This window comes from Niallia sp. MER 6 (genome assembly GCF_023714395.1).
Classification (GTDB): Bacteria; Bacillota; Bacilli; order Bacillales; family Cytobacillaceae; genus Niallia.
In genome coordinates, this window is sequence record NZ_JAMAUK010000027.1 from 1 (window position 1) to 57,158 (window position 57,158).

The following is a 57,158-nucleotide window of genomic DNA, read 5'->3' on the forward strand; positions in this document are numbered from 1 at the left end:
GCTTCCCAATGTTGGTGTTTATCAAAAAATATTCTTCTCAATATATTGGTCTCCATAAAATGAAAATACCACAGCTTAAATGACTGTGGTAGACCCAAATTTTTATACTTTCTTATCTTTCAAAAAAAAAGGATAGCAAAATGCTATCCTTCCATCTCTGACATGATTAATCAATGATTTTAACCTCGACTTGCTGTCTTCCCCATTTCAGTGCTTGCTTCTCTGAAGACATAAACAAGTCTATTTTATTCCCTTTAATAGCTCCGCCTGTATCTCCAGCAATAGCCTTACCGTAACCTTCCACATAAACGGTAGAGCCTAGCGGAATAACTTTCGGATCAACTGCGATGACCTTTTGATTTGGATTTTCATTCAAATCAATCCCTGTCGCAGTAACACCAGAGCAGCCTTTACAATCTGCTGTGTAGGCAGTTGCAGAAACAGTCAATGTCTCGGCATTTCCTGAATCATCCTTATTAACTGTTTTTGCAGCTGACTCTTTTGTTTTTTCCTTCTTACCGGAATCTTTTTTGTCGATTCCGTTATCGACGATTATTTTTTCACCAGCATAGATTTTTTCTGAAGATAGATCATTCCACTCCATTAAATCCTCTACTGAATTGTCATTTTCCCTTGCGATGCTCCAAAGAGTGTCGCCAGATTTGACTTTATATTTTTTCTCCACTTGGAGATCTAATGTATCGTTAACTTTAATTATGTCAGAATCAAGGTCATTCCAATCTTTAATGTCACCTGTGGAAACATTATAGTCTTGGGAAATGCTCCAAAGTGTGTCTCCTTTTTTTACAGTGACTTCTGCCGCCTTCGCTTCTGTCCCTATGGAAGTGGCAATTGTTGCGCATGCAATAAATGATAATAGTTTTTTCATTTATCTTTACCTCCTAACTAGCTTAAACAAGCTAACGGGTATTATCTTAACATGAAAAGCGCAAATAAAAAGAACAAGGAGATAGCAATTCCGTTACTAATATGACAAACCTTTAACAGTTAAAAGTCTAATTGTCAGAATAGTACGTATTGTTATATCCTTGCTCTTAGTATTTTAGGACTATATTGGAAATAACTAAGTCTTTTAACCTACATCATTTCCTGCTTTCGGAAAAGTTATATGGAAAGATGTTCCTTTGTTTTTTTCACTTTCTATATATACTTTCCCTTTAAAGTTCTCAATAATCTTAAAACTCACCAATAATCCTAACCCTGTTCCTTCTTTTTTTGTAGTGAAAAACGGCTCTCCCAGTTTTTGAAGCTGGTCCTTGTCCATCCCAATCCCCGTATCTTGAAGCAGCACATCAATACTCTTGGCAGTAGTTTTCACTGCTATTTTTAAGCTGCCTCCACTCGGCATTGCTTCTACTGCATTTTTAATAAAATTAAGAAAGACTTGCTTTAGCTTGTTTTCATCACATTCTAGACGAGCCTCACTGTCATCAAAAGTAAAGTCTACTTGCACTTTGCTCTTTCTTAACTGGTAGTCTAATATGGAAAGAACATTTGCGATGATTGGTATGATTTCCTTCTTCTCCAGGCTGGCAGAAGTCGGCTTGGACAATAGCATAAACTCTTCGACAATGGAATTAACCCGTTCAATCTCTTCTAATACAATGGAAAACAATTCCTGCCTGTCTGTTTCTGTTTCATCCATACTCAAGAATTCTGTATATCCTTTTATAGAGGTGAGCGGATTGCGGATTTCATGGGCTATACCTGCAGCAAGCTGACCAACTGCCGCTAGTTTGTCCTGTCTGTGCAGTATTTCTTCTGTTCGTTTTCTTTCCGTTATATCATTTCTAATGGCTAAATATTTATATGGTTTGTTCTGACTGTCCAAGAAAGGAATAATAGTGGTATCTACCCAATAGTACGATCCGTTCTTCGCTTTGTTGCGAATCTCTCCCTTCCACACCTCTCCGTTGGCAATAGAATGCCATAATTCTTGAAAAAAGGCGGCCGAATGATAGCCGGAATTAACGATTCGATGTGTCTGACCGATTAACTCTTCTTCCGAATAACCTGAAATCCGGCAAAACTTATCATTTACATTGGTGATGACTCCTTGCTTATCTGTAAACGCAATAATGCTTGACTGGTCGAGGGCAAACTTTATATCGCTCACCTCTTGCACCATTTCCTGCATCTTTATTTGGTCTTGCTTCTGATCTGTAATGTCTCTTCTTATGGAAACATACTGATATGGTTCTCCTTTTTTGTTAACGAAAGGAACAATAACCGTATCCACCCAGTAGAAGCTACCATCCTTTGCTTTATTGCGGATTTCACCTTTCCATATATTCCCTGAACTGATAGTCTTCCACAATTGTTTAAAAAACTCTGGCGAATGATAGCCGGAATTAATTATGCGGTGATTTTGGCCAATTAATTCAGAACGGCTGTATTTCGATATTTCCACAAATTTATCATTCACATATGTAATCATCCCATTTTTGTCTGTAAAGGCGACAATCGAGGACTCATCCAGCGCATACTGCATATCGCGAACATTTATATCATTGACAGCAAGCTTCTCCCTTATCAATGTACTAGTCCCAATAAGGCCGCCCAAGATTAATATAGTAATGAATAAAACGACATAAACAATAAAGCTGTCATCATAGTGGCTCGGTTCATATTCAATCGGTGTCATGCTGTGCAAAAGAATGAAATGACTTAAAAAACATACACCTGTAATGATGAAGCTGCATAACGGTCTAACGATACCTTTAGCTATTCTTGTCTTTTTAGCAGGATAAAAAGACAGCTTCACGGAAAAGGAAAAACCGCTGAACAGCAACAGAAAGCTGAAAAATAGAGCAGGCATATTCTCAGCTTGCACCGAATTACCGATTGAATAAAGCCCTAATATGAATACTGCCAGCATGGAAAAACTGAAAAACAAGCTGCTTACATATATCCGATGCTTATTATTCTCCTTATCCAGCATAGAATAAAACGCCATTCCGGCAAAGCAAATTCCGATCAGCATGGATAAGGTGGCAATGGGAATATCGTAGCTCGAAGTTGCGTATATATTATCGGCCATTAATGCAACAAAACTCATTACCCAAAACCCAAAGCCAAGAGAGAAGGTGCTAGCTAAAAATAAAAAGCGGCTGTTCTTTTCAGAGGCTTTAACAAGCTGAAATAAATCAAAAGAAGTGTAGCTGGCCATATAAATTAAAATAATACTGATAATGACTAGAATGGAGTTATACAAAATAGATCCTCCCATACCATTTTAAAAAACAAAAATGAAAATTTTATGACAAAATAACAACACTTATGATTGTAATGGAAATGTAATATAGATGAAAGTATTTTTCTTATTTATGTCATGGAAATGATTCTTTCTCATTAATAATCTATCCTCTATTAGTCATATATTTTTGAAGCAAAAATATACTTACTATTCAAAATAATATGATATAATCATTTCGTATCACTAAATACCTTTAATAAGGGGAGGAATCAGATTGCAAATAACTAAACAAACAAGGCCCTACCGCCATGAGGTGCCAGAAGAATTAAAATGGAAGGTGGAAGACCTGTTTGCAGATAGCAATGCGTGGAAAGCTGCATTAGTACAAGCAGAAAACAGCTTGGCAGCTTTTGATCAATATAAAGGAAAACTTGCTACAAGCAGTTCTGTATTATTGGAATGCTTGCAAGCACAGGAAGCGTTGCTTGAGAGTATCGTACTTATCAGTACATATGCCTCCTTAAAGCAGTCTGAAGATGGCACTAATCCTGAAAACCAAGCAAACTCTTCCCTGTTTGCAGCTTTTAATGCTAAGGCAGCCGGCACAATGTCCTTTATTCAATCAGAAATTTTAGAAATGCCAGAGGAGCTGATTGCTCAGTTCTTGAAAGAAGAACAGAAGCTTGCCGTTTACAGCCGCAACATTCAGAAAATCTTAGCTGCAAAAAAATATGCATTATCGAGTGAAACAGAAAAAGTACTGGCATCATTAGGCCAAATTCATGCTTCTCCTTATTTAGTGTACCAAAGCAGCAAACTGGCTGATATGAGCTTTGCTTCCATTGAAGATAATAACGGAGCAGAACTTCCTGTATCTTTTGCATTATTTGAAGATGTTTATGAGTTTTCACCAGATCCGGAAATAAGAAGAAATGCTTATAAATCGTTTACAGACACTTTAGCAAGTTACAACAATACAATTGCTGCAGCTTACAGCACCGAAGTAAAAAAACAAGTAACTTTAGCTAATATTCGCGGATATGCTTCTGTTACAGACATGCTGTTAGAGTCACAAGAAGTAACTACCGAAATGTATCATAACCAGCTAAGCGTTATTTTCAATGAACTAGCCCCACATATGAGAAAGTTTGCAAGCTTGAAAAAAGAACAGTTAGGTTTAGAAAAGATGCTTTTCTGTGATTTAAAGGCACCGCTTGATCATGAATTCAATCCTGAAACAACCTTTGAAGAAGCAAGCGATATTATTTTAGAGGCATTAAAGGTGATGGGACCTGAATACTCTGAAATCATGAAAAAAGCTTTAACAGAAAGATGGGTTGATATAGCTGATAATGTTGGAAAATCAACTGGTGCTTTCTGTTCTAGTCCGTATGGCTCTCATCCATTTATCTTAATTACTTGGGGTAATACGATGCGAAGCGCCTTTATGTTAGCACATGAGCTAGGACATGCCGGTCACTTCTATTTGGCAAATAAAAATCAACGTATTGTCAATACAAGACCGTCAACCTATTTTATTGAGGCACCTTCTACAATGAATGAAATGCTGCTTGCTGACTATTTGCTGGCCAAAACAAATGACAACCGAATGAGACGCTGGACTATCCTTCAGCTCCTTGGCACTTACTATCATAATTTTGTTACACATTTGCTTGAAGGAGAATTTCAACGCCGTGTTTATAAGCTGGCTGAAGAAGGAACACCTTTAACAGCCAGGGTTTTTAATGAAGTAAAAGGAAACGTATTGAAGGAATTTTGGGGAGATTCTGTCGAGATTACAGAACAGGATTATCTGACATGGATGCGTCAGCCTCATTACTATATGGGATTATATCCTTACACCTATTCAGCAGGGTTAACAGCTTCGACAGCCGTTGCGGCTAGTATTCGTGAAAATGGTCAAGAAACAGTCGATAAATGGCTTGATGTCCTTCGCGCTGGCGGAACAAAAACTCCGCTTGAGTTATTGAAGGACGCAGGAGTGGATATGTCTAATCCAAATGCAATAAAACAGGCCGTCGCATATGTCGGCACACTTGTCGATGAATTAACAGACAGCTTTGCTTAAATAAAGAAGGTATCTATCCTTTGATAGATGCCTTTTTTACTTTATTTTCCATCATATTTTTTTGCGCACAAGCAAACACTGTTTTTAAAGGAGAGAGTATGATGAAGAACTCAAAAGACACTAAAATGAACAACAAGCAGCGTTCAGCAGATGACCGAGGAGACTCTATCGACCAGCTTCAAAAATTAGAAGCTGCCAACAGCATGATAGCGGAAAAGGAAATTGGTCAACAGAACGAAAATTTATAATAGAAAGGAGAACAACCCAATGGACACACTTGATCCAAAAGATCTGCAATTAGGTGATGAAGTATATGTCATTTACCATAATCCCCATACACCATCTGTATCTAATGTAAAACCGGCAGAAATCGTTCAGCATCCAAAAGATCCAAATGCATTAGCACTTTTTTTGAACGACACATTCCATACAATTGAAGATGATGATGCCCTCTTTCACTCGGAATCAGATGCTGAAAATGCCTATAACCAAATGTATCAAGATGAAATAGACAATTATTTTTAATAAAACAAGACCCCGAATATGGGGTCTTGTTTTATTAGTTATTTATTTGTGGCAATTCTCTCATTTCCATCGTTGTCTCATTTCCACATAACGGACATTTCAAATCATCAGTTGCAAAATCCTTCCTCATCCAACCGTTGCAGGAATTGCAAGCATACACTTCCAAATTCAATAAAACTTCCTCAGGCTTATCATCCATTCCTTTTCTGTTAAAAAACATGCTGTTAGCCCCCTTTTTTGTTTATTATGAACATAAAGACTCGTTTTTATAGGTATTTTGACGATTTTTTAGAATTTTCTTTCCGTCACATAAATGAAATGCTTATTCTAAAGTTCACTGAATCGCGATAAGGGTTGAAATTATGCTATGATGATTGTCTAACAAATACGTATCCTTAGGAGAAATCAAACATGACAAACCAATTGTATTACTCGTCCCCCTACATGTCTTCTTGGACAACAAATATCGTAAAAACACTTCATAAAGATGGTAAAGAATATGTTGTATTAGCAGAAACAGCTTTTTATCCTGAAGGAGGCGGACAGCCAAGCGATACAGGTACCATTAACGGCATTACTGTATTGGATGTTCAAAAGGAAGATGACGGCACCATTTTACACTTAGTCGAGCAAGAGATAACCGGGCAAACTGCAGAGTGCATAGTTGACTGGGAGAAACGATATGACCATATGCAGCAGCATACTGGCCAGCATTTGCTGTCAGCTGTATTGCATGAGTGGAAAGATATTGCAACAGTAAGCTTCCACCTTGGAACAGATTACACAACAATAGATATAGACATAGAAGAGCTTACAGCATCAGATTTACTGGAAATTGAAGCATTATGCAGTAAATACATATTTGCAAATAAAGAAATAAAAACATATTTTGTAACAGAAACAGAGGCTGCAGCATTACCTTTGCGGAAGCTTCCAAGTGTTACAGGCAAGCTTAGAATAGTGGAAATTGACCAAATTGATTATTCAGCATGTGCAGGCACACATGTTGCCAGGACTGGTGAATTAGGTTTTATTAAACTGCTTAAAACAGAAAAGCATCGCAATCAAACCAGGCTGTTCTTCTTATGCGGTCACAGGGCAATGAAGGATTACCAAGTTTCCCAAACAATCTTAACGGCGCTCAGCGACAAATTCCGAACTAATAAGGAAATGCTGGCAGACAGAATTGACAAGCTGGAGAAGGAAAAGAAAATATTAAATAGTGAGCTGGAAGCAGCCAAATTAGAAAATGCCGCTTTTTTAGCTGAAAAGCTGACAATCAATACAGACAGCACTGTCATTTCTGCTTCATTTGCACATAAACCACTAAAGGACTTACAGCTTCTTGCTAAGACCATTATTAAAGAAAAGGATTATATAGCAATCCTGGCTTCTGAATCAGATAAGAAATTATTAATTCAGCATAATGGCAGTCAGTCTATTTCCTGTGGAGCACTGCTGAAGGAAGTGCTTGCCGAAATAAACGGCAAAGGCGGCGGCAATAACACTCAAGCCCAAGCAACCTTTGACAGTGAACAAGACTTGAAAAAAGCAATGGACAGCTTAATCAGCTCAATATAACAAAGGAGAAGCCTTACAGCTTCTCCTTTGTTATATTGTCTGCTTTCTTTCATACAGGGCAAGAGCAATCTTTATTTGAAAATAGCTGATATGGGGGTCCAGTTCTTCTTTAATTGGCTTTAGCTTCTCTCCCCCTACCTTTTCGATCATTGCCTCAATTTGTTGCTGCTCTTCCTGTGATAAAAATTGGCTCCAATCAATGGAGTGCCCCTCTTCCTCACATTTAAGCAAATGGTTTTCGATAGTTATAGTTGTCATGTCTCTTTTCTCTGCGATTTCTTTAAGATTTAAGCCAGTATTCAACATTTCGAGTGTAATTAAGTGAGAGTTTTCTGTTTTGCCTTTTTTCTTTGGCAATGAACTAGATTCTGTTCCTCCTACCTCTTGCCCTTTTTCCCAGTCCTGCGGATTTTCTTGTTTATAAGAAATCAGTGTCTCCAGGATAATGCCGCCGTATTTGTTGAGCTTATGCTCTCCTATCCCTTTTATCGCCGACAGCTCATTTACGTTTTCCGGTTTATGACTGGAAATTAATTTGAGCGTTTGATCGGAGAAGATAACAAACGGAGGGACACCTTCACTATCAGCCAGACTTTTTCGCATTGCTCTTAAACGCTGGAACAATCCGTTATCTTCTGTAAGTGCCTTTGTTTGCACCTGCTCTTTTCTCAGCACCTGTTTGCGCTGAAGCAACACTTCTTTTCCTGTTGCTGTGACCTTCAAAACAGGCAGGGAACCGCTGCTGACAGCTATATAATTTTCTGAGATTAGAAATTCAATGAAGTCACTTACAGCCTTCGCTGACTGCTCCTTCATAATTCCGTATGTTTTTACCTTATCTAATGAAAAATCAATTATTTTCTTATTTTTAGAGCCAGTCAACACTTGGGCAACCATTGTTTTTCCGAACCGCTCTCCCATGCGCATCATGCAGGAAAGCACCTTTTGTGCTTCAACCGTTACATCTACAACATGCCTTTCATCCTTACAATTTCCGCAGCGTTCACAAGTTTCCGTTGTTTCCTCCCCGAAGTAATGAAGGATGTATTTCTGAAGGCAATCCTCTGTATGACAATAATTAATCATTGCTTGCAGCTTTGATAAATCCTGTGCTTGTTTATCAGGATCATGTGTAGTCTGATCAATCAAAAACCGTTGAATACGAATATCTTGTGCAGAATATAAGAGGATGCACTCACTCGGCAGACCATCTCTCCCAGCACGGCCGGCTTCCTGATAATAACCTTCCATGTTTTTCGGGAGCTGGTAATGAATCACAAATCTTATATTGCTTTTATCAATACCCATCCCAAAGGCAGTTGTTGCCACCATAAGCTGACAATCATCGGTGATAAATTTCTGCTGCTCCTCTTCTCTTGCCTTGTCTGTCATGCCGCCGTGATATTTTGCCAATGAATAGCCTTTGTTTGTTAATCGTTCATATAGCCGTTCCACATCTTGTCTTGTGGCAGCATAGATAATTCCTGATTCTTCTTTGTTTTTGTTAAGAAATCTCTCAATATACCGATGCCTGTCCTCTCCTTTGACGACAGAGAAGGACAGATTACTTCTTTCAAACCCGGTAATAACCGTGTTATCTACAGAAATATCCAATTGAGCGCAAATATCCTCCTTAACTACTGGGGTTGCTGTAGCCGTAAGGGCAGCAACAATCGGCTTTTTCTCCAGCCGTCTAATTAATTGGCCTAATCTCGAATAACTCGGACGGAAATCATGTCCCCATTGGGAAATACAATGTGCCTCGTCGATTGCGATAAACGGAATTTCCAAGTCATTAAGCATGTCAATAAAGAACTCTCCATCAAGTCTTTCAGGGGCAACATATAAAATCTTATATTTGCCTGATTTTAAGTCTTCCATTCTTTTAGAAGCTTCATAAGAGTCAAGCGTGCTGTTTAGAAAAGTTGCCGGTATGCCCGCTTCTGTCAAAGCATCGACCTGATCCTTCATTAAGGAAATCAGCGGTGAGACAACAAGCGTTACACCAGGAAAAATCATCGCCGGAACTTGATAACAAATTGATTTTCCTCCTCCTGTTGGCATAATGCACGCAACGTTTTCGCCTTGGAGGATTTGGCGGATTACCTCCTCCTGACCATTTCTGAAAGTATCATAGCCAAAATATTCTTTTAAAATAGATAAAGCTTTGTCAAACATTTATATTAATCCTCCTAATAAACCGAAACTTAGTCCTTTCCATTGTAACATTTTTTTTGCATGTAAAAAGTCGACAATTTTATAGGATTTTCAGCCTTCAGAGATTCTTTTTTTGCACTAACCAAAACTTATGAAGGAATTACCTATTCTTTTAGAGAACTTCCTATTATCAACATATTAGGGTGAGTACGATGGAGTAGTCTATTAATGTAAACTAGAAGGTTTAGATTTTAGCCTATTATGGAAAGGCTTGATGATATGCGAACAAAACTTGTTATAGTAGAAGGCTTGCCTGGAAGCGGCAAAACGACAACCGCTTCTGCATTACACGAAATAGTAAGAAATAACAACATAAATAGCGAGCTATATCTTGAGGGTAATCTTGACCATCCAGCTGATTATGACGGTGTCGCCAGCTTTTCTCTTTCTGAATGGGAACAGCTTTTGAACACCAATCAACAATGGGATGCATTAGTTTCGTATGGTCAGCAAAAAGGAGACAATATCCTTTTGCCTTACAGAAAAATAATCAATCAAGACAGCATGTTTTTTTCTAAAGAACAGCTGAACGATATTTATAAGCATGATATTTATGAATTGCCATTTGAACAGCATGCTATGCTAGCTGCTGAAAAATGGGCTGAATTTACAGAAAAAGCGCTGCAAGATGATAAGCTTTATATATTCGAATGCTGCTTCATCCAAAATCCATTAACAATCGGCATGATAAAATGGGGAATCCCGCAGGAAATCGTGGTAGAGCATGTACTTTCTTTAGAAAAAATAATTCGCAAGCTCAACCCAGTGTTACTTTATGTAGACCAAGATAATCTTCCAAAGTCATTCCGTAAAGCATACAACGAAAGACCAGAGGAATGGAGAAAAGGATTTATTGAGTATTATACAAAGCAAGGCTACGGAAAAAAACATCATCATACTGGTCTAAATGGTACAGTGGAAGTTCTAAAAAGAAGGAAAGAACTAGAATTGGAGATTTATGAACAGCTGACAATCAAGAAGTACATGCTAAACAATTCTCTATATGATAAATCATCAGCACGTGCACAAATTACCGACACATTAGCTTCATTTTATCTAATCTAAAACAATAACAAAAAGGCATAAGCGATATCGCTTATGCCTTTGATGCTGTTTTACAGCCAAGCTGCTCCAACAATGATCAATAGAATGAATAGAACAACAATCAATACGAATCCGCCACTACCATATCCACCAGATACTGGAGCTGCATAGCTGTATCCTCCACAACCACAAGAACCGTAACCACCATAACCGTATGCCATTTATAAAACACTCCCTCTTTTTATATTAATTTAATTAATAACCATAACCAACGTAGCTAGATCCTACAATGATTAATAAAATGAATAGCACTACAAGCAGAGCAAAGCCTCCGCCGAATCCTGCTGTTTGTTCACCACCCATTTAATCCACCTCCCTCATGCACATAAGCATCATATGTAGATACAGGTTGTCTCGAATGGGCACATTTTTATTTTTTTTTTATTTTTGTCCATTTTTATTAATTATCATAAAAATAGGCAATCTTCCTTTGAAAAGGAAAATTGCCTATCGTCCGAACTAGAAAAAAGGAATGAATGCAAGTGCTGCAATCAAGCCAAAAGAAAAACCAACTGCTGCTGCACCCCAGCCCCAGCCGCCATAGCCACCATAGCCGCGGTAATAACCAAATCCAAATCCGCCATAACCTCTTCTGCCGCCGCCTAATGGCCTAATGTAAACTTTGTTAGGAGTAACTCGATCAATGATTCCTGTATGAACTGTACCGTTATGTGTACGAATACGGACACATTTTCCAACACCTTTCGAACATTGATTATAATAATTGTTCATCGCGCTTTCCACCTCCACTTATTTCCTTATATCTTATGTCCAAGCTATAAAAAAGTATGGACAGCCTTCCTATGACATTAGCGGAAAATAAAAAGCTCTCTTAAATACAGCAAAAAGTCAGCCCTGCTTATAAGTTAATTTATTTTTAGCAAGTGCTGACTTTATAGAGTTATGACGGACTTTCATTCCATTGTTTTTTTAAAACAGCCTCCTGTTTTTCCAGACGAAGCAAGAATATATTCAGCCCTAGACCAATCACTGTTAAGACACTGAAAAATAAATACACATGAAAGATGCTGTAATGATCAAAAATAATGCCGCCGATAAAAGTATTGAACCAGTTGCCAAGCCCATTGCCAATCGCCGAATAGAAGGTGATTGATGTTGCAATTAAATGGACAGGCGCTATTCTTCTAATATATTGTAGACCTGCCGGAATGAACAGCCCCACACCAAATCCTTGCAGAAAAGCAGTGGCATAAACGAGTGTTAAATTCGGTTCTGTAAAATAAAAAATCCATCTGATTAAGGAGAGTATTCCCGAAAATAATGTAATTTCTAACAGGCCGAATTTTTTTATCCATGCCCCTGCAATTCGCATAAAAGGGACTTCTGACAGGACCGCTATTAAAAAGGCTATCCCTATTCCGGTATATGTACCTCCGCTTCCTTCCACAAACAAACCAAAAAAAGTGTTGTTAGCCAGATTCGGACTAAAAATCATAAACGTGATGATTAAAAACAGCATGTACTTTTTATGGGCTAACAGCTTGCTTGCTCCTTTAAGGGGATTGCTGTTTGCAGCAGCTTTTTCACGGGGCATCTTAACTGTTGTAAGCGAGCAAATCAGCAATGCAGCGAAAAAGGAAATAAAAATAATGCTCGGGGAAACTTCTGAAATCCTGCCCATTACAAAGACAGCAATCCCAAAACCTAAAGCTCCGTACATCCGCACATTTCCGTAATCAAGATTATGTTCACTCGTGTATTTTATCGTGATGCTGTCAGAAATCGGGACGATTGCACTTTGGAATACGGCAATCAATGTCGCAATCACAAAAATCCAGATAAACTGGTCCATAAACAAATATCCTAGACCACATAATCCAGCAAAAAATGCGCATAATTTAAGGATAGATGTGGGCGCATTTGTCTTATCAGAAAGAATTCCCCAAAAAGGTTGAAAAAATATGGTGACAACAGGGCCAATCGACATAATAATGCCAATTTCAAAACCAGATAAACCAATCGAATTGTTTAAATAGACACTAAGCAGCGGAGCTATGCTGCCGCTGCCAAAAAAGGCAAAAAAATAAAAGCATTGCAGGATAAAAAGTTGTTTTTGTGTTTTCATTTAAGTCCGGTCTCCTTTGCTTTTACCATTATATATCAGCATCTGAATACATGAAATGAATTTACAGAAAAAAACCAATAAGGAGCTTATATTTATGCTGGAGGCTGCAATATGGGGAGCTATCGCTAGTCTGTCTTTGTTTATCGGAAGTATAATCGGCCTTTGTTTTGAGGTACCTGCAAAAGTGAATGCCTATTTGATGGCACTGGGGACAGGAGTGCTTATCGGTGCTTCCGCCTTTGACCTGCTTGTCGAATCAATGGAAAAGAGCGGGCTTTTGATGACTTCTGTCTCTTTTCTTGGAGGGGCCCTTCTGTTTACTTTAATTGAAGTTTTCTTGTATATGAAAGGCGGTACAAATAGAAAACGGTCAACCGGAAATATTGCTTCCCATTCCGGCATAGCCATATTCATCGGAACTTTAATGGATGCTATTCCCGAATCGTTAATTATCGGTTTAAGCTTGATCGCAACCAACCATGTCGACATTCTGTTTATTGTCGCCATCTTAATCAGCAATTTTCCGGAGGCCCTTTCTTCTACTGTCGGCTTAAAAAAAGATGGCTACAAAAAAAGAAAGATTTTATTTCTATGGGCAAGTGTTGTAGGTATATCCGCACTAAGCAGCTTAATCGGCTACTCATTTATGGCAAATGCCTCCGAAATAGTTATTGCGAGTATTGAAGCTTTTGGTGCTGGAGGACTAATTGCAATGGTTTGTTCCACTATGCTTCCTGAAGCTTACCAAAAGGCTGGTCCGGTTGTTGGGTTTATCAGCTGTATCGGCTTAATGATTGCTCTTGGACTGACCTAAGATTCTGCTATCTTATTTAGCGATCTTCTTTTGACTGCTAGTTACATTTACGTCTTTTAGCTTCCCTTTTTTTCCGGAAAGGATGTACATATTTACTGCTCCGACAAACAAGCCTCCGCCAATAATATTGCCAATAGTCACCGGAATAAGATTATGAAGCGCGTTTCCTATTGTAATAAATTCAGGATGGGGAACAATTAATGCAATGGAAAACAGTCCCATATTGGCAATACTGTGTTCATAGCCTGAGACCATAAAGCCGAAAACAATAAGCATGGTAGCTAATACTTTTCCCACATCTTCTTTCATATTCATTGGAATCCAAATTGCCAAACAAACAAGCCAGTTACACAGTATAGCCCGTATAAACAGCTCTAATGTTGTTGCGCTCATTTTGCTGTTTGCGACCTCCATCAGCCAAGTTGTTTTTTCCTCCAAATGAAACAACCCGGAATAGTAAATAAGAACCGCAAAAAGTACAGCGCCGGCAAAATTGCCTAAATATACGGTAACCCAGTTATAAAACGTATCACTCCAGGTTGTTCTGCCGGCAATTGTGCTCATTGTAAAGGCCATTGTATTTCCGGTAAAAAGCTCCCCACCCCCATACATGATAAGCACTAGTGCCAGGCCGAAAAACATAGCTGTCATCATATAAGTTCCGGGCGAATGTACATCATAAAAAGGCTGTGCCAGCTTATAACAAATCACAAGGGCAAAGCCAATATACATACCTGCTAAAATTGCTTTTGTAAAATACCGGAGAAAGGAGCAATCAATCAGCTCTTTCTTTTTTAAAGCATAGGCAACCGCCTTCTTAATTGGTTCCTGTTCCATTTTGTGTTCACCCTCTCTCAATCAACAGTTTGCTCACTATTGAACAATCAATGACATTATATATTATTTTTTTGAGAGAATGACAAAGAAAAAACATGTTTCACAAAATTGTAGCATTTATTGCCTTTTTTCCTATTCATACGATGGAAACAGCATATAATGTACAACGGAACATGTTTTTAGCAGTGTAATTTAATGTGTTGTAGAGGAAGTCAATTTATTAGGTTGGCGGATGGGAACGATTAAATGTGATCTAGGTTTAGTGAAGCTTATTTTGATCCCTGATTTTTTCATCTTATTTACTAAATCAACAAGCTGTTTTCTAGCCATTTATATCTACTCCTTTATGTCCTGTTATATGTAGTGTACAGAAAATATATGAAAAAAATATGAACATTTAATAAAATTTTATTGATATTTTACGTATTCCCCAATCCAAGCACCTAAAACTCGTTTTAGTCATTTTAACGCTTACAAATCATATTCGCTTAAGATTAAACAATTCCTCCTTTTTTTATAAAAAATCTCAAATCTTACATAAGGAAAACGCGGAGATTGAGTAAGTTTTTCTAAGAAAAATTCGCTCTTCCCTGTTAATGATGGTATAATTTTATGGATATTGTATTTTGGAGGAAAAAATATAAATGATAACAGTTAGCAATGTTGGTCTTCGATATGGTGATCGTAAATTATTTGAAGATGTTAATATTAAATTCACACCTGGGAATTGTTATGGTTTAATCGGGGCAAATGGTGCCGGTAAATCAACTTTCCTTAAAATTCTTTCCGGTGAACTGGAAGCTCAATCCGGTCATGTTTCATTAGGCCCTGGAGAAAGGCTTGCTATCCTGAAACAGAACCATTTTGAGTACGAGGAGCATGAAGTGCTGCAAGTAGTCATCATGGGTCATACAAGACTGTATGAAGTAATGAAGGAAAAAGATGCTATTTATATGAAAGAAAACTTCTCTGACGAGGACGGTATGAAAGCTGCTGAACTTGAAGGTGAATTTGCTGAATTAAATGGTTGGGAAGCTGAATCAGAGGCGGCAATCCTATTAAAAGGATTAGGAATCAATGAAGATCTGCACAATAAAAAAATGGCAGACATCAGCGGATCAGAAAAAGTTAAGGTACTTCTTGCACAAGCACTATTTGGTCAGCCAGACGTTCTTTTGCTTGATGAGCCTACAAACCATCTTGATATCGGCGCAATCCAGTGGCTAGAAGAATTCTTAATCAACTTCGAGAATACTGTTATTGTTGTTTCCCATGACAGACATTTCTTGAACAAAGTATGTACTCATATTGCTGATTTGGATTACAGCAAAATTCAGATTTATGTTGGTAACTACGATTTCTGGTATGAGTCAAGCCAATTAGCTTCTAAAATGGCAAATGATGCAAACAAGAAAAAAGAAGAAAAAATTAAAGAGCTGCAAAACTTTATCGCACGATTCAGTGCAAATGCATCAAAATCCAAGCAGGCAACATCAAGAAAAAAATTGCTTGATAAAATTTCTCTGGACGATATTAAACCATCTTCTAGAAAATATCCATATGTTGCATTTACACCTGAAAGAGAAATAGGAAATGACCTATTGCGTGTAGAGAATCTGTCAAAAACAATTGATGGCGTTAAAGTTCTAGATAACATCAACTTTATCATGAACAAAGATGACAAAATTGCTCTTGTTGGAAAAAATGAACTGGCAAAAACTACTCTATTCCGCATTTTAATGGGAGAAATTGAGCCAGACAGCGGTTCCTTCAAATGGGGAATTACGACAACACAAAGCTACTTCCCTGCAGATAACTCTGAATACTTCGCACGTGACGAGCAAAGCCTAGTTGATTGGCTGCGCCAATACTCACCAAATGATCAGACAGAAAGCTTCTTGAGAGGTTTCCTTGGCAGAATGCTGTTCTCTGGTGAAGAAGTAATGAAAAAACCTAGCGTTCTTTCCGGAGGAGAAAAAGTCCGCTGCATGCTTTCCAAAATGATGCTTAGCGGTTCCAACGTGCTGCTTATGGATGAACCAACAAACCACTTGGATCTTGAATCCATTACAGCATTAAACAACGGCCTTATTAACTTTAAAGGCTCCTTGCTGTTCGCATCACATGACCATCAGTTTGTTTCTACAATCGCAAACAGAATCTTTGAGATTACACCAAGCGGCCTAGTAGACAAACAAGTAACTTATGATGAGTACTTGGAAGATGCACAGCTGCAAAAGCAAGTAGCTGAAATGTATAAATAAGTACAAAAAAATGGGCCCTGCTTGTTGCAGGGCCCATTTTTTATTGCACTATAATATTGATAATGGGTTAGTAGGTATTTTTAACTTATTTGTTAAAGTGATACAAAATACCCAAAATACGTTTATAGAAGTAATAGAAGTCTTTATTCAAAAAATGAACGGAAGTGGTGAGACTCCTACAAGAATAGCGAAACAGCCTTTTCCCACTGGAAAGCGAACCACAGCAGTGCTAATCAACATCCCTAGTTTACCAATAAATTTATCAAGCTTATTATCAAACAGTCTTCTTTTGCCATCTTTTCTTTTTGTATATAACAGCAGCTGCTATGATACCAATAACAAGGACACCAGCTATGACCTTAATAGAAAGATAAGAACTATCACTTTCTTCCTTATTACTTAAAGTGTCACCAGCTTGAAGCACATCGAGAGGCACCTTTTCCTTCAGCTGAAGTGATTGAATAGTATCGCCAGCTTTTGTCTGCATCAACAGCTCTCCAGTCGGTGTGATAACTGGTGTGCTGTTATCCTTCGGAACAGTGACAAGCTCGGTCTTTTCTGTTTGAAAGACTTTACCTGCAACTGGATATTGCATACCTGGCGGAAACGTGTCATTTATAAAAGTTTTGAAGCCATAATCAAACATTGCTTCTGTATCTTCATAAACATCCTCTTTCCAATCACCTTTCAGGACAATTGCAATTAAGTTTAGCCCGTCATTGGCAGCAGACGTTGCTAATGTTTGTTTGGATTGATCTACATAGCCGGTTTTCCCACCGTTGACACCTTCATACGGCAGTTCTCCCTTTAACATAAGATGGTGGGTAACAAGCGTCGTATCCCAAGATAATCCATCCCAGTTCAACTCTTTCGTACCGAAAATAGCTCGGAAGGCTTCATTTCTTAACGCATACTTTGTGATAAGCGCCATATCATAAGCAGTCGTATAATGGTTTTCATTGAACAAACCACTTGGATTCGTAAAATGAGTCGACTTTACTTTTATTTCTGTTTTCAAATAGTCATTAAAGTTTTGTTCAAATTGCGCAGGACTTCCATCTAGATATTCTGCAACTGCATCTGCAGCATCATTGCCTGAATTGACAAGCATACCATTCAGCAGTTTTTCCAGACTGACTTTTTCACCAGTCTCTAAATAAACACTGGTCCCCTCTTCTTCTGCTGCATGTTTGCTTACCATTACCATATCGTCTAAAGAACCTTTTTCTAATGCGTATATGGCCGTAGCGATTTTCGTCAAGCTCGCTGGATACATTTTTTTATAGCCGTTTTTTTGGAATAGTACTGCACCTGTTTTTTCATCAAGCAAAAGTGCCGACTCGCTCTTTAACTCGAGTTCTTTCTCCTCTTTTCCTGCAGCTGATGCAGTTGACGCAAAAAGAAAGCTCAAAAGAACAAGTGCGGCAATACTAATCTTCATCTGTAAATCACCTAATTTTTCGTCTCTTTTCAATTACCATGACTATTTTACCAGATTTTACTCTTGATTGCACAGCGATCATATGTTTCAATTCATTATCATTTTCTATATTTGGATAATTTATTAGAAAATTTTTTCAAACTAACGTTTAAATGACAGCAAACACCGTTGACCAAGTCAGCGGTGTTTCCTGTCATTAGATTAAGCTGTTATTTAATTCCTTTGCTTTATTAACGGCATGAAGATACACTTTCTCTGGAAAACCCGTAATCCTCAGCAGTTCGATTGCGTTTCTTGTGTTGGACGCACCTTCTTTTATTAAAAAATCAAAGATGATTTCATCGTCTACTATCTGTTCTCTGAAATGATAATTTTTGTATTTATCATTAAGCATCTCTGTTAATTCTATATCATGAGTTGCCGCCATGATTTTTGTATTGCTGCAATGATTTAAATATTCCAGTACTGATTCGGCGGCAGCAACCCTCTCCATTGTATTAGTGCCTTTAAAAATCTCATCCATAAATACATACAATAACATATCACTGCTATTGTTTCTTCTGTCAAAGATTCTTTTCAATGCCTTAATTTCACTTAAAAAATAGCTTTGTCCCTTTTCGATATCATCAGACATTGCCATGGAAGAGTAAACCTCCCCTCTTGTAAGTCTGATTTTATGGCTAGTACTTGTATTTAAAGCTTGTGAAAATATAATATTTACAGCAATAGTTTTGATGAAGGTCGATTTTCCTGAAGCATTCGAACCTGTCAGCAAACTATTTTGCGTGAATTCAAAGTCATTGCCAACAGGGTTGCTTACTAAAGGATGATAGCCATTAACAATTGTCAAAGAATCATTATCAGTGTATTCTGGCAAACAATAATATGGCAATGTTTTTCTCCACAAAGCAATCGAATAATACAAATCAATTTCCGCTGTTTTTCTCCATGCCAACTCGTATGTTTGACTGTTATTGTTTATAAGATAAACGATGTAATGAAAAACAAAATAATCTATAAGAAAAATTGATTTCAACATCGTAAATAGTTGCAGTATTAAATTTGTACCCGTTGGATCATCTTTCAATAAAAAAACACTGATAAAAGGAGCACTTTTTAGTTTACTTGTCTTTTTTAAAAAGTCAGTGTCCTGATTTAGCTTCGCGATATTTCTGGAGGTAAGCAGGATAGTTAGGCAATAAAACAAGCTTTCATATTCAGCTTCGTTTTTAGAACGGTTTATGTAGAATAAAAAACTGTTCACTAATATGCTAATAAAAAATAACCCTAAACCAATTTGAAGGGAAAATCCAATGATTGCTAATCCTATAATCGGAAGCAAACCTAGCAATATATATATTTTATTGAAACTACTATCAGGTTTTGCATAAATATATTTGGAAGAGTTAGCATACGGTGCTTTTCCTAATGCTGATAAAATCAGTGATAACTTCGTGCGGTATTCTTTGTTTAAACTTATTTTTTCTATCTTTTTTTCTTCAAACAAATGCGTTTCATGTGGTGCTTTTAATCGATAGTACAGCAATTCCTCACCGATTGATGTAAAGGTGAAATTAATCGTCTTAAAAATTTTAGTCAAATTTAGATCATGCCAGGTAATATGATCGACGACAGCATTCTTTTCTTTATTTAAGTTCACATTTTCATAGAGATATGTAAATGTTTCATGGAAATTTTCTGTATGATCTAATTTCTCATTCTTGTCCCATAAACTTAAAATAAGCTTTTTCCTTTTCCGCGAATAATACATATTAACAAGTACAGCTATTCCGCTTACTATTACGATTATAAAAACATAAAACATATTTTCCTCCTATTCTAGCATTTGAATATACTTTATTTTAACTTAAAATCCAATTTATTACCAAATTTGTTTTTTATTATCTTATTTGAATGCGTAGAATTATTTAATTTACAATAGAAAAAAGAGCTGAATAATATTTCAGCTCCTTTTACCCTTAGCAACAAGCATTGTTACTTGTGCTGATGTAAACGGCAGGGATGACTTCCTTCTATACCCTAAATACTTTGGCTCCCATATGTCACAATATTTGTTTTTAAAATTCCGCAATCCTTGAAAATGATAAAAAACATGTCCGTGCTTAAAGATTTGCGCGGCCACCTTTTCACTTAAGAAGGAAAAGCGTGAAATCCCAAGATTGGATAATGGAGCCATTCCTAAATTACAGCTTTCCGTCCCTGCTTCCTTCAAATACTCAAAGGTATGCAAATACAGAAAATCCATCGATCCAGATGGAGCGCCAGGCAAACTTCTCATTAAATCTATCGACCACATTTGTTTTTGTTGATAGGAAGGAATCAGTGTTAAAAATGAAATTATTTTACCATCAGGATCTTTTACGTAGATTATTTTACATGTATTTATATAATCCCTTTCAAAAAAACCTAATGAAAAGCCTTTTTCTCTTCTTCCTCCAAGCCATCTGTAGCTTATATTCTCCAGTTCATTTAAAAGTTTTAGATCATGTTCTGGCAAAGAAACTTGCACAGTATAGCCTTCTCTTTCAAATTTATTTTTTATCGCTCGATAATTTTTCATTTTTTTACCTGTCAGTGAAAAGCTGTTCAAGTCTACATGCCCTTCTTCACCAAGCTTAAAAAAATCATATCCGTTAGCATGTAGAATCGGCAGCATATTTCGGCTCGTTTGGTAAAAGACGGGCGTAAATCCATAAATATCAGCTTTTTCATAAAGCTCCTCCACGGCTTTTACAAAGTCTTTCTCTTCACCGATAGGGTCTCCTAAAACAATCAGTTTGTCTGCATATGTTTCATATGCAAACAGCACATTCCGCTCTTTATTCCAAAAGATATATTTATCATGCAAAAAGATAAGATGTGCTAAAGTGGTGCCATTATACTTTTCCAAATGTTCCATTATCTCTGCTTCCATTTCTCTAGATGGCAATTTTGTTAAGCTCTTCGGCTTCTTAATCCAATAGCCTACAAGGATGATGATAAGAGCAATAAATAAAGAAACAAATGCACTCCAAAACAGACTTTTTGCATCTGAAATAATATAGGGCTTCACAAATTTAGGGACACTTGCAATGCTTGTTGGCAAATTTAAATAACCAAGCGTCAAATAACCAAATGAAAAAAAGGATATAACAATTATGTCAAAGCAAATTTTCCCCCAGGTTAGGACAAAGCTCTCCCGGTAGAACTTGCCCCTTGAGAGCAGCAGAAGGATTAACACAACAACGATGATTGTTGCTTCTTCATAATCAAGCCCTTTTAAAAATGTCGTAACAGCCGCAATTGCCAAAACGAATAAAGTGAGATGATAGGTCCTCTTTTCCCTGTATTCTATCCCTCTAGCAAGACCTAAAAGGACAAGACCTGCTCCGACGGATACGTGATGGGAAATGTTCATGACAGGCAAACTGATAAATTGCTCTGTAAGACGCAGTCTTTCTAAAATCCCTGGTACTGCACCTGAGATTAACAGCAAAATTCCTGAAAGAAACACAAGAATTGTCAGAAAGAAATGACTGATATTCTGCACAACTGCACGCGGGATATTGTTCCAATATTTATTCCACTTTTTCCATAAATCGCGAATAAGCAAAATCAAACCAGTGAAGAACGGTATAAAATAATAGCCTATTCTGTACAGGAGAAGCACAACAAGCAGTTTTTCTGTAGAGACACCTATATATTCAAGGCCCCATAGAAATACAAGGTCAAATGCTCCGATTCCACCAGGAATCATGCTGACAATCCCAGCACCGACAGCAATAAGGAAAATCTTCAGAAAGTCCCAGCCTCCTACAGGGAGGTCAACAAGGCATGCGAGCCAATATAAGTAGAAATAAATGAAGCTCCACTCTAAAATAGATGCACCGAGCAGCGAAACTGCCATGGTACGGGATTTAATAATCTTATGTAAATTGGTTTTCTTTATGAAATAGCTGATGATAAGGATTGGCAGTATGGCCGAAACGACTAAGGTTGTCACCATCAGCCAATGATGATTCTGTATGAGCGGCATCTTCCAGCTGTCAAATAAAATCACCCAAGTTAAAAAACTAACTCCAGTTAAGTAAAACATCGTGATAAAAGCAATACCCTTCATCAGCCTCTTCTTGTCTTGCTCATATTCTTTATAAAAATAAGTTCTTAAGGCGATACCAATTAATCCGCCAAATCCAAGCAGATTAGAAAAGGAATTGCTGATAAGAGAATACTTGGTCAGCTGTTTCACTGATATTTGTGCATTTAAATATTTGCTTAAAAAATGATCATAAAAATACATTGGCGATAACGCTATAAATCCAAAAACAACGATGAGGACTAGCTCCAAAAAGTCCAATTTATCAATATATTTCATTAACAGCCCGAAATCGATGGTAAGGAACATATCCCTGAATTCCAATGAAACAAGCAGCAGCAAGGTTACTGGAAATAGTATTTTCAGCAGCAGCATTATTCGGTCTTTTGTTATAAACGACATTAAAACACCTCAAAAAATTTTTTGCGCTTCAATTGATATTTAGTAATCATTAAAGCATGTCCATCATTGCCTTTGACTTACATGAAAGACCAATGAATGGCAGATAAAAATAAGAATACAAACCAGGAGAAAAAAATACATACTCCCCTATCATATCTTAAATCGGCTGTGCGGAAAATAAAAATTAACTTTTTTACATGCATTTTCCATTAGTAAAATTATGCACAAGTCACATTACTGCTAATCCTATAGTTCACTGGTAATTTAAAATCCCATTAAAACAGATTTACTATTTTGCTTTTCTATTATATAACAGTTAACAAAAAGCAATTTTGTTATACACTTTAAAATACGAAGATTTTATGCTATTTCACTTTTCTCCCCCCTCCCCAAGTCTTGTCATATCAACAGTTCACAGATTAGTCACAGAATTGCCTTAACTTATACATAATTTTGTGAAATACATCACATTATTATCTGTTATATTTAATTTAGAAATATTTTTAATATCTGTTATACAAAAAAAGAGGTGACTATTAATGGAAAAGCTGGAAACAAATTATTGGAATGGATTTAAAAGCGGCAGTTGGGAAAAGGAAGTGAATGTGCGCGACTTTATCTTAAAGAATTTCAAACCGTATCACGGCGACTCTTCTTTTTTAAGCGGTCCGACTGTGGAGACAACGCAGCTGTGGGAACAAGTTCTTGAGCTTTCTAAGAAAGAAAGAGACAGAGGCGGTGTTTATGATCTCGACACTGACATCCCTTCTACAATTACATCGCATGGTCCTGGTTATTTGGACAAAACAAAGGAAAAGATTGTCGGTGTTCAAACAGATGAGCCATTCAAAAGATCCTTCCAGCCTAACGGCGGCATCAGAATGGCAGTGCAAGCGTGTGAGTCTTACGGTTATAAAGCAGACGAAAAATTAGAAGAGTTCTTTACTAAACACCGAAAAACACATAATGCCGGCGTCTTTGATGCATACACAGATGAAATGCGCCTTGCACGAAAAGCAGCAATTATCACAGGGCTCCCTGATGCATATGGACGGGGCCGGATTATCGGCGATTATCGCCGTGTAGCTTTATACGGTATTGACTTCTTAATAAAAGAAAAACAAAAAGACAAAAAAGCAACAAGCTCAATTATGACAGAAGATGTTATGCGTCTTAGAGAGGAAGTTTCAGAGCAAATCCGTGCTTTAGCTGAACTGAAGGAGCTGGGAGAAAGCTACGGCTTCGATTTGTCCAGACCAGCTGCTAATACACAAGAAGCGTTTCAATGGCTGTATTTAGCTTATCTGGCAGCAATTAAAGAGCAAAACGGGGCAGCAATGAGTCTTGGACGTGTTTCCACTTTTCTTGATATTTATATTGAACGAGATTTAGAGCTGGGATTACTAACAGAGAAACAAGTCCAAGAGATTGTCGATCATTTCATCATGAAGCTGCGCCTTGTTAAGTTCGCCAGAACGCCAGACTATAACGAACTGTTCAGCGGCGATCCTACATGGGTAACTGAGTCCATTGGGGGTATGGCTAATGACGGACGGCCGCTTGTGACAAAGAACTCATTCCGCTTTCTCCATACACTTGATAATCTCGGACCTGCGCCTGAACCGAACTTAACAGTTCTTTGGTCCACCCAGTTACCGGAGAATTTTAAAAAGTACTGTGCTCAAATGTCCATTCAAACAAGCTCGATTCAATATGAGAATGATGACATTATGAAACCTCACTGGGGTGATGATTACGGAATTGCCTGCTGTGTTTCTGCGATGGAAATAGGCAAGCAAATGCAGTTCTTCGGCGCTCGTGCGAATCTTGCAAAATGTCTTCTATATGCAATTAACGGAGGCAAAGATGAAAAATTGAAAGTACAGGTCGGCCCTGACTACAGCCCTGTTGCTTCTGAGTATTTGGATTATGACGAAGTGATGGAGAAATTCGATCAAATGATGGAATGGCTGGCAGGTCTTTATATCAATACATTAAACGTCATCCATTATATGCATGACAAATACAGCTATGAAAGAATAGAAATGGCCTTGCATGATACAGAAATATTACGGACGATGGCAACTGGAATTGCTGGACTAAGCGTAGTGGCAGACTCATTGAGCGCTATCAAATATGCAAAAGTGAAAGCAATCAGGGATGAAAACGGCATTGCCGTTGATTTTGCCACAGAAGGAGATTATCCGAAATACGGAAACAACGATGATAAAGTTGACAGCATTGCCGTTTCTATTGTCGAAAGTTTTATGAAAAAGCTGCGGAAACATGTGACTTACCGCAACTCTATGCACACAATGTCCATCCTGACGATTACTTCGAATGTTGTGTATGGTAAAAAGACAGGAAACACACCGGATGGGCGTCGTGCCGGCGAACCGTTCGCACCTGGAGCAAATCCAATGCATGGCCGGGATACAAAAGGCACATTAGCCTCTCTGTCATCTGTTGCTAAACTTCCTTATGATTCATCTTTGGACGGTATATCTAATACTTTCTCTATTGTTCCTAAAGCACTCGGCAAAGAGGAAGAAGACCGTGCATCCAATCTTGTATCTATATTAGACGGTTACGGAGTAAAGGCCGGTCATCATTTAAATGTAAACGTATTTAACAGAGAAACACTTCTAGATGCAATGAAGCATCCAGAATCATATCCGCAGTTGACTATTCGTGTCTCAGGTTATGCCGTCAACTTTATTAAACTGACACGTGAACAGCAATTGGATGTCATTAACAGAACATTCCACGAATCTATGTAATTTATCCCCTCTCAGGCTTGCAGTAAGAATTGCTGCTAGCCTGAGAAGATTGCTTTTATAAAAAACCGGCATACAAGGAAAAGTGAGACCCCTTCTTTCCCTTGTATGCCTAATAAATTGCCCCACACACAGAAAGGAGCATAATCATGAAAGGCAATATCCATTCCATTGAAACATTTGGAACCGTTGATGGACCAGGCATACGATATGTATTATTTATGCAAGGCTGTTTGTTGCGCTGCCAATTTTGCCACAATGCAGATACTTGGGAAATGAATGTTGGCAAAGAAGTTGAAGTAAAGGAAATCATCGACGATTTAACAGCCTACCTCCCTTTTATTCATGCATCAGGAGGAGGAATAACAGTAAGCGGAGGTGAACCGCTGCTGCAGCTCCCCTTTCTAATCGAACTGTTTAAAGAATGTAAAAAAATAGGTATTCATACAGCAATTGACACATCAGGAGGCTGCTATTCAACAGCACCTCATTTTCAAGAACAGCTACTAGAGCTATTTTCCTTTACAGATTTAATTTTACTAGATTTAAAGCATATCAACCGTAAAAAACATATTAAATTAACAGGAATGGGAAATGACCATATCCTTGCCTTTGCTACCTTTCTGTCTGAAAAACAGATACCTGTTTGGATACGGCATGTTCTCGTACCAACTATTAATGACAGTCGAGAAGACTTGAGTATGCTTGGAGATTTTATTGCGACATTGTCTAATATCGAAAAAGTTGAAATCCTTCCTTACCATAAACTAGGTGTTTATAAATGGGAATCGCTTGGTCTAGAATACCCATTAAAAGGAATTGAACCTCCAAGTGAAGCCTCTGTCCAGTTCGCATATAACATGCTTACAGGCTCTCAAATAAATAATTAAGATGATTTTTCGACAGAGAAAAGCCTCAAGCAAAAAAGAATCATTAGCTCGAGGCTTTATATTTATGACAGCTGCCAAAAGACAGCTAATGTGATTATTCTTCGTCTTCTCCATATTCTTCGTCTTCTTTAGAATCTTCAACTTTACCTTTTCCTACTGATAATCCCCATGTAAAGTTAACTGGTACGTTCAGCAGCAGCATGCTTAAGTTCACACCAAATAGTGTCATAGTTTTCCCTCCCTCTTACTATTTTTCCTGCCTATTTCTTCACTTAAAAAGTGAGCATCTTTTTTACTTACACTGCTAACTTATGTAAAACATCTAGGACATGCCTGTGTGAATAACCAGTTTTGGTTATTCACACCAAAAAAACCTCCCGTTTTATAACGAGAGGTTAATCCATTTATTTCTTCCACCAATCATCAAACATAGATGCAGGCACTTGTCGTTTATGTTCTGTAATTAAGTAACGAGCTTCAATTTTTTCAGCTGCTTCTTGTGGGACTTCCTTACCTTCTAAGTAGTCATCCAACTGATCATAAGAAATTCCAAGCTCTGTTTCATCTGCTTGACCTGGTTTCTCATCAAGCAAGTCAGCAGTCGGTACTTTTAAGTAAATTCTTTCTTCTGCTCCAAGTTCCTTTAACAGCTGTTTCCCTTGGCGCTTTGTAAGACCAGTTAACGGCAGTACATCTGCTCCGCCATCTCCATATTTTGTGAAGAAGCCTGTAACTGCCTCTGCAGCATGATCTGTACCAATTACTAGTAAATTTAACTGACCGCCAATTGCATACTGCGCAATCATTCTCGCTCTAGCCTTGATATTTCCTTTATGATAATCAGCTAGTGGAGTATCGGCCATTTCATCATAAACTCTCTTAAATTCGTCAACAGGACCACGAACATTGAATTCAAGCTCTTTATCTGCTGCAATAAACTTCAGTGCTTTGTTAGCGTCGTCTTCATCTGCTTGCACACCATATGGCAATCTTACTGCAACAAATGTAGCATCATAACCTTCACTGCGAAGCTCTTCCACAGAAAGCTGAGCCAATCTGCCTGCAAGAGATGAATCCTGGCCCCCGCTTATTCCTAATACAAATCCTTTTGCTTTTGTCTTTTTCAAGTATTCTTTCAGAAAGTTAATGCGCAGTCTTATTTCTTCTTTAGCATCAATTTCAGGTTTCACGTTTAGTTCAGCGATAATTTGATTTTGTATGCTCATGTCAGCATTCCTCCTGTTATTCCTTATTTTTAATGTTGCTTTTTACTTTTTCTAAATGATTCATCTTGTTTTCCCAACAAAGCGGGCTTAAATCAACTGGATATTCCTCCGGATTGAGTGAACGCTTGTATTCATCCCACAGCACATCCAAGTTATCCTCCGCATATTTTTGTGATTCAAAAATTGTCGGTGACTTATAGATAAGCTCTCCATTTTGGAAAATATCCTTATGAATATCCTTCGCATGGAAATTAGTAACAAATTTACTGATATAAGTATGTGTTGGATGAAACATCTTTAAGCGCTCCTCTTCTTCTGGATGCTCCGTTTCCAAACAAATATAGTCACCTTCGGATTTATGGTTGATGCTGTTGATGATGCGGTATACCCTTTTAATGCCAGGTGTTGTCACCTTTTCTGGGTTTCCGCTGATTTTGATTGTATCTTGCATATTACCCTCTTCATCCTCAATTGAAACAAGCTTGTATACTCCGCCTAAAGCAGGCTGGTCAAAAGCAGTAATCAGCTTCGTGCCAATGCCCCATACATCAATCTGAGCTCCTTGAGCCTTCAAGTTGATAATCGTATATTCATCCAAATCATTGCTTGCTACAATTTTCGTATCTGTAAAACCTGCTTCATCAAGCATTTTTCGCGCAGCTTTGGAAAGATAAGCAAGGTCGCCGCTGTCTAATCTGATGCCGACAAAATTAATAGCATCGCCAAGTTCCTTTGCCACTTTAATGGCATTGGGAACTCCTGAACGCAAAGTATCATACGTATCAACCAAAAAGACACAGTCTTTATGACGTCGTGCATACTTATGAAAAGCCGTATATTCATCTCTGTAAGCCTGAATCATGCTATGAGCATGCGTTCCAGATACAGGGATGCCAAACAGCTTGCCTGCTCTAACATTGGAGGTGGAGCTAAATCCGCCGATAAACGCTGCTCTTGTACCCCAAAGTGCCGCATCCAGTTCATGGGCGCGTCTGCTGCCGAATTCCATTACGACTCCCTCACCGATAGCATGCTTGATGCGAGATGCTTTTGTCGCAATCAATGTTTGGTAATTCACAATATTTAGCAATGCCGTCTCAATTATTTGGGCTTGAGCAAGCGGAGCCTCCACTCTTAACAATGGTTCATTAGCAAAAACGATTTCGCCTTCCTCTACTGAACGCAAGTTCCCGGTAAAACGAAAATCCTTTAAATACTCCAGAAAGTCCTCTTTAAAGCCGCTCTCTCTCAAATATTCAATATCACTGCTTGTGAAATGCAATTCTTTTATGTACTGAATTATTCTTTCTAATCCTGCAAAAACAGCGTATCCATTATTGAAAGGAAGCTTGCGAAAGTACACCTCAAATACAGCATTTCTTTCCGAAACGCCATCCTCCCAGTATGTTTCTGCCATATTAATTTGATATAAATCTGTATGCAGCATTAAGCTGTCATCACGAAAATTAAAACTCATGCTTTTCCTCCTGCGGTTTAACCAATTCGCCTTACAAAATGACTGCACCTAATGTGCTTTTAAAATGATCAATGGCCCAAATATGACCTGGTTCATTAAAGGATGCGGTCGCATTCTCATGAATGAAAAGGTTGAATCCTTTATTGTAACAATCTACAGCTGTATGAAGTACACAAATATCTGTACAGACACCTACTAAATGCACGTCCTTTATGTTTCTTTCATTCAGCTTTAATTCAAGATCAGTACCGGCAAAGGCACTATATCTAGTTTTGTCCATCCAGTATACATGCTCCAGTTCCTTGTTTTTCTCATACACTTCCTTTAATGAACCATAAAGGTTTCTGCCTTTTGTTCCTTTAATGTTATGAGGCGGAAACAGCTTTGTCTCAGGATGATATTGATCCTTTTCCGTATGTAAATCAATAGCAAAAACAGTAAAATGACCTTCTTCAATAAATTGTTTGGTAATAGCAGAAATAGTGCTTTCTATTTTCATTCCAGATTCTCCGCAAGGCAGAGCTCCCTCAATAAAATCGAAAGTATAATCTATATTTATTAGTGCTTTCACTTATGAGCAGCCTCCTAAGGTTACGCCAAAATATGTGAACACATTATACCGAACTTCGTTTCATTTTACCATAAACTAAACTTGTTCCATTTTGTAAGTGATGTATTTTTAACTCTATCATACACCTAATTATGACAATTATTAAGGAAAGTTTTTAGATTGAGACAAATTTTTAATAAAAATTAGGTATTTCCCCCTGTCAATCACCGTTTCAGTCATTTGAGTAAATTATGTACAAAGTATGACTGGTAATAGAACACGATTGCCATTTAGGCTTATTTTCGATATAATTTATTTGTTGATAACGAACCTGAGGTGTATAAATGTTCGAATTCTTAATAGATTTGACAAACATTCCAAGCTATCAAACCATCTACATTACCGTAATGATTGGATTAATGGTTAAATATTTTTGGGATATCAACCTGCAAATCACTGTTAATGATGATTTTATCGCATCAGACGGCCTTTACTTGCAAAGAGTCGTCACGACGGTAAATTTTAATGTTCAAAAATACAATACTCCTATTTTGCAATGGATATGCAAGAATATCCGCAAAAGAATGGAAAGTTCCGCTGATGATCCGGAAAAACCGCTTCTCCTCCTGAATTAAACAAAATTTTTTCAACGAACTAGGAGGAGTCGAAATGACAAAATCAGCAAAAAAACTTTTATTAGTATTTATGACAATATTAACTGCCGTTATGCTTAGCGCATGTTCAACAGCAGGAAACGGAAGCGGGAACAGCGGTGGCTGGTTCCATAACACGGTCGTAGAGCCTTTCGCTTCTTTAATACATGGAATGGCAATGATGTTTAACGGCAACTTCGGTCTTGCCATCATCTTGATTACCCTTATTATTCGCCTTCTATTGATGCCGCTTATGTTAAGACAATACAAAAAGCAGCAGCAGATGAAAGAAAAGATGGAAATAATCAAGCCGGAAATGGACAGAATCCAAAAGAAAATAAAAGCGACGAAAGACCAGAAAGAACAGCAAAACCTACAACGGGAAATGATGGATCTTTATAAGACACACGGTGTCAATCCATTATCAATGGGCTGTCTGCCTATGCTTATTCAGATGCCGATTCTCATGGGCTTCTATTACGCGATAAGAGGCTCACAGGAAATTGCCAGCCATTCATTCCTATGGTTTAATCTTGGCCATTCAGACCTTATTTTAACAGCTATCGCTGGTATTGTTTATTATTTACAATTCCGTGTTACTCAAAACACGATGACTGCTGAACAACAAAAACAAATGAAATTTATGGGATTAATTTCCCCAATCATGATTGTTATGGTTTCTCTTAATGCTCCAGCTGCCCTGCCGTTATATTGGACAGTCGGCGGAATCTTCCTTATCTTCCAGTCTATGCTTGGAAGAAAGCTGTATCCGCCTGCCAAAGTGGCTGAAAGCACGAAAGAAGTTAAACAATAAGGAAAAAAGCAGAACGGACCTTAGTCCGTCTGCTTTTTTATTTACCCAATATTCGCAGTTAAATAACCAAACCACACAAAAGCAAGTCCTCCGCCAAACGAGAGCACTATATACCTATAAAAGGTTATTTTGTTGTTTTCCTTCCACAACTGAACTGCCTCAACAGCCAATGTAGAAAAGGTCGTAAATGCCCCTAAAAACCCGACTGCAAACAACAAATGTACCGTTTCACTCACATGCAGTCCTGAAAGTAATCCTAATAAAAAAGAACCAACTAAATTAACTATCAGAGTGGCAACTGGCAAAACAGTAGTGATTTTTGACTTTATGTATTGTATTAACCAAAATCGGCTGATTGCGCCGATAAATCCGCCGATGGCGACTGCACCAATCATGTTAACCATCGTTCTGCCCTCTTTCTGCAAGCTTTGATCCTGTCTTCATTCCGATATAGGCAGCTGCTAGGCCGAGTGATGCACTTGCTGCCATATACATAAATGCCTGCAGTATTTTACCTGATTGCAAAAGGTTCAGTGTGTCGAGACTGAAGGTCGAAAGGGTCGTGAATGAACCGAGAATGCCTGTGCCGACCGCTGTTGCAAGTTCTGGCGGAAAGCTGACTCGGCCAGCAGCATATTTTGTTAAAGCACCGAGAAGAAAAGAGCCTGCTATATTAATACATAATGTATGTAACGGAAAGCTTCCCTGCCCTATGCTGCATAAAAATCTGGCGACACTGCCAATTATGCCGCCTATTCCTACATACAAATAAATCATGAAGTAATCCCTTCTTTCCATTCAAAAAGGAGAAAACATCAGCTGCTTTCTCCCGTTCCCGCTTTTATAAATCTTGAAAATAATCCTTATAAAAACCGCCGACTTTTCCTGAGTTATCAACAATGAAGTAAAACTCTTCTGTTTCATTTTTAACTTCATATGTTTGACCGACAGTCAATACTCTATTAACAATATACTTGCTTGCATCTGTATGTATGCACTTTACTTTTTTGACAGTGTTTTTGTCATTCCAAATTTCATGTATCAATTGATAAAGCCCCTTTCACTTATATACTACTTTAGTATATAGCCAGTAAGCCCTTCAACGCAACAAATCCTTAGCTTAAGACACTAAATTCTTTTCATTATCGAAAAGAAAATTAATGCTGCTTCGGTTGAACGTATACCATTTTCCTGTCGAAGCTTGTTGAAAAGTGATATAGCATTGTTTATTTATCCAGTCCATCCTTTTAAATTCCATTGCTTCATATGTCTGATTTTCCTGTTTAATCGAATATAATATGTTATTTGCCTGTATATTCATCATATATGACCTTCTTTCTATGATGTCGTATAGAATATATATACCACTGGCAAATTGTCCGTTAAACATGATTAAGCCTATTTTTTATTGGCTGAATCTTGAAAAAGCAGTCCAATCATGGCCTTCAATTTCCTCCAAAAGCATTTCCTCTTTATTGCAAGCATATGTAAAAGCCATTAAAGGTTTTTCTTGTCCATAAACCTCTACCTCAACTCTTATATAGAGGCTGTTTTGGTCTCCTGGTGTATAATCTTCAAACTCGTCTAATAGATGCAAATCTGCAGCCGGGACTTCAAATACTTCACCACGCACCCTTTCGTTACCTTTATCTAAACTTAAAAAAGGATAGCCTACCCCTGCATCATACAGCTTGCCATAAATCCACATATTTTCAGCAATACAAGGATAATTTCTCATCATATAGTGATTGATTTGCTGCTTCCTTAAAGTGCCGTAAACAAATAGATAAATCTTCATTTTTATCTCTTCTCCTTAAAGCTTTTAGCTCGGCATAAATTTAAGTGAATAGCTTCTGTGTCTTGGTCCGTCAAATTCACAAAAATAAATCCCCTGCCATGTTCCTAAGCATAAACGCCCACTTTCTACTATAACAAGCTCAGATGCTCCGACAGTACTTGCTTTCATATGTGCTGCTGTATTCCCTTCCATATGCCTGTCTTCGTTGACAGTCCAAGGATATACTTCGTCAAAACGACGAATCATATCACGTACTACATCTGGATCTGCATTTTCATTTATGGTAATTCCAGCAGTCGTATGCGGACAGTACACAATGACTATTCCTTCCTTCATTCCATATTCAGTGACTGCTTGTTGAATATCATCTGTTATTTCATACAACATCGTGTGCTCTTTTGTTTCCAATCTTTTGTGAATCATAGCCTGCTACTCCTCTCCTAATTCTTTATATAACTTATATCCTTTTTATCCATAACTATAACATGTCTCATTCCATACCACTCCTATATCGTTAAATTTATCCAGCTCCACCTTATCGCTTTTCATTGTCCAAGCATTGCGTTAGTATAAACATTGTAAGAATATTCAATCCATTTATTTAAGGAGGATGCAAAATGAAGATTATGAGCAATGAACAGCTGATTTTTTCTTATCGAGATGCATTAAAGGCCGGAAATGAAGAGGAATGGATTCTTATTTTAAAGGAAGAAATGGACAAACGAGGACTTAAGCCAAATATAATGTCTGAATAAACAAAAAGGGGATGCTTATTTTTAAGCATCCCCTTTTTATTATGCTTCAAACAGTAAGGATTCTGGATCTTCCAGCAATTGCTTAACTCTTGCTAGGAAGGTTACTGCTTCTTTGCCGTCAATGATACGGTGATCATAAGAAAGTGCTAAATACATCATCGGCCTGTTTTCCATTCTTTCATTATCGATCGCAACAGGGCGCATTTGGATTTTATGCATTCCCAATATCCCGACTTGAGGTCCATTTAAGATAGGTGTTGACAGTAGCGAACCAAACACACCGCCATTAGTTATTGTAAATGTGCCTCCTTGCAGGTCTGATAACGACAGTTTATTATTACGTGCTTTATCAGCGAACGTTAAAATATCACTTTCGATCTCTGCAAAATTTTTGCGATCTGCATCGCGAAGAACTGGTACAACTAGCCCTTCATCTGTTGACACCGCAATACCAATGTCATAAAACTTCTTAAGGACAATTTCATCCCCTTGGATTTCAGCATTTAAAAGCGGTGATTTCTTTAAGCATGCTACAACTGCTTTTGTGAAAAAGGACATAAATCCAAGCTTTACATCATTTTCTTTTTGGAATTGATCCTTCCGTTTTTTGCGAAGGTTCATAATATTAGTCATATCCACTTCATTAAAGGTTGTAAGCATTGCCGTATTTTGCTGTACCTCAACAAGCCTTGAAGCAATTGTTTGCCGTCTGCGCGTCATTCTAACGCGCTCAGTCGGTTTTCCTGGGTCTGCTGCTTGTTTAGCCTGCTGCGGTGCTTCTTTTTCAATTGGAGCCTTTTGGACAGGCTGGTCTTTCTTACGGTCATGCTCGATAACATCATGTGCACGCAATCTTCCTAAAGGATCAATGGAAGAAACTTGATTCAAATCAATGCCTTTTTCTCTAGCCAGCTTTCTGGCAGATGGTGAAGCAATTGGATAGCCTTTTGCTTCTGGTTTTACTTGCGGCTGTTCTTTAACAGGCGGTGCTTCCTTTGTTGCTTCTGTTTCGATTACAGCTGCTGGACCTTCAGCTGGTTTGCTGCTTGGTGCAGCATTTTCAGAAACGATTGCGATTGTTTCCCCTACCTGAACTGTATCGCCTTCATTTGCCTTGAGTTCCTGCAGGATGCCGCTTTCTTCAGAGATAATTTCAACATTTACTTTATCTGTTTCCAATTCTACTATGTAGTCGCCTTTTTCTACATATTCACCTGTTTTCTTAAGCCACTGTGCCACGGTTCCTTCTGTGATTGATTCTGCTAGTTCTGGTATTTTAATCTCACCCATCTTAAAAATCCCCCTCTATTCAGTCCATGTCAATGCTTTATTAATAATTTTTGCTTGATTTTTGCGGTGAACAATTGGATCCCCTTCTGCAGGACTCGATCTTCTGCGGCGTCCGATATAATCGAAGGACACAGAATCTTGGAGCAGCTTTTTCACACGTGGTTCCATAAAGCTCCATGCTCCCATATTTTGCGGTTCTTCTTGCACCCATCTGATTTCTTCTAAATTAGGATATTTTATTATGATTTCCTTCAATTTATTCGCAGGGAAAGGATAAAGTTCTTCTATGCGCACACTATGCACCCAATCAGAATCCTCGAGCTGCTTAATTCCTTGATGAAGGTCAATCGCTATTTTACCTGTAGATAAAACAATCCTTTTAACGGCTTGCGGATTTTTGCCAGTAAGTTCATCCTCTACCACTGATTGAAATGTTTCATTGCTAAATGCAGTAGTGCTAGATGCCACATCAGCATTTCGCAGTAGACTTTTAGGTGTCATGATTACTAACGGTCTGACTTCTTCCTTATTCAGGATAGCTGCCTGCCTGCGCAGAATATGGAAATATTGAGCAGATGTCGTAAGGTTTGCAACCGTCCAGTTGTTCTCGGCAGCAGAAGACAAGAAACGCTCCATTCGGCCGCTGGAATGCTCTGGACCTTGCCCCTCATATGCATGAGGCAACAGCATAACCAAACCGGATTTTTGACCCCATTTTGCTCTACCAGCAGAGATGAATTGGTCAAAAATTACTTGTGCAGCATTCGCGAAATCACCAAACTGTGCCTCCCACAGAACGAGTGTTTCTGGTGCAAACACATTATATCCGTATTCAAAGCCAAGAACGGCACCTTCAGAAAGGGGGCTGTTATGGACAGCGAATGATGCTTGGGCAGTTGACAGCAAATGAAGCGGTGAATAAACCCTTCCTGTTTCACTATCATGAAGGACAATATTTCTGTGAGCAAACGTGCCTCGTTCTGAATCCTGTCCTGACAAGCGAATTGGCGTTCCATCTTGAATTATGCTGGCAAATGCTAAGGTTTCTGCCATTCCCCAGTCAATTTTGCCATCTTCAATTGCAGCTTCACGCCGTTTTAAAATTTTCCCGAGTTTATCGAAAATTTGAAAGTTGTCTGGGAACGAAATTAGTTCATGATTGATTTCTTTCAGTCTTTCAGCTGAAATAGTTGTATCAATCAATGGCAAATCTCTTTCCACAGAGTTTGGCGGCAGTGCTTCTTCGTCCATTTCCTCTTTTGTTGGCACCTTTTCATACGCCTGCTTCAACTTGGCAACTACTTCGTTTTTGAACCCATGGAATTCTATTTCAGACAATACTCCTTCTGCTTGTAATTGGCGGAAATAGCTTGCTGTAATCGTAGGATGCTCTTTAATATTCTTATACATTAATGGATTGGTTGTCATCGGCTCATCCATTTCATTATGACCGTATCTTCTATAGCCGATTAAATCAATCAAGAAATCCTTGTTAAAAGCTGCTCTGTATTCACAAGCTAGCTTAGCAGCCTGGATGACAGACTCTGGATCATCTGCATTTACATGTATAATCGGTATTTCAAAGCCTTTAGCCAGGTCACTTGCATATCTTGTTGATCTAGAATCGCTTGATTCAGTCGTAAAGCCAATTGTATTATTGGCAATGATATGAATTGTTCCACCTGTCCGGTAGCCTTTCAGCCCAGTCAGATTAAGTGTTTCTGCAACAATTCCTTGGCCTGGGAATGCTGCATCGCCATGGATGAGAATGGCCTGTGCTGATTGATGGTTTTCTTCTGGAAAGCCTGGTGCCGTTCTATCATCTTGAGATGCACGTGTAAATCCTTCGACAACGGAGCCGACAAACTCAAGATGACTTGGATTATTGGCTAGTGTCAACCGTACATTTGACGTGCTGCTTTTCTTTATTTGCCTGTTCAAGCCTAAATGATATTTCACATCACCAGTCCAGCCGAAGCTGATTCCGATTGATCCTTCTGATGGAACAAGATTCTTATTTGGAGCATGCTGAAATTCAGCAAAAATCATCTCATATGGCTTTTCAAGGACATGCGCCAATACGTTCAGCCTTCCTCTATGCGCCATCCCGATATGTACATTTTTTGCACCATTAACAACAGACTGGGAAATAATCTCATCAAGCAATGGCACCATTGTATCTAGTCCTTCAATCGAGAAACGCTTTTGGCCGACAAAAGTTTTATGTAAGTAATTTTCAAACTCTTCAACCTCTACTACTCGCTTTAACAGCTTCTTTTTCAGCTCTTTATTGCAAGCAGGTTTGAGGCTTCCTGATTCTACCTTTTTTTGGAGCCAGTTTTTTTCGTTAATATCGTTTACATGATAAAATTCAAAAGCGATTTTCTTCATGTAAACATCCTTTAAGTAATTAACAACTTCATAGGCGTTTTTAACTGTGCTTGGTGCATCTTGACAAAGCAATGATGCATCCATTTTTTCTAGATCTTCTTTTGTTAGCTGATAGCGGGACAAATCGAACAATTCCTCTTGCCTATGTACATCTCCCAAAGGGTAAATATCTGCAGCTAAATGGCCATAAGCTCTGATTTTATTCACTAATGTGACTGCTGCAATGACTTTTTCAATGTCCATTTGGTTAGTTGAGGTTACTGCTGGTTTTCGTTCTGTGACTTCCTGCTCTATTGGTGAACCCCATGTTGCGAAAAAATCTCGCATTTCCTCATCAACAGAATCAGGATTTTCTAAGTATTTGTCGTACAGCTCCATTGCGACCCCGAGATTTGGTCCATAAAATGCTGGCTGATAGGAGCTTTTACCACTAGCTGGCTTTCCCATGAAAATTTCCCTCCACCATAATTAGTAACAACTATATTCCCCATATGCTCGCCTTTTACACTTTTCTAGGCGCTTGTCTGATAAAAAATAAAACGTTTACATTTCTATTTTAACACGGTATTGCCTTCGTTACAAAAGATTTCCCCGTTTTAATAGTAAAAATATTGTAAATTTTTTTCACATTGTTTTTAATTGGGCTAAAAACCTTTTATATTAATAAATATGCCAGGGATTTTCGGATAATGTACATTAATTTTATTATTGAAAAATGGATTAAATTATAAAAAAAACTGCCTTATAAAAGCAGTTTAGAATGTAATCATGCATATGATATTTTGGGTTTTCCTTAATTCATTGCCACTCCTCTTTTTAAAAGGGGGCAGCAGATTTTTCTATTAAAGCCTTTGGATCAGGCAATGTAATTATTACTTTTGTACCCTCGCCAAGCTTGCTTTTAATTTCGATTGTTCCAGAATAATAATCAACGATTTTTTTAGCGATGGCCAAACCGAGTCCTGTGCCGCCCCGCTCTCTGCTGCGTGCTTTATCTACTCTGTAAAAGCGGTCAAAAACTTTATCGAGCTCATCATGGGGAATTCCTATCCCTTTATCACTTATTTCTAAGCAGAACTGCTTGTCCTTTTTTGCTGTGGAAATGGAAATTTCTTTAACAGCTCCTGAGTATTTAATAGCATTGTCTATTAATATTGTCAGTATTTGTTGGAAATGCTGTTCAGCTACACCGTAAAGCTCATTAGACTGCAGATTAACATGAAACTTAAACTCACGGTGAAGCATTTGGAAGTCCTTAACGGCCCCGCTAATAATCTCCTCCACCTTGTCTGGTGACATATCATTTTCAAGCCGCTGCTGATCCAATCTTGTCAAATCCAGCAAATTGAGAACAAGTTTTTTTAGTTTTTCTGTTTCATCAAGGGATGCCTTTAAAGATTCTTCTAATATTTCCGGGTTATGCTTACCCCATCTGTTCAGCATGGAAAGATGACCTTCTAATATAGAAATCGGGGTGCGCAGTTCATGAGAAGCATCCTCTACAAATTGCTTTTGTGCTTGAAAGGATAGCTCTATCCGATCCATCATATGATTAAATATCGTCGACAGTTCGGAAATTTCGTCCTTTTGCGGGTACACAGGCATTCTTTCTTTAAAGCCTGCACTTTTTATTTTCTTCATTGTGTTTGTCATAATGCTCAGTGGCTTTAACAGTTCTCTTGATAATAAGTAGCCGATAATCGCGCTGATTAAGATGGCCGCAATTGCAAAAAGCATCATCGCAAAGGCCAGATGCTTCATTACGAGTTTATAGGAATCAAGCAGCCTGATAATTTCTATTTCTCCCGAAAATGCCTTTCCCTTTATCGGGTAACTGTATACTAATGATTGCTCCTCGCCAATGGAAATGTATTTCAGCTCTTGTTTACTGTCGATTATGTCAGGTTCAAGTATGGGAAAATCGCCGTTAAGATGAGATATAATCACATTTCCGTTATCGTCAACGACACGAATGAGCTGATTCTTCGTGTTCAGCTTTTCTAATGTCGAAAGACTGTTTTTAACATCCTTTTCCGTAATTGACTTATCTTCTGATTCCAAATAGGCAACAAACTCATCCATCGTTTGTCTGACGTCATTTTCCTCCTGGTTCATCAGCCAAGTAGAGACAGTATGGAATTCAAAAAAGGTAAAAATACTGTAAGTCAAAAAAATGCTGGTTGACAACCCGAGTGTTAGCTTCCATTTCCAAGGAAGGAGAGATAGTCTTTTTACGATATTCATCTCATCACATACCCTATTCCTCTTACTGTTTCAATATATTGCTCCTGCCCCGTCGGATCCAATTTATTGCGTAAATAGCGAACATAAACGTCAATAACATTCGTTTCGACTTCTGACTCATAACCCCAAATTTTATTTAAGAGCACATCCCTAGTCAGTACAATATTGATATTGCTCATAAACATGCTGAGAAGATCATATTCTCTTTTTGTTAAAGCAATAACCTCATTTCCTTTTTTGGCTATATGTGATTCTAGCTCAAGTACTATGTCCTTATATGTAAGAACAGTCATTTTTGGTGCCGGCTCTGCTTGTTCACTCGATATAGTATCTATTCTTCTGAACAATGCTCGCAATCTTGCCAAAAGCTCTTCAATTGCAAACGGTTTAACCAAATAATCATCTGCTCCGCTATCCAAACCTGATACTCTGTCAAGAACATTATCTCTTGCTGTAATCATTAAAATCGGCGTATTTTTCACTTGCCTAATTCTTCTGCAAACTTCCATCCCGTTCAGTTCTGGCAGCATTAGGTCAAGAAGAATAACATCCCATTGCTCTGCGATCGCTTTATTCAAGCCGCTTCTTCCATCTGCACAAACTTCTGTATGATAGCCTTCATAATTTAATTCCAGCTCAATAAACCGAGCAAGATTTTTTTCATCTTCAATAATAAGAATTCTCTTCATTTACACCACTCACATCCCAAATTAAGCATACTTCTAGTTTATCATGCAATGTATAAAGACAAAAAGTGTGCAGATCTATTGTATACAAAAAGAAGGAGCGGGATGTGTCCCACCCCGCCTCATTCATTATATTATCATTTGTTTTTTCTATACATAAATGTGTCTTTTATAGCGTGTGTTATGCCCACAATTTGAACTCCGAACAATGAAGCAGCAGTTAAGGATGAAAAAATAATCATCGCATATCGAAATACCATCACTTTTCCTCCTTTAATCCGTAGTGTAGGTTAATGATTAACCCTATTTCCAAGTTGCATTTGTTTTTCTTATTGTTAAATTACACCCCTATTCAAAAAATCCAATGAGAGAAACATTAAAAAAACATTAGAACGCGTTTTCAGCTGAATATTTTTTTTAAAACTACGAAAGCTACTAATCGAACCAATTAGGGTGAGCTAAAAAAGGATAAGCTAGCAAGGATTAGGAGGATATAAGATGAATGTTGGAAGAGCTATTGAAATTATGAATGCTGGTGAAATAGTGCATGTAAGCTATAAAGGAGAACAGATTTTCATTCAAAATGTCGATGAGGATGCAAGAACAGCAAGAATTTATACGAAGAACAATCCAGACCAAGAATTAGAAGTAGATGTGCTGCAACTTATTGAAGAGCAATAAATACCTTTTTATTCAAAAAATAGTGAAAAACCAAAAAAATTGTTGCAATTTATGGAAAGGTATAGTAAATTAAATTCAAATTACATAAGTATTTTCTTATCAAGAGAGGTAGAGGGAATGGCCCGAAGAAACCTCAGCAACCTTCAGCTTGTATACCAAGACTGAAAAGGTGCTAATTCCATCAAGCAATGAATGCTTGAAAGATAAGAAGAATGGCCATAATGATAACACATTACGTCTTCTTCTTATTTTTAGGAAGAGGACTTTTTTATTGCAAAAATTCACTTCGCCTTCCTTCTATTCCTTGAAAGATAATACTCTCGGACAATATCAAACTATTAAAAATAGACTATATATTTCAAATTGTCCGTGAAACAAGAAGGAGTGTATCAATATGTATGATGTAGAAACTAAATTAGCCCAAATCGGCAACAGAAGTGAAAAAATAACAGGAACAGTCAACCCGCCCGTATATTTTTCAACGGCTTTCAGACATACAGGAATCGGCGAATCTACTGGATATGATTATACACGCACAGGCAACCCGACTAGAGAAATCCTTGAGCAGGCAATTGCTGACTTGGAAGAGGGCGACCGCGGTTTTGCCTGCAGCTCAGGTATGGCTGCTATTCAAACGATTTTAGCTTTATTCCAAAGCGGCGATGAATGGATTATATCGAAAGATTTGTACGGCGGAACTTATCGTTTGCTTGAACAAGGGTTTAAAAAATGGGGCCTTCGATGTTGTTATGTAAATACTTCAAACATTGAGGACATTGAAGCAGCCATTACGGAAAACACAAAAGCTATTTTCATCGAAACACCTACTAATCCTCTAATGGAAACAGCAGATATTGCCAAAGCAGCAGAGCTTGCTAAAAAGCATAATATTTTGCTGATTGTGGATAACACTTTCTATACTCCTCTTATCCAGCAGCCGATACGCCTTGGCGCAGACATTGTCATTCATAGTGCCACTAAGTATCTTGGTGGTCATAATGATGTGCTTGCAGGGCTGATCGTAGCGAAAGGCGCGGAAATCTGCCAGGAGCTTGCTCTGCATCATAATGCTGCAGGAGCTGTCTTGAGCCCATTTGATTCTTGGCTGTTAATGCGTGGAATGAAAACATTAGCCCTTAGAATGGAAAAGCATGAAGAAAATGCGAAAGCACTTCAAACATTCCTGCAAGGTCATGATGCAGTGCTTGATGTCCTGTATCCAGGCAGAGGTGGAATGATTTCATTTAGAGTCCATGATGAAGCATGGGTAAATCCATTCTTGCAAAACCTTACATTAATTTCATTTGCTGAAAGCTTAGGCGGTGTTGAGAGCTTTATTACATACCCTGCTACTCAAACACATGCAGATATTCCAGAAAAAATCAGACTGGAAACAGGTGTCTGCAACCGTCTGCTTCGCTTCTCTGTCGGCATTGAAAACATTGAAGACTTAATTAAAGATTTGGATAAAGCCTTTACGATTGCCAAGGAGGTAATAAAATGAGCGAACGATATTCCTTTGAAACGAAACTGCTTCACAACAAACATAAATTCGATCCTGCCACAGGTGCAGTAAGTGTGCCGATTCAGCATGCTTCCACTTTCCATCAACAGGAGATTGATAGTTTTGGAAAATATGATTATGCAAGAAGTCTTAATCCTACAAGAGAAGCACTGGAAGAGATTATTGCAGATTTAGAGGATGGTACAAAAGGCTTTGCATTTGCATCAGGAATGGCCGCTATCTCTAGCGCCTTCCTCCTCCTTTCCCAAGGAGATCATGTGTTAATTTCTGAGGATGTCTATGGCGGAACTTATCGCATGGTAACAACAGTGCTCAATAGATTCGGTATTGAACATACTTTTGTCGATATGACCGATCTTGCTGCAGTTCAAAATGCCGTGAAGCCTAATACGAAGGTTTTTTATATCGAGACTCCATCTAATCCGCTTATGAAGGTTACGGATATCAAGGCAGTCAGCACATTGGCAAAACAAAACGATGCTTGGACGTTTGTTGATAATACCTTCTTAACACCTGCTTTGCAAAAACCGTTAAATCTTGGTGCAGATATTGTTCTGCACAGCGCCACTAAATTCTTGTCTGGCCATAGTGATGTTATTGCCGGTCTTGCAGTTGTCAAAGATGAAGAGCTTGGCAAACTGCTCGGCTCCATCCAAAATTCCTTTGGAGCAGTACTTGGAGTTCAAGATTGCTGGCTGTTAATGAGAGGACTTAAAACGCTACATGTGCGCATGAAGCATTCTAGTGAGGCTGCCGAAACGATTGCTACCTATCTTAACAATCATCCGGCCATTAAAAAAGTCTATTATCCAGGGTTTGCAGATCATCCGCAATATGATATCCAACAAGAGCAGGCTACAAGCCCTGGCGCGGTATTCTCGTTTGAGCTTCACAGTGAAGAAGCGATGCGAACTTTTGTAAAAAATGTAGAGCTTCCAGTGTTTGCAGTAAGCTTAGGAGCTGTCGAGTCCATCCTCTCCTACCCTGCTAAAATGTCGCATGCGGCAATGGATCCAGTAGCCCGTCAAGAAAGAGGAATAAGCGACGCCTTACTTCGCCTGTCAGTAGGCTTAGAAAATCCACAGGATTTAATTGCAGACTTTGAAGCTGCATTAAAGAAAACAGCAGAACTTCATTATATTTAATAAAAAAATTCAGGACTTACATGTCCTGAATTTTTTGCCATCTACAAACCTGTAAAGGAGGGTATGCTGATGCTTCGGCAGCTTACGGTTAAAGACCACCAACAAGTGATGAAGTTTTTAAATCAAGACCCTTCTCTAAACCTTTTCATTATTGGTGATATAGAAGGGTTCGGATATGAGACTTCCTTTCAATCTTTATGGGGCGAATTTACTAATTCAAGCCTTAAAGCTATTCTACTGAAGTTCTATGACAGCTATATAATCACCGCTCAAGATGAAGCTTATGATGCGGATGCTTTTGCTAGCTTGTTAACATCCACTGATAGCATCATCAAGCTGTCTGGCAAGGCGAATATTGTCGCTAAGCTTGAAGACAAGCTTGGAGGCAGACTTGCATCCAAAAACGTACAATTTTTTGCAGAATGTACGAACTCAGTTAAGATGAAGACAAACACATTGCCGATTAAACAAGCAACAACAGCAGACGTAGACAGAATTATGGACTTGCGTTACGGCATATCCGAATTTAAGCAAAATAAGAACAGCCGTGACATGCTTTATAAAGCGATCGCAACAAATACTGGCCGCAGCTTTTATCTCGAGAATAATTTTGGAGAAATCGTCTGCTCGGCTTCTACCACAGCAGAAACCTCTGATTCTGCTATGATTGTTGCTGTTTGCACACATAAGGATTATCGGGGCAAAGGTTATGCTACTGGATTGCTGTCGGAAATGATTAACATTTTACTTCAGGAAAAGCAGAGTGTCTGTCTTTTTTATGATAATCCTGATGCAGGCAGAATTTATACAAAAATCGGGTTTAATGAGATAGGTTTATGGGCGATGCATCGGTAACTTCAATAAATAAAGACGACCTCCAGTAAAGCATAAGGAGATCGTCTTTTTAGTCTAGAAAGATGTTACTTAGATCCATGTATTTCGATAAAGTCTTCGTCATTTGCTTCCATTCTTTTGCCTTTATATCAATAAAACTGTATACATAGCTTTTGTTCGTTGTTTTAAGCTGAATCGTATAGAGGCTCTCTCTGCCATACGCTCCCTCGTCGCTTTCCCAATCCCAAATTTTTAATTTATAGAGATCCTTTTTCAAATCTGAATAAGAGAAATACGGAAATAAGACATTCTTAGGAGTAAAGCCTTGATTATCAGAAAATAACGTCCATGACTGAATATGATAAATTTCAAAAAGAAAGTCTACCTTCAGCCGATAAAAATGATTTCCTTTTTTTACATCCAATGTAATTTGGCTTATTTCTTTCTCAGGATGGATGGAAACAATATTATTATGGACGGAAAATAAGTCTTTTTTGCGGCTGATCACTGATTTAACAGAAGAAAGTTGAATTTCCTTATTGTTATCAGCTGAAATATTAGTTGATGACACCATCTTTTCATAAATGGTGCTGATTGGTATTGGACCATTCTCTTCCAAAACCTCAATGATTTTTTCATACATATTGCCCATTACTAATTCCTCGCTAGATTTTTATGACATATTCCTTCTGAGAAAACTCTCTTTCTAGTATAACAAAAGTATGGTAGTTGCCAACATTAAAATTCATACATTTATTTATCTCTGCCTACTCACCGTTTATTAGCTTGTTCAACTCTAAGAACACAGTGGCTGCCATCTCCTTATAGCCATCTGCGTTCAAATGGATACCGTCGTCACTCATAAAATCAGAAACATCCCCTGCCTTTTCTAAATTAGTCCGGACATCAATTGTAAAAACGTCAAGTTTCTTCGCCAGTTTCTGAAGCTGATTGTTATACAATCCATGCCAATGTTCAATTCCGCCGCACAGGCTTATCCAATGGCCAATGGAGTTTCCATATTTGCTTGCAAGAAACTTATAGTATTTAACTGGTTCCAATGGCGGCAATGTCAAGATTACAGGTATGATATTGTATTCTTTCACTTTAAGGACAATTGCTTTTACATTTTCCGTGTAATCGTGAAGTGGTACAATTGGTATATGTTCGAGTTCAGGAAACTCAGCAACCTCTTCCCATTTAAAGTTGCAATCATTTCCGCCTACACCAATTATACAAATGTCCGGTTTTTCATAAAGAACATCTTTATCGAGACGGTTCATCAGAGAAGTGGAGTCGTCATTAAAGACCCCTTTATTAAGAACAAGCAGCTCCTCTGCAGTATGACCATTTGCCTGTAAGAGACTGTTGAGGATGGAAGGATAATTATCCTTGAGTATGCGCGGTCTTCCTTTTACAAAGGTCACGCCTCTAGTCAGACTGTCCCCAAAACAGATGATTTTCATTTATTACCCCTGCTTTCTGTCCATCACTGCTGCTGATGCGGTTAAATTTTAAAAAGTATACTATTTATTATAGCAAGTACAACTAAAAGAGCTAAATGCATTCGCCTAATTTTAGTAAAATGATGCATTTATCCTTTCAAACAGCAAAAAACAGGGAGCAATACTCCCTGTTCTAAAAATTAAAAGTTGAAGTTATCAGGATCTGGACCTACTCGTTCATTCTTGTTAAGGGCATTGATCTTGTCGATGTCCTCATTCGTTAATTCAAAATCAAAAATGTCAGCATTTTCAATGATTCTGTGTTCTTTAATGGATTTCGGTATTGTCACAATATCATTTTGCAGATCCCATCTTAAGATAATTTGCGCTGTAGACTTATTGTATTTCCCAGCAATTTCAGCAAGAACAGGATTATCAAGCAGCTTTCCTTGTGCAAGCGGAGACCATGCTTCTACAACAATGCCTTTTTCCTTACAGAAATCACGTAGCTCTACTTGGCTTAACAATGGATGAAGCTCAATTTGGTTCACCATTGGCACGATTTCTGCCTCTTCCAACAGATCCTCTAAATGATGTTGATGGAAGTTGCTGACACCGATTGCTTTCACTTTTCCATCTTTATATAATTTCTCAAGTGCTTTCCACGTTTCCTTGTACTTGCCCTTTACTGGCCAGTGCACAAGATATAAATCAATATAATCAAGGCCAAGCTTTTGAATACTCGTTTCAAATGCTGCTAATGTAGACTCATAGCCTTGGTCTGCATTCCATACTTTTGTCGTAATAAACAAATCTTCTCTGTTGGCGCCAGACTCTTTAATGCCTTGGCCAACACCTTCTTCGTTCTTATATACAGCCGCTGTATCAATGCTTATGTAACCTGCTTTAATGGCTGATTTTACAGAATCGATAACCTCTTGACCTTCTTCCACTTTAAAAACACCTAAACCGAATCTAGGCATTTCCACACCATTATTTAACTTTACCGTTGACTGTAAATTCATCCCTAATCCCTCCTAATATGTACGCTGCTATTTTCTCATAATATGTCCTGGGAATAAAGTATTTTGCTTTGCGAAATACAAGTGCATTTTCCCTTTGTTATCATGCCAAAAAAAAACCTCTGTATACTTAACAGAGGTTTAGCTAATTATGTTTAAACGGATTTCTCCATTCCATCAGCAAAGCATAGTTTAAAGAATCCTCATCTTCCAAATAGTCCTGCAATACAGCTACAGGAGTCCTTTCACATCTCAGCAAAAAGGAAATGACAGGGTCCTTCTTTTCACCTGCAATAACATCCTTTATATAAGCTTCAGGAGTAAGCTGATCTGCCCATTTTCGATAACCTGGCATTCTGCCGCCGCCAAGAAGTCGATCGAGATTTTTTTCAATAACTATCTGGTACATGCTTTGCATCATAATTTTCCCTAATCCTAGAGAGCGAAAAGCTGGCCTGATACTTATATCCACAATATAAATAGCATTCCCATTTGGATTATGTGTAGTAATATTTCCGTCATCTGTCAGTTCACTCCAAGTATGATGCGGATGCTTTTCGTCATAATCCACACATAAAGAGGTAATGGAACCAGCTAATATTCCGTCAACTTCCACACAAATGGCTCCATCAGAAAAAATAGCTATATGACTCGCCAATTGCTCCTTCGTCCACCAAAGCTCTGACGGAAACGGAGGTGGGAAGCATTCTTCCTGAATTTTGATCAATTCAGCAAAATCTGCTTCCTGATAATTACGGACCTTGCATTTTTTCAATTTATTTCCTTCATATATATAAAAGCTGCTGCTGTAATACATATCAGCCCTCTATTGTTTCCCAATCTGTATACATATCAGTACGTCTGTCTCTCCAAGTTGTCACAGAACCTTTAGCACGCACCTCGTATAATAGAGATAGATCAAGATCTGCTGTGATGATCATATCATCATTAAGCTCGCCTTCTGCCATGATCCCTTTTGGAGGAAATGGGATATCATTTGGAGTAATGACAGCCGCCTGGCCAAAATTCGCACGCATGAAGTCAACATTAGTTAAGGAGCCGACCGTTCCTGTTACGACTACATACACTTGGTTTTCAATTGCTCTTGCATGGCAAGTGTAACGAACACGATGAAAACCGTGACGATCATCTGTACAAGAAGGACAAAAGATAACATCAGCACCTTTTGCTTTTGCCATCCGGACAATTTCCGGAAATTCTATATCATAGCATGTCAAAATTGCAATTTTCCCTTTATCTGTTTCAAAAATACGGAAGCTGTCGCCTTTTTCCATATTCCACTCATCAATTTCTGTTGGAGTAATATGAAGCTTAGCCTGCTCCTCTATTTTTCCATCTGGATAAAATAAATGGGCGACGTTAAATAATTTGTCATCCCTGCGGATAACATGAGTTCCACCGATAATATGCATGCCAGTTTGTACAGCAAATGTGCGGAACAGATTTTGGTACTGTTCTGTAAACCCAGGCAACTCATTAATGGTTAACGGATTTTGACCATCGCCCATTGACAATAATTGTGTTGTAAAAAATTCAGGAAACAAAACAAACTCAGCGCCAAATTCTTGTGCCGTTCGGACATAGTGTTCACATTGCTTTGCAAAATCTTCAAATGACTTAATGTTTTTCAGCATATACTGCACGGCAGAAACTCTTATTTTCATCTTCCATCTCCCTTTAACAAAAAAATTTTTTGGTACTTCATTGAAAGTTACAAGAATAGATTATGCGTCATTTTTTGTCTGTTTTCAATAGTTTTGCATCAGTTTTTTATATTTTATCTAATTTAGCATAAATCGTTCCTAAAATAATTGAAATGGTAAATTTAGGTTTAGGTTCTTTTAAACATAAATTTACCATTTCATGATACAATGGATATATATTACAGATAATTAAATAAATAACATATTTACTAAGCTTAGGTGATTTATGTAGCCAACAAGGGAGGGCTTATCATTAAATATTTGCTTTGGGGATTGCTTTTTTTCTTTTTATTGGAGGAAACCATTATTTTTAGTGTAAAGCGCTATTTACATGGACCAGCAAGATGGGAGTTGTTTCTGAAACAGAGAATGTCTCTTCTACGCAGAAAAAAACGGCCAGAGAACCATGCAGCCTAAGTCTAATACAAATAAACCCAAGAAAACCTTGGGTCTTTTTTTATGTTAAATCTCTCTTAATGATTTCTCTGCTAGCTGAGAAATTGTCATATCATCCATCGGAGGATTATGAAGTCCTGCCCGCACATCGCGGTAATATCGTTGCAGCGAGCTGCTTGCTGACAGACTTCGTGCTCCTGCAATACGCATAGCCAAGTCGACTACTTCAATCGCTGTGTTTGTTACAAAATGCTTGGCAGCGCTCATTTCAGGAACTAAAGCTTGCTGCTCCTCCTTTGGTGCAGCATCCCATTTTTTGCTGACGGAATAAAGGAAATGCTTGGCAGTCTGCATTTTCAACTCCATTTCGCCGATTTTCGTGCGCACATTCGGAAGGTCGCTGATTGTTCCTGTTATGCTGTTGGGCGAGTGGCTTTTTGCAAATCTGACCGCTTCTTTTTGAGCTGCCCCAGCAATCCCTAAATAACAAGCAGGGATATGAAGCAGCCATGGATTAATCTTTCTTGCTCCCCCTAGTTTCTCCACTAAAAAACGCTTCTCTATGATTGCATTTTCGAAGTACACATCATGACTGCCTGTTCCTCTTAAAGCGATGCTGTCCCAAGTTTCTTCAATTTTTAAGCCTGGGTTATCCTTTGCAATTAAAAAGTTGGCTACCTCGTCTGAATCCTTAATAGATGCACTGACAATGAAGTAATCAAGCATCGGTGACATGGATGTAAAGGATTTGCGTCCATTAATTACCCAAGTATCTCCGTTTTGCTCTGCTGTCGTTTGAGGTTTCCCTCCCCTAGTTGGACTCCCAGTCTGAGGCTCGGTAGCAGCACTATTTATAAGTGCTCCACCCTTAATTGCTGTATACATTTCTTCAAGAAGCGACGGCTCCCAGTTATTTTCGTACATATTGCGGATAACGCCCATATGCCAGCCAATGGATAAGGCTGTTGAGCCATCACCGATGGCAATTGCCTCCTGCAGCCGTACCATTTCATAAACAGATATCTCCTTGCCGCCATATTCACTTGGCACTGTTAAATATGTATAACCGCTCTTTTGAAGTTCGCTAATATTTTCATATGGGAAAGTTCCATTTTCATCCACTTCCCTTGCTCTTTCTGAAAACTTAACTGCCAACCTTTCCATTGCTTCCAGTCTTTCGCCAAGTTCCTTCATCTGTGAAAAATTCGCAGTCACCTTTTTTCATCTCCCGCACTAAAAGTTCTTGTTATATACTGTCTGACTCTCTCCTTTTTATTATAAAGGACTCTTTGTTACTTGTATATGAAACTGCCCGACCGAAGAACCTTTCAATAAGTTGTAAACCAAAGCAGGCGCTGCAGGCGGTACAGCAAATAACGAAATGCAGGAAGTTCCGCTTCTGTGCTGTAATTTTTTGTATATTCTCCGTCTTTATTAGACCAAAGTTTATCAAAATAACTTTTTGTTTCTTTCATTATATCTTTGTCTGGAGCAGCTGCTATTTTTATATTTGTTTCTAAATTTAAATCATGAAGATTTCTTCTTGTATAGTTGGCCGATCCTGCTATTATGACATTTTCCTTATCTCTTTCTATAAGCATCAGCTTAGAATGGTACTGCTCCATCCCAGTGTTATACCATCTTATCGCAATATGACCATTGCCTTTTTTCATCAACTCAGCAGAAGTTGGAACATTGGGAAGGCCTGCCTTCTTATTTCCGAAGGAGTTTTGATTAGGGTCAAGAATCAGCCGGATATTAACATCCCTTGCTGATGCAGCTATCAGCTCTTCCATTACTGGTCTGTCGGCAAGATAAAGCATACCAATCCAAATAGTATCACCGGCAGCTGTATTGTGAATCTCTCGTATAACATGTTTGGCTATTTTTCCTTCTGTCAAAAGCTGTAGTTTAATATCGCCTTTTTCCTCTGTTTTTTTGGCGACAGGAAAAGTAGTCTTATCCATTAATTGATAAACACTCTCCTCCGTTTCTAACAAATCGTTAATAATATTTCCTTTAACTGTATAGGCAATATTAGAATGATATCCGCTCGCATCATGAATATTACCTGATGAAACGATGGCTGATTTTTCCGTAATTAACACCTTGCGATGATTTGCCTTAACATTCAGCAAATCTAAATAAGACCTCAATGTCACATCTGGTCCGCTATCAGCTAAAAGATTAGGAAGATGACCATCCTTACCGTGTCCGAACCATTTCATCGACATCCTCCAGAAAGCAGAATACAGTGGGTTCGAATCACGCAGGCTTTCCATATTCGTTTCCACCACTTGCGCGCCGATAGATTTAAGTTTTTCGAGCTCAGGAGACGGGTAGGAATGATACGTGGTATTTACAGGATCTGTTATAAAGATAAGCTTTAAATCAGGATTCTTTTGTTTCTTCTTCACAAGCTTGTCCAAGAACTTTTCTGTAATTTTTGGATATGTTTGATCATCGTTCGTATCGCTGTTAAATAAAAACATGTCTATCACAATAAATTGCTCTGCTTTATCTACCTCATCAAGCATTCGGGCAATTATTTCCTGATTCAAATGTTGGTTGCCCTTCTTATCCTTATAGGTTGTATCCTCCACAAACTCAATATCTTTATCCTCTACTAAATGTATCTCACCTTCATATGACAGCCCTTGAGGCAATGGTTTAAGTGTATGATATACTATTACGCTTATGTAGACGGCGAAATATACGACAAGTATATTTGCTGCTAACTTTTTTGTTATTCTCATTTCATTTCCCCCAAGTTTACAAAAAAATAATAATAATCTTTTTCCCTTTATGCAGGAAGCGATAAACTTAATGACTAGAAGATTTTTTCGAAAAAAGAGTGAGAATTTATAAATACGTGGTACAATATCCATATACATAGAACGAAGGAGAGTTAGCATTGATCATTGCCATTTTAATTATTTTAGCCTACCTGATAGGATCCATTCCTTCCGGGTTAATTATTGGTAAGGCTTTTTATAAAATAGATATACGAGAACACGGAAGCGGAAACTTAGGCGGAACGAATTCGTTTCGGGTGCTTGGCAAAAAAGCGGGCTTTGTCGTGACATTTTCTGATATTTTAAAAGGAACGCTGGCAACATGCCTGCCTGTTTTGCTTGGTCTGTTCACAGATATAGATGTCAGTGTAAGTCCCTTAATTTTCGGAGTAGTTGCGGTAATCGGCCATATGTATCCAATATTTGCAGGCTTTAAAGGCGGTAAAGCAGTCGCAACATCTGCCGGTATTCTGCTAGGGCATGAACCGCTGTTATTTATTATAATTATTGCTGTCTTTTTCCTGGCACTATACTTATCAAAGTATGTTTCTCTGTCATCCATGATTGCAGGAGCTGCCGGGTTGGTTTATTCAATTATCCTTTGGGATGACAAGCTTCTGATTGCCATCCTTGCTATTCTAACTATATTTGTTGTATATAGACATCGGGCAAATATTAAACGAATCATAAATAAGACAGAGCCGAAAATTACTTGGCTGTAAATAATTAAAACCATCCTTGCGATGGTTTTTTTGGTTTTTTGACATATATAGCTTAATTTCGTCATAAAGTTTACTAACTAATGCGAAAAGGACGGTTGAACTTTATGTCAGATAACCACAAACTTCTAAACAATCCTCACAAAACAGCGGCTGGCTATGCTCATGAAATCAAAAATCCAATAACCGCAGTCCGCGGCCTTCTTCAGCTTCTTGCCAATCCAGATTTACCTGCATTAAAAAGATCTCTATATACAGAAATCGCCATAGAAGAACTCGACAGAGCAAATGGTCTGCTCTATGAAATGGTGCACAACAATCCACCAGCTAACAGGCAGGAAACAACTAATATGAAGGAAGCGATTACGAAAACTACCCTTCTTTTTGAGCAAGCCATTCAATTTAAAAACCTTCAGCTTGAAACATTTTTTGCGGGCAACTTTAATGTACAAATACCAAAACAGCAGCTGGCACAGGTGCTTGCAAACATTTTAAAAAATGCCATTGAAGCAAGCAGAGCAAATGGCAGGATTACTATTAGTGCCTACACAGAAAGACAATTTGGCATTATTTCCATTAAGGATAATGGACCTGGTATTCCGCCAGAAGCTTTAGACATGCTATTTACACCTTATTTCACAACAAAACGGACTGGAACAGGACTAGGTTTGAGCATATGTCAATCAATTATTCATGAAGCTAACGGTCAAATCACTGTTCACTCCGAACTTGACGCAGGAACAGAATTTATTGTAAAACTGCCTATCTGTTAAGCAATTCTGTCATCCTTTATCAGAAATTTCATTATTTTTCCATTTTGCGAAATTAGTCGAATCGACCGTGCTTTTTTGTTATCCTATAAAGGAACTTATCTTTTTTAGGAAAACGCAATTAAAGGCAGGAATGAATAATGAAAAAAATCCAGCTCTATCTATTGCTTGCTTTTATCGGTATTTCGATCACAGCCTTTTTTATTTTTAAGCTTGATGAAGCAACATTAATCAAGCAAAACAGCAATACAAGCAGCAATCAGCCCTCAAAAAAAACACAACTCAGCACAAAAAGCATTGGCAAAGAAGTCACTTTAGGTGCTGTCGGGGATATTCTAATTCACGATAGGGTATATAATGAAGCAAAAGTAAAAGACGGTTTTGACTTTAGGCCTATGCTTGAAGAAGTGAAGCCAATCTTACAAAAGCCGGACATCCTTCTGGCTAATCAGGAAACCATTGTGGCAGGCGAGAAAATTGGTTTATCCAGCTATCCTGCTTTCAATAGTCCACATGAAGTCGCAGATGCGCTAATTGATGCAGGTGTCGACATTGTGACAACTGCTAATAATCATTCTTTAGACAGAGGTGTTGATGCCCAAAAGCAGTCTCTTGCGTACTTAAAAAAAATCAAGCTTCCTTATGTTGGTACATTTGAAAATAAAGAAGACCAACAAAAGCTCCGCATAATGGAGCATGACGGCATAAAAATTGCTTATCTTTCTTACACATATGGTTTGAATGGTATTACTGTTCCCAAAAAGGACGACTATATCGTCAATCTTATTGATAAGGAAAAAATGCAAAAAGAGATAGCGCAGGCAAAAAAACAAGCTGACTTTGTGGTAATGGGCATACATTGGGGCACAGAATATGAACGGAAGCCAAATGTGGAACAAAAAACTCTCGCCCAATATCTCGTTAATGAAGGTGTCGACATTATTTTCGGAGGACATCCACATGTTCTGCAGCCAATGGAATGGATGTATGACAAAAACGGAGAAAAGTCCTTAGTCGTCTATTCTCTCGGCAATTTCCTGTCAGGACAAGCAGATGATTATCGAGATATTGGTGGAATGGCCACTGTCAAAGTGACAAAAACTGAACTGGGCGGTAAAGTGACGAAAAAAATAGAGGTTCCATCCTTTTACCCAACATATGTCTACAGTAAAAATGATAAAGACTATAAAATGGTTCCTCTAGAAGAAGCTGGTAGTCTTGGAATGCCTGACAGTGAGGAAAGCTATAAGGAGATCATGACACATATGCTGAAAAATGTGCAGCCTAAATAAACTTACAGACAGTTTAATTATGTGCATAGTATATGTTTATCCTTTATAATAAAAGTGAGGGTTAATCTAATCTCAAAAAAGAGGTGCTTGAAATGAAAATAGTAGTTAGCGATAAAGCAGCAGAATGGTATAAAGATGAAATGCTTCTAAACGAAGGAGATTATGTGCGATTTTTCGCCCGATACGGAGGATGCAGCACTGTCCAACAGGGATTTTCACTAGGAATTTCTAACGAAAAGCCTGTGAACTCAGCAGTTAGCACAGAAAAAGACGGCATCCGTTATTATATTGAAGAAAAAGATCTTTGGTATTTTGATAACAATGATTTATACGCAAACTTCAATGAAGCTGCACAGGAACCGGAATATCATTACACAGAAAAGCAGGCTTAATTAGCCTGCTTTTTACTTGAGAAGAATATCGATTCCTTCCTTCTCCAAAATATTTTTTTGGGTATCGCCAAGAAGATCAAAATGAGAATAGCCATCTTTCCTTTTATGTATCCACTCTTTTTTTAATCCATACTTCGCTCCCCATTGCTCGAGCCTTTTCAAATCCGCACAGCCAACCTTCGTGACTGTCTTGCAGCCTGGAAAGCGGTCATCAAGCCAATAATGAGTCAAAAAAGCAATCTGGCCTTCATCTATTTTTCTTTTCCAGTCTGCCAATTCCTTTCGGTTGATGCCAAACGCCATAGTATTAGTCTCCTTAAAAAACGGTTATTTCTTTTTTAGCTCCTCATACTTTTGGAACCATTCCGGAAAGGTCTTTTTAAATGATTTAGGGCGGAAGCTATCTTTACTGACAATGATATGGGTAGTCGTACCCTCTACACAAAGATCTCCTTGCTCATTTACAATCTGATATCCATAAACCGTTTTAATGCCATCATTTAAGTCTATCCATGTTTTCACATACGCTTTTTCTCCGTATCTTAACGGCTTCTTATACGTAGCCTGTACATCATAGACAGGAGCGAAGTACCCAGCATCCTCCATCGCTACATAGCTATAGCCAATATCCTCTATCAGCGCTGTTCTGCCGCGCTCAAAAAACTTTAAGTAATTCGCATGATACACGACACCCATCATGTCGGTATCTGCATAATCGATCTTTAAATCTAGTTTATGTACGTATTCCAAATCTGCTTGCACTTCCTTTGTATTATTTCTTCCTTATTAATATTATGGTTAATTCAGCAACTAATCAAGGAAAGTGCCACCTTCAACATTACTCCGCAACCATCCTATTAATGAGCTCTTGCATTTTTTTTGTCAAATTTACTTCTTTCCGCAACAGCTCTTTATATCCTTTTGCCATTACAGGCATGTTCTCCATCTGAATGGAAAGCTTTTTAATCTCCATTTGCAAGAGCTTATACTCTGTATCTAAATCAGTCATATTCCCCTCCATATAACTAATCAAATCTATCTACCTTGTTTCTACAGTTATTAATATGTATTCATGTTAAGCGTTTTAAACAGCATAGCGTGTTATGTATTTACTGCCATCAAGCTTGTTATCTTTCCAGTAAGTCTATCCATTTTCAGTGAAACCCCAATCATTTGTGTAGAACTTACTTCTACAAATGCATTAATGTAAAAAACATTCTCTTTTCCCCGCTTGACTGATTCAATTATATATTCGTCTCCCAGCAAATAACCGCCAACTAATTTACCTGCTTCTTTCTCTGTGATTTTTGCAGTATTCATTGCCTTACTAGAAGAATCTGTATGTTCCATATAGTCAAGATTGTTAATCTTCCATTGACCCTGCTCTTTTTCTGCCTCTATTGTATAGATTAGGAGCATATTATTGTATGACGTTTGTGCCGTCTCCACGATAATCTTATTTTTTGAATGATCTTTCACGATGAAATGCTGCTGATAATCAAAATCTGCTGGGAAATTACCACCTGTAGGGACAGTAAATTCTACTGAATTAAGCTTACTTATGAAAGCTTCCGTAAAGTAAGGCTGCAATGCCTGTTTAAAGGGTTCCATAGTAAGGTGCTGATTCTGTTCTGCATAGTCTTTGGCCAATTCTGCCAGCTTATACGATTTCTCGCTAATATCTTTTATTTCAGCAACAGACAATAATTCAGTGTCAGAAACATTAACAGTATCCAGTTCTCGCCGTTCGACATTACTATTACTATTACTATCCTTTACGCTGTTTCCATATAATAATAATAATGTACAGCTAAATACGATACATAGCATCAATCTTTTTCTCAAAAAAACGAACTCCTTCCCCATGGACAAATGTTATATTTATCCATTTTACCATATTTTAATGGAGAGAAGTCCATCGAACTTAGATAGTTTTAAGTTCTCTTAGACAGCTGTAATGATTTCTTTCACCTATTTTTTTTATAAGCTTCATACGATTTTTATGTAGATACGTTTGACATTTTTACTTATTAATATTACCTTAATAATTCGAAATAAAAAACACCAAAATGGTGTTTTTTATTTCCCGAATATACCTTAGCTCGCACTATTATGTAAAGCTTTAAGTATTAGGGAGCTTCTCCACTTTTTTCTTTGCTGTTTTCCTCTCTTTTCTCATCTTCCACTTTCCCTT

The 57,158-nt window shown here is 38.0% G+C and carries 59 protein-coding genes, 1 pseudogene and 1 riboswitch (1 of these 61 running past the window's edge); of the genes and pseudogenes, 20 read left to right on the forward strand and 40 right to left on the reverse strand.

What is annotated here, in order from left to right:
* Positions 1-166: 166 nt before the first annotated feature.
* The gene (locus M3600_RS22365; RefSeq protein WP_233313949.1) at positions 167-889 is read right to left on the reverse strand and encodes a LysM peptidoglycan-binding and 3D domain-containing protein; all 723 of its coding nucleotides are present in this window, start codon (positions 887-889) and stop codon (positions 167-169) included.
* Between the two features lie 204 nt (positions 890-1,093).
* Positions 1,094-3,235, reverse strand: coding sequence for a PAS domain S-box protein (locus M3600_RS22370; RefSeq protein ID WP_251647681.1), 2,142 nt, complete (start codon positions 3,233-3,235; stop codon positions 1,094-1,096).
* A gap of 256 nt (positions 3,236-3,491) precedes the next feature.
* Here M3600_RS22370 and pepF point away from each other — a divergent pair, with 256 nt between their 5' ends.
* The 3 genes from pepF to M3600_RS22385 all read left to right on the forward strand — a co-directional run bounded on the left by pepF (position 3,492) and on the right by M3600_RS22385 (position 5,831).
* Positions 3,492-5,306 carry an oligoendopeptidase F gene (gene pepF, locus M3600_RS22375; protein WP_233313951.1) on the forward strand — a complete coding sequence of 605 codons (1,815 nt, stop codon included), beginning with the start codon at positions 3,492-3,494 and terminating at the stop codon, positions 5,304-5,306.
* A 98-nt stretch (positions 5,307-5,404) separates the two neighbouring features.
* Positions 5,405-5,554, forward strand: a complete 150-nt coding sequence (locus M3600_RS22380; protein ID WP_233314797.1) for a hypothetical protein — start codon at positions 5,405-5,407, stop codon at positions 5,552-5,554.
* Positions 5,555-5,573: 19 nt separating this feature from the next.
* Complete coding sequence (locus M3600_RS22385) at positions 5,574-5,831, forward strand: transcriptional regulator SplA domain-containing protein (RefSeq protein WP_233313952.1); 258 nt, start codon at positions 5,574-5,576, stop codon at positions 5,829-5,831.
* Between the two features lie 34 nt (positions 5,832-5,865).
* Here the strand turns inward: M3600_RS22385 and M3600_RS22390 are convergent, their stop codons facing one another.
* Positions 5,866-6,051 (reverse strand): cold-inducible protein YdjO-related protein, encoded by a 186-nt coding sequence (locus tag M3600_RS22390; RefSeq protein WP_233313953.1) that lies wholly within the window; start codon positions 6,049-6,051, stop codon positions 5,866-5,868.
* Between the two features lie 191 nt (positions 6,052-6,242).
* Here M3600_RS22390 and M3600_RS22395 point away from each other — a divergent pair, with 191 nt between their 5' ends.
* On the forward strand, positions 6,243-7,412 hold the full coding sequence (locus M3600_RS22395; RefSeq protein ID WP_251647682.1) for an alanyl-tRNA editing protein: 1,170 nt from the start codon (positions 6,243-6,245) through the stop codon (positions 7,410-7,412).
* A gap of 30 nt (positions 7,413-7,442) precedes the next feature.
* Here the strand turns inward: M3600_RS22395 and recQ are convergent, their stop codons facing one another.
* The gene (recQ, locus tag M3600_RS22400; protein ID WP_251647683.1) at positions 7,443-9,590 is read right to left on the reverse strand and encodes a DNA helicase RecQ; all 2,148 of its coding nucleotides are present in this window, start codon (positions 9,588-9,590) and stop codon (positions 7,443-7,445) included.
* Between the two features lie 258 nt (positions 9,591-9,848).
* Between recQ and M3600_RS22405 the strand changes: the two genes are divergently transcribed.
* Positions 9,849-10,694 (forward strand): P-loop NTPase family protein, encoded by an 846-nt coding sequence (locus M3600_RS22405; RefSeq protein WP_251647684.1) that lies wholly within the window; start codon positions 9,849-9,851, stop codon positions 10,692-10,694.
* A 50-nt stretch (positions 10,695-10,744) separates the two neighbouring features.
* Here the strand turns inward: M3600_RS22405 and M3600_RS29420 are convergent.
* The 4 genes and pseudogenes from M3600_RS29420 to M3600_RS22425 form a co-directional block, all read right to left on the reverse strand.
* Positions 10,745-10,828 (reverse strand): annotated as a pseudogene (locus M3600_RS29420) (YjcZ family sporulation protein); the annotation flags it as partial.
* 100 nt (positions 10,829-10,928) lie between these two features.
* Positions 10,929-11,036, reverse strand: a complete 108-nt coding sequence (locus M3600_RS22415) for a YjcZ family sporulation protein (RefSeq protein ID WP_233313958.1) — start codon at positions 11,034-11,036, stop codon at positions 10,929-10,931.
* Between the two features lie 156 nt (positions 11,037-11,192).
* Positions 11,193-11,465 (reverse strand): hypothetical protein, encoded by a 273-nt coding sequence (locus M3600_RS22420; protein ID WP_233313959.1) that lies wholly within the window; start codon positions 11,463-11,465, stop codon positions 11,193-11,195.
* 169 nt (positions 11,466-11,634) lie between these two features.
* Positions 11,635-12,819: an MFS transporter gene (locus M3600_RS22425; protein WP_233313960.1), complete on the reverse strand. Its 1,185-nt coding sequence runs from the start codon at positions 12,817-12,819 to the stop codon at positions 11,635-11,637.
* A 94-nt stretch (positions 12,820-12,913) separates the two neighbouring features.
* Here M3600_RS22425 and M3600_RS22430 point away from each other — a divergent pair, with 94 nt between their 5' ends.
* On the forward strand, positions 12,914-13,633 hold the full coding sequence (locus M3600_RS22430; protein ID WP_233313961.1) for a ZIP family metal transporter: 720 nt from the start codon (positions 12,914-12,916) through the stop codon (positions 13,631-13,633).
* Between the two features lie 12 nt (positions 13,634-13,645).
* On the opposite strand, the gene M3600_RS22435 is transcribed toward M3600_RS22430, so the two are convergent.
* Positions 13,646-14,470, reverse strand: a complete 825-nt coding sequence (locus M3600_RS22435; protein WP_251647685.1) for a formate/nitrite transporter family protein — start codon at positions 14,468-14,470, stop codon at positions 13,646-13,648.
* 192 nt (positions 14,471-14,662) lie between these two features.
* Positions 14,663-14,800 carry a hypothetical protein gene (locus tag M3600_RS22440; RefSeq protein WP_233313963.1) on the reverse strand — a complete coding sequence of 46 codons (138 nt, stop codon included), beginning with the start codon at positions 14,798-14,800 and terminating at the stop codon, positions 14,663-14,665.
* A 314-nt stretch (positions 14,801-15,114) separates the two neighbouring features.
* Here M3600_RS22440 and M3600_RS22445 point away from each other — a divergent pair, with 314 nt between their 5' ends.
* Positions 15,115-16,734, forward strand: coding sequence for an ABC-F family ATP-binding cassette domain-containing protein (locus M3600_RS22445; protein WP_233313964.1), 1,620 nt, complete (start codon positions 15,115-15,117; stop codon positions 16,732-16,734).
* A gap of 274 nt (positions 16,735-17,008) precedes the next feature.
* On the opposite strand, the gene M3600_RS22450 is transcribed toward M3600_RS22445, so the two are convergent.
* The 3 genes from M3600_RS22450 to mprF all read right to left on the reverse strand — a co-directional run bounded on the left by M3600_RS22450 (position 17,009) and on the right by mprF (position 22,673).
* Positions 17,009-18,175, reverse strand: a complete 1,167-nt coding sequence (locus tag M3600_RS22450; protein WP_251647686.1) for a D-alanyl-D-alanine carboxypeptidase family protein — start codon at positions 18,173-18,175, stop codon at positions 17,009-17,011.
* 196 nt (positions 18,176-18,371) lie between these two features.
* Positions 18,372-20,000 (reverse strand): MutS-related protein, encoded by a 1,629-nt coding sequence (locus M3600_RS22455; RefSeq protein WP_233313966.1) that lies wholly within the window; start codon positions 19,998-20,000, stop codon positions 18,372-18,374.
* Positions 20,001-20,138: 138 nt separating this feature from the next.
* Positions 20,139-22,673 carry a bifunctional lysylphosphatidylglycerol flippase/synthetase MprF gene (gene mprF, locus M3600_RS22460; RefSeq protein WP_251647687.1) on the reverse strand — a complete coding sequence of 845 codons (2,535 nt, stop codon included), beginning with the start codon at positions 22,671-22,673 and terminating at the stop codon, positions 20,139-20,141.
* Positions 22,674-23,212: 539 nt separating this feature from the next.
* Between mprF and pflB the strand changes: the two genes are divergently transcribed.
* Both pflB and pflA read left to right on the forward strand, forming a co-directional pair.
* Positions 23,213-25,453: a formate C-acetyltransferase gene (gene pflB / locus M3600_RS22465; RefSeq protein ID WP_233313968.1), complete on the forward strand. Its 2,241-nt coding sequence runs from the start codon at positions 23,213-23,215 to the stop codon at positions 25,451-25,453.
* 146 nt (positions 25,454-25,599) lie between these two features.
* Complete coding sequence (pflA, locus tag M3600_RS22470; protein WP_251647689.1) at positions 25,600-26,340, forward strand: pyruvate formate-lyase-activating protein; 741 nt, start codon at positions 25,600-25,602, stop codon at positions 26,338-26,340.
* Positions 26,341-26,434: 94 nt separating this feature from the next.
* On the opposite strand, the gene M3600_RS29085 is transcribed toward pflA, so the two are convergent.
* The 4 genes from M3600_RS29085 to M3600_RS22485 all read right to left on the reverse strand — a co-directional run bounded on the left by M3600_RS29085 (position 26,435) and on the right by M3600_RS22485 (position 29,614).
* Positions 26,435-26,569, reverse strand: coding sequence for a hypothetical protein (locus M3600_RS29085; protein WP_267913287.1), 135 nt, complete (start codon positions 26,567-26,569; stop codon positions 26,435-26,437).
* 175 nt (positions 26,570-26,744) lie between these two features.
* Complete coding sequence (nadE, locus tag M3600_RS22475) at positions 26,745-27,566, reverse strand: ammonia-dependent NAD(+) synthetase (RefSeq protein ID WP_233313970.1); 822 nt, start codon at positions 27,564-27,566, stop codon at positions 26,745-26,747.
* A gap of 16 nt (positions 27,567-27,582) precedes the next feature.
* Entirely contained in the window at positions 27,583-29,043 is a 1,461-nt protein-coding gene (locus tag M3600_RS22480) for a nicotinate phosphoribosyltransferase (RefSeq protein ID WP_233313971.1), read from the reverse strand.
* A 31-nt stretch (positions 29,044-29,074) separates the two neighbouring features.
* Positions 29,075-29,614, reverse strand: coding sequence for a cysteine hydrolase family protein (locus tag M3600_RS22485; RefSeq protein ID WP_233313972.1), 540 nt, complete (start codon positions 29,612-29,614; stop codon positions 29,075-29,077).
* A gap of 323 nt (positions 29,615-29,937) precedes the next feature.
* Between M3600_RS22485 and M3600_RS22490 the strand changes: the two genes are divergently transcribed.
* Both M3600_RS22490 and yidC read left to right on the forward strand, forming a co-directional pair.
* The gene (locus tag M3600_RS22490) at positions 29,938-30,228 is read left to right on the forward strand and encodes a hypothetical protein (protein WP_233313973.1); all 291 of its coding nucleotides are present in this window, start codon (positions 29,938-29,940) and stop codon (positions 30,226-30,228) included.
* A 34-nt stretch (positions 30,229-30,262) separates the two neighbouring features.
* Positions 30,263-31,060 (forward strand): membrane protein insertase YidC, encoded by a 798-nt coding sequence (gene yidC / locus M3600_RS22495; RefSeq protein ID WP_237941357.1) that lies wholly within the window; start codon positions 30,263-30,265, stop codon positions 31,058-31,060.
* Between the two features lie 41 nt (positions 31,061-31,101).
* Here the strand turns inward: yidC and crcB (M3600_RS22500) are convergent, their stop codons facing one another.
* The 6 genes from crcB (M3600_RS22500) to M3600_RS22525 form a co-directional block, all read right to left on the reverse strand.
* Positions 31,102-31,464, reverse strand: a complete 363-nt coding sequence (gene crcB / locus M3600_RS22500; RefSeq protein ID WP_251647691.1) for a fluoride efflux transporter CrcB — start codon at positions 31,462-31,464, stop codon at positions 31,102-31,104.
* Complete coding sequence (gene crcB / locus M3600_RS22505) at positions 31,457-31,837, reverse strand: fluoride efflux transporter CrcB (protein ID WP_233313976.1); 381 nt, start codon at positions 31,835-31,837, stop codon at positions 31,457-31,459. Before crcB (M3600_RS22505) ends, crcB (M3600_RS22500) begins: the two co-directional genes overlap by 8 nt.
* Before the next feature lie 64 nt (positions 31,838-31,901).
* Positions 31,902-32,105, reverse strand: coding sequence for a DUF6501 family protein (locus M3600_RS22510; RefSeq protein ID WP_233313977.1), 204 nt, complete (start codon positions 32,103-32,105; stop codon positions 31,902-31,904).
* 75 nt (positions 32,106-32,180) lie between these two features.
* A complete protein-coding gene (locus M3600_RS22515; protein WP_233313978.1) occupies positions 32,181-32,384 on the reverse strand; it encodes a hypothetical protein in 204 nt (67 codons plus the stop codon).
* An 81-nt stretch (positions 32,385-32,465) separates the two neighbouring features.
* Positions 32,466-32,858, reverse strand: coding sequence for a gamma-glutamylcyclotransferase family protein (locus M3600_RS22520; RefSeq protein WP_233313979.1), 393 nt, complete (start codon positions 32,856-32,858; stop codon positions 32,466-32,468).
* Between the two features lie 24 nt (positions 32,859-32,882).
* The gene (locus M3600_RS22525) at positions 32,883-33,281 is read right to left on the reverse strand and encodes a secondary thiamine-phosphate synthase enzyme YjbQ (RefSeq protein ID WP_233313980.1); all 399 of its coding nucleotides are present in this window, start codon (positions 33,279-33,281) and stop codon (positions 32,883-32,885) included.
* A 194-nt stretch (positions 33,282-33,475) separates the two neighbouring features.
* On the opposite strand from M3600_RS22525, the gene sda reads away from it, so the two are divergent.
* A complete protein-coding gene (sda, locus tag M3600_RS22530; protein ID WP_233313981.1) occupies positions 33,476-33,613 on the forward strand; it encodes a sporulation histidine kinase inhibitor Sda in 138 nt (45 codons plus the stop codon).
* A gap of 39 nt (positions 33,614-33,652) precedes the next feature.
* On the opposite strand, the gene odhB is transcribed toward sda, so the two are convergent.
* From odhB to M3600_RS29090, 5 genes are all read right to left on the reverse strand, one after another.
* A complete protein-coding gene (odhB, locus tag M3600_RS22535; protein ID WP_237941352.1) occupies positions 33,653-34,903 on the reverse strand; it encodes a 2-oxoglutarate dehydrogenase complex dihydrolipoyllysine-residue succinyltransferase in 1,251 nt (416 codons plus the stop codon).
* Between the two features lie 15 nt (positions 34,904-34,918).
* The gene (locus M3600_RS22540) at positions 34,919-37,741 is read right to left on the reverse strand and encodes a 2-oxoglutarate dehydrogenase E1 component (protein WP_237941351.1); all 2,823 of its coding nucleotides are present in this window, start codon (positions 37,739-37,741) and stop codon (positions 34,919-34,921) included.
* Between the two features lie 369 nt (positions 37,742-38,110).
* Complete coding sequence (locus tag M3600_RS22545; protein WP_233313984.1) at positions 38,111-39,538, reverse strand: HAMP domain-containing sensor histidine kinase; 1,428 nt, start codon at positions 39,536-39,538, stop codon at positions 38,111-38,113.
* On the reverse strand, positions 39,535-40,227 hold the full coding sequence (locus M3600_RS22550) for a response regulator transcription factor (RefSeq protein WP_233313985.1): 693 nt from the start codon (positions 40,225-40,227) through the stop codon (positions 39,535-39,537). The genes M3600_RS22545 and M3600_RS22550 overlap by 4 nt, the downstream gene beginning before the upstream one ends.
* A 134-nt stretch (positions 40,228-40,361) precedes the next feature.
* Positions 40,362-40,484: a hypothetical protein gene (locus M3600_RS29090; RefSeq protein ID WP_267913289.1), complete on the reverse strand. Its 123-nt coding sequence runs from the start codon at positions 40,482-40,484 to the stop codon at positions 40,362-40,364.
* A gap of 238 nt (positions 40,485-40,722) precedes the next feature.
* Here M3600_RS29090 and M3600_RS22555 point away from each other — a divergent pair, with 238 nt between their 5' ends.
* The 4 genes from M3600_RS22555 (at position 40,723) to M3600_RS22570 (ending at position 44,430) form a co-directional block, all read left to right on the forward strand.
* Complete coding sequence (locus M3600_RS22555; protein ID WP_233313986.1) at positions 40,723-40,905, forward strand: H-type small acid-soluble spore protein; 183 nt, start codon at positions 40,723-40,725, stop codon at positions 40,903-40,905.
* Between the two features lie 93 nt (positions 40,906-40,998).
* Positions 40,999-41,115: riboswitch (SAM riboswitch) on the forward strand.
* 184 nt (positions 41,116-41,299) lie between these two features.
* On the forward strand, positions 41,300-42,409 hold the full coding sequence (locus M3600_RS22560; protein ID WP_251647693.1) for a methionine biosynthesis PLP-dependent protein: 1,110 nt from the start codon (positions 41,300-41,302) through the stop codon (positions 42,407-42,409).
* Positions 42,406-43,575, forward strand: coding sequence for a cystathionine beta-lyase (gene metC, locus M3600_RS22565; protein WP_233313988.1), 1,170 nt, complete (start codon positions 42,406-42,408; stop codon positions 43,573-43,575). Before M3600_RS22560 ends, metC begins: the two co-directional genes overlap by 4 nt.
* Before the next feature lie 69 nt (positions 43,576-43,644).
* Complete coding sequence (locus M3600_RS22570) at positions 43,645-44,430, forward strand: GNAT family N-acetyltransferase (RefSeq protein WP_237941349.1); 786 nt, start codon at positions 43,645-43,647, stop codon at positions 44,428-44,430.
* 49 nt (positions 44,431-44,479) lie between these two features.
* Here M3600_RS22570 and M3600_RS22575 read toward each other — a convergent pair whose 3' ends face one another.
* From M3600_RS22575 to M3600_RS22605, 7 genes are all read right to left on the reverse strand, one after another.
* A complete protein-coding gene (locus M3600_RS22575; RefSeq protein ID WP_251647695.1) occupies positions 44,480-45,061 on the reverse strand; it encodes a hypothetical protein in 582 nt (193 codons plus the stop codon).
* A 115-nt stretch (positions 45,062-45,176) separates the two neighbouring features.
* Complete coding sequence (locus M3600_RS22580) at positions 45,177-45,875, reverse strand: SGNH/GDSL hydrolase family protein (protein WP_237941348.1); 699 nt, start codon at positions 45,873-45,875, stop codon at positions 45,177-45,179.
* Positions 45,876-46,054: 179 nt separating this feature from the next.
* On the reverse strand, positions 46,055-46,879 hold the full coding sequence (locus M3600_RS22585; RefSeq protein WP_237941347.1) for an aldo/keto reductase: 825 nt from the start codon (positions 46,877-46,879) through the stop codon (positions 46,055-46,057).
* 142 nt (positions 46,880-47,021) lie between these two features.
* Entirely contained in the window at positions 47,022-47,693 is a 672-nt protein-coding gene (locus M3600_RS22590) for a GNAT family N-acetyltransferase (protein WP_237941346.1), read from the reverse strand.
* A 1-nt stretch (position 47,694) separates the two neighbouring features.
* Positions 47,695-48,561 (reverse strand): carbon-nitrogen hydrolase family protein, encoded by an 867-nt coding sequence (locus tag M3600_RS22595; RefSeq protein WP_233313994.1) that lies wholly within the window; start codon positions 48,559-48,561, stop codon positions 47,695-47,697.
* Positions 48,562-49,062: 501 nt separating this feature from the next.
* Positions 49,063-50,211 carry an acyl-CoA dehydrogenase family protein gene (locus tag M3600_RS22600; protein WP_396953837.1) on the reverse strand — a complete coding sequence of 383 codons (1,149 nt, stop codon included), beginning with the start codon at positions 50,209-50,211 and terminating at the stop codon, positions 49,063-49,065.
* Positions 50,212-50,324: 113 nt separating this feature from the next.
* Positions 50,325-51,752 (reverse strand): phospholipase D family protein, encoded by a 1,428-nt coding sequence (locus M3600_RS22605; protein WP_251647697.1) that lies wholly within the window; start codon positions 51,750-51,752, stop codon positions 50,325-50,327.
* Positions 51,753-51,910: 158 nt separating this feature from the next.
* Between M3600_RS22605 and plsY the strand changes: the two genes are divergently transcribed.
* The 4 genes from plsY (at position 51,911) to M3600_RS22625 (ending at position 54,964) form a co-directional block, all read left to right on the forward strand.
* Positions 51,911-52,513, forward strand: coding sequence for a glycerol-3-phosphate 1-O-acyltransferase PlsY (gene plsY, locus M3600_RS22610; RefSeq protein WP_233313996.1), 603 nt, complete (start codon positions 51,911-51,913; stop codon positions 52,511-52,513).
* 104 nt (positions 52,514-52,617) lie between these two features.
* The gene (locus M3600_RS22615; protein WP_251647699.1) at positions 52,618-53,283 is read left to right on the forward strand and encodes a two-component system sensor histidine kinase NtrB; all 666 of its coding nucleotides are present in this window, start codon (positions 52,618-52,620) and stop codon (positions 53,281-53,283) included.
* Positions 53,284-53,420: 137 nt separating this feature from the next.
* Positions 53,421-54,572, forward strand: coding sequence for a CapA family protein (locus M3600_RS22620; RefSeq protein ID WP_233313998.1), 1,152 nt, complete (start codon positions 53,421-53,423; stop codon positions 54,570-54,572).
* A 92-nt stretch (positions 54,573-54,664) separates the two neighbouring features.
* Positions 54,665-54,964: a HesB/YadR/YfhF family protein gene (locus tag M3600_RS22625; protein ID WP_233313999.1), complete on the forward strand. Its 300-nt coding sequence runs from the start codon at positions 54,665-54,667 to the stop codon at positions 54,962-54,964.
* A gap of 12 nt (positions 54,965-54,976) precedes the next feature.
* On the opposite strand, the gene M3600_RS22630 is transcribed toward M3600_RS22625, so the two are convergent.
* The 5 genes from M3600_RS22630 to M3600_RS29095 all read right to left on the reverse strand — a co-directional run.
* Positions 54,977-55,267 carry a hypothetical protein gene (locus M3600_RS22630; protein ID WP_251647701.1) on the reverse strand — a complete coding sequence of 97 codons (291 nt, stop codon included), beginning with the start codon at positions 55,265-55,267 and terminating at the stop codon, positions 54,977-54,979.
* A gap of 24 nt (positions 55,268-55,291) precedes the next feature.
* Entirely contained in the window at positions 55,292-55,714 is a 423-nt protein-coding gene (locus tag M3600_RS22635) for an acyl-CoA thioesterase (protein ID WP_267913290.1), read from the reverse strand.
* 88 nt (positions 55,715-55,802) lie between these two features.
* A complete protein-coding gene (locus M3600_RS22640) occupies positions 55,803-55,973 on the reverse strand; it encodes a hypothetical protein (RefSeq protein WP_233314001.1) in 171 nt (56 codons plus the stop codon).
* Positions 55,974-56,065: 92 nt separating this feature from the next.
* Positions 56,066-56,809, reverse strand: coding sequence for a hypothetical protein (locus M3600_RS22645; protein WP_251647703.1), 744 nt, complete (start codon positions 56,807-56,809; stop codon positions 56,066-56,068).
* Positions 56,810-57,093: 284 nt separating this feature from the next.
* Positions 57,094-57,158, reverse strand: the 3' portion of a protein-coding gene (locus M3600_RS29095) for a hypothetical protein (RefSeq protein ID WP_267913291.1). The gene runs 64 nt beyond the window's last position; 65 of the gene's 129 nt are visible here — the last part of the coding sequence; its start codon lies off the right edge, out of view; its stop codon occupies positions 57,094-57,096.

Bases quoted from the DNA above. Each gene is read 5' to 3' on its own strand.
- M3600_RS22415 (WP_233313958.1), bottom strand. From the start codon at position 11,036: ATGGGTGGTGAACAAACAGCAGGATTCGGCGGAGGCTTTGCTCTGCTT.
- M3600_RS22515 (WP_233313978.1), bottom strand. From the start codon at position 32,384: ATGATGAATATACAGGCAAATAACATATTATATTCGATTAAACAGGAA.
- M3600_RS22560 (WP_251647693.1), top strand. From the start codon at position 41,300: ATGTATGATGTAGAAACTAAATTAGCCCAAATCGGCAACAGAAGTGAA.
- M3600_RS22445 (WP_233313964.1), top strand. From the start codon at position 15,115: ATGATAACAGTTAGCAATGTTGGTCTTCGATATGGTGATCGTAAATTA.
- pflA (WP_251647689.1), top strand. From the start codon at position 25,600: ATGAAAGGCAATATCCATTCCATTGAAACATTTGGAACCGTTGATGGA.
- M3600_RS22490 (WP_233313973.1), top strand. From the start codon at position 29,938: ATGTTCGAATTCTTAATAGATTTGACAAACATTCCAAGCTATCAAACC.
- M3600_RS22420 (WP_233313959.1), bottom strand. From the start codon at position 11,465: ATGAACAATTATTATAATCAATGTTCGAAAGGTGTTGGAAAATGTGTC.
- M3600_RS22520 (WP_233313979.1), bottom strand. From the start codon at position 32,858: ATGAAGATTTATCTATTTGTTTACGGCACTTTAAGGAAGCAGCAAATC.
- M3600_RS22570 (WP_237941349.1), top strand. From the start codon at position 43,645: ATGCTTCGGCAGCTTACGGTTAAAGACCACCAACAAGTGATGAAGTTT.
- M3600_RS22480 (WP_233313971.1), bottom strand. From the start codon at position 29,043: ATGAGTTTTAATTTTCGTGATGACAGCTTAATGCTGCATACAGATTTA.
- M3600_RS22430 (WP_233313961.1), top strand. From the start codon at position 12,914: ATGCTGGAGGCTGCAATATGGGGAGCTATCGCTAGTCTGTCTTTGTTT.
- recQ (WP_251647683.1), bottom strand. From the start codon at position 9,590: ATGTTTGACAAAGCTTTATCTATTTTAAAAGAATATTTTGGCTATGAT.
- M3600_RS22590 (WP_237941346.1), bottom strand. From the start codon at position 47,693: ATGTATTACAGCAGCAGCTTTTATATATATGAAGGAAATAAATTGAAA.
- M3600_RS22580 (WP_237941348.1), bottom strand. From the start codon at position 45,875: ATGAAAATCATCTGTTTTGGGGACAGTCTGACTAGAGGCGTGACCTTT.
- mprF (WP_251647687.1), bottom strand. From the start codon at position 22,673: ATGTCGTTTATAACAAAAGACCGAATAATGCTGCTGCTGAAAATACTA.
- M3600_RS22380 (WP_233314797.1), top strand. From the start codon at position 5,405: ATGATGAAGAACTCAAAAGACACTAAAATGAACAACAAGCAGCGTTCA.
- crcB (WP_233313976.1), bottom strand. From the start codon at position 31,837: ATGATTTATTTGTATGTAGGAATAGGCGGCATAATTGGCAGTGTCGCC.
- M3600_RS22625 (WP_233313999.1), top strand. From the start codon at position 54,665: ATGAAAATAGTAGTTAGCGATAAAGCAGCAGAATGGTATAAAGATGAA.
- M3600_RS22405 (WP_251647684.1), top strand. From the start codon at position 9,849: ATGCGAACAAAACTTGTTATAGTAGAAGGCTTGCCTGGAAGCGGCAAA.
- M3600_RS22605 (WP_251647697.1), bottom strand. From the start codon at position 51,752: ATGAGAATAACAAAAAAGTTAGCAGCAAATATACTTGTCGTATATTTC.
- M3600_RS22540 (WP_237941351.1), bottom strand. From the start codon at position 37,741: ATGGGAAAGCCAGCTAGTGGTAAAAGCTCCTATCAGCCAGCATTTTAT.
- M3600_RS22575 (WP_251647695.1), bottom strand. From the start codon at position 45,061: ATGGGCAATATGTATGAAAAAATCATTGAGGTTTTGGAAGAGAATGGT.
- M3600_RS22595 (WP_233313994.1), bottom strand. From the start codon at position 48,561: ATGAAAATAAGAGTTTCTGCCGTGCAGTATATGCTGAAAAACATTAAG.
- M3600_RS22390 (WP_233313953.1), bottom strand. From the start codon at position 6,051: ATGTTTTTTAACAGAAAAGGAATGGATGATAAGCCTGAGGAAGTTTTA.
- pflB (WP_233313968.1), top strand. From the start codon at position 23,213: ATGGAAAAGCTGGAAACAAATTATTGGAATGGATTTAAAAGCGGCAGT.
- M3600_RS22640 (WP_233314001.1), bottom strand. From the start codon at position 55,973: ATGACTGATTTAGATACAGAGTATAAGCTCTTGCAAATGGAGATTAAA.
- M3600_RS29085 (WP_267913287.1), bottom strand. From the start codon at position 26,569: ATGACACTATTTGGTGTGAACTTAAGCATGCTGCTGCTGAACGTACCA.
- M3600_RS22395 (WP_251647682.1), top strand. From the start codon at position 6,243: ATGACAAACCAATTGTATTACTCGTCCCCCTACATGTCTTCTTGGACA.
- M3600_RS22555 (WP_233313986.1), top strand. From the start codon at position 40,723: ATGAATGTTGGAAGAGCTATTGAAATTATGAATGCTGGTGAAATAGTG.
- sda (WP_233313981.1), top strand. From the start codon at position 33,476: ATGAAGATTATGAGCAATGAACAGCTGATTTTTTCTTATCGAGATGCA.
- M3600_RS22435 (WP_251647685.1), bottom strand. From the start codon at position 14,470: ATGGAACAGGAACCAATTAAGAAGGCGGTTGCCTATGCTTTAAAAAAG.
- M3600_RS29090 (WP_267913289.1), bottom strand. From the start codon at position 40,484: ATGGTATTTCGATATGCGATGATTATTTTTTCATCCTTAACTGCTGCT.
- nadE (WP_233313970.1), bottom strand. From the start codon at position 27,566: ATGAGCATACAAAATCAAATTATCGCTGAACTAAACGTGAAACCTGAA.
- M3600_RS22440 (WP_233313963.1), bottom strand. From the start codon at position 14,800: ATGGCTAGAAAACAGCTTGTTGATTTAGTAAATAAGATGAAAAAATCA.
- M3600_RS22525 (WP_233313980.1), bottom strand. From the start codon at position 33,281: ATGATTCACAAAAGATTGGAAACAAAAGAGCACACGATGTTGTATGAA.
- odhB (WP_237941352.1), bottom strand. From the start codon at position 34,903: ATGGGTGAGATTAAAATACCAGAACTAGCAGAATCAATCACAGAAGGA.
- M3600_RS22425 (WP_233313960.1), bottom strand. From the start codon at position 12,819: ATGAAAACACAAAAACAACTTTTTATCCTGCAATGCTTTTATTTTTTT.
- M3600_RS22615 (WP_251647699.1), top strand. From the start codon at position 52,618: ATGTCAGATAACCACAAACTTCTAAACAATCCTCACAAAACAGCGGCT.
- yidC (WP_237941357.1), top strand. From the start codon at position 30,263: ATGACAAAATCAGCAAAAAAACTTTTATTAGTATTTATGACAATATTA.
- M3600_RS22455 (WP_233313966.1), bottom strand. From the start codon at position 20,000: ATGTTTTATGTTTTTATAATCGTAATAGTAAGCGGAATAGCTGTACTT.
- M3600_RS22585 (WP_237941347.1), bottom strand. From the start codon at position 46,879: ATGAATTTACAGTCAACGGTAAAGTTAAATAATGGTGTGGAAATGCCT.
- M3600_RS22450 (WP_251647686.1), bottom strand. From the start codon at position 18,175: ATGAAGATTAGTATTGCCGCACTTGTTCTTTTGAGCTTTCTTTTTGCG.
- M3600_RS22550 (WP_233313985.1), bottom strand. From the start codon at position 40,227: ATGAAGAGAATTCTTATTATTGAAGATGAAAAAAATCTTGCTCGGTTT.
- M3600_RS22630 (WP_251647701.1), bottom strand. From the start codon at position 55,267: ATGGCGTTTGGCATCAACCGAAAGGAATTGGCAGACTGGAAAAGAAAA.
- M3600_RS22365 (WP_233313949.1), bottom strand. From the start codon at position 889: ATGAAAAAACTATTATCATTTATTGCATGCGCAACAATTGCCACTTCC.
- crcB (WP_251647691.1), bottom strand. From the start codon at position 31,464: ATGGTTAACATGATTGGTGCAGTCGCCATCGGCGGATTTATCGGCGCA.
- M3600_RS22385 (WP_233313952.1), top strand. From the start codon at position 5,574: ATGGACACACTTGATCCAAAAGATCTGCAATTAGGTGATGAAGTATAT.
- M3600_RS22545 (WP_233313984.1), bottom strand. From the start codon at position 39,538: ATGAATATCGTAAAAAGACTATCTCTCCTTCCTTGGAAATGGAAGCTA.
- metC (WP_233313988.1), top strand. From the start codon at position 42,406: ATGAGCGAACGATATTCCTTTGAAACGAAACTGCTTCACAACAAACAT.
- M3600_RS22620 (WP_233313998.1), top strand. From the start codon at position 53,421: ATGAAAAAAATCCAGCTCTATCTATTGCTTGCTTTTATCGGTATTTCG.